General features: G+C 61.3%; 43 protein-coding genes, 1 tRNA gene and 2 pseudogenes (2 of these 46 running past the window's edge). 42 read left to right on the top strand and 4 right to left on the bottom strand.

The window, feature by feature from the left end; all coding sequences use genetic code 11:
* The 27 genes and pseudogenes from K315_RS10900 to pstB form a co-directional block, all read left to right on the top strand.
* Positions 1–260 (top strand): annotated as a pseudogene (locus K315_RS10900) (beta-ketoacyl synthase N-terminal-like domain-containing protein); its annotated part reaches 2,671 nt to the left of the window's first position; the annotation flags it as partial.
* Between the two features lie 235 nt (positions 261–495).
* Positions 496–1,929: a CPBP family intramembrane glutamic endopeptidase gene (locus tag K315_RS0100865; protein ID WP_029575779.1), complete on the top strand. Its 1,434-nt coding sequence runs from the start codon at positions 496–498 to the stop codon at positions 1,927–1,929.
* Between the two features lie 77 nt (positions 1,930–2,006).
* The gene (locus K315_RS0100870) at positions 2,007–2,516 is read left to right on the top strand and encodes a holo-ACP synthase (RefSeq protein WP_033520312.1); all 510 of its coding nucleotides are present in this window, start codon (positions 2,007–2,009) and stop codon (positions 2,514–2,516) included.
* Between the two features lie 140 nt (positions 2,517–2,656).
* Positions 2,657–4,468, top strand: a complete 1,812-nt coding sequence (locus K315_RS0100875; protein WP_029575781.1) for an alpha-amylase family protein — start codon at positions 2,657–2,659, stop codon at positions 4,466–4,468.
* Between the two features lie 158 nt (positions 4,469–4,626).
* A tRNA-Gly gene (locus K315_RS0100880) sits at positions 4,627–4,700 on the top strand.
* Positions 4,701–5,534: 834 nt separating this feature from the next.
* Positions 5,535–6,176 (top strand): hypothetical protein, encoded by a 642-nt coding sequence (locus K315_RS09065; protein ID WP_033520314.1) that lies wholly within the window; start codon positions 5,535–5,537, stop codon positions 6,174–6,176.
* A gap of 159 nt (positions 6,177–6,335) precedes the next feature.
* Complete coding sequence (rpsO, locus tag K315_RS0100890; protein ID WP_015451031.1) at positions 6,336–6,605, top strand: 30S ribosomal protein S15; 270 nt, start codon at positions 6,336–6,338, stop codon at positions 6,603–6,605.
* A gap of 335 nt (positions 6,606–6,940) precedes the next feature.
* On the top strand, positions 6,941–9,559 hold the full coding sequence (locus tag K315_RS0100895; protein ID WP_029575783.1) for a polyribonucleotide nucleotidyltransferase: 2,619 nt from the start codon (positions 6,941–6,943) through the stop codon (positions 9,557–9,559).
* Between the two features lie 453 nt (positions 9,560–10,012).
* Positions 10,013–10,576 (top strand): LemA family protein, encoded by a 564-nt coding sequence (locus tag K315_RS0100900; protein WP_033520270.1) that lies wholly within the window; start codon positions 10,013–10,015, stop codon positions 10,574–10,576.
* Between the two features lie 114 nt (positions 10,577–10,690).
* On the top strand, positions 10,691–12,880 hold the full coding sequence (locus K315_RS0100905; protein WP_029575785.1) for a DUF2207 domain-containing protein: 2,190 nt from the start codon (positions 10,691–10,693) through the stop codon (positions 12,878–12,880).
* A 17-nt stretch (positions 12,881–12,897) separates the two neighbouring features.
* Entirely contained in the window at positions 12,898–14,394 is a 1,497-nt protein-coding gene (locus tag K315_RS0100910) for a DUF2207 family protein (protein ID WP_029575786.1), read from the top strand.
* Positions 14,395–14,648: 254 nt separating this feature from the next.
* Positions 14,649–15,512, top strand: coding sequence for an aldo/keto reductase (locus K315_RS0100915; RefSeq protein ID WP_029575787.1), 864 nt, complete (start codon positions 14,649–14,651; stop codon positions 15,510–15,512).
* A 180-nt stretch (positions 15,513–15,692) separates the two neighbouring features.
* Positions 15,693–17,225: a peptidase U32 family protein gene (locus K315_RS0100920; protein WP_244874290.1), complete on the top strand. Its 1,533-nt coding sequence runs from the start codon at positions 15,693–15,695 to the stop codon at positions 17,223–17,225.
* Positions 17,226–17,292: 67 nt separating this feature from the next.
* Positions 17,293–18,288 carry a purine nucleoside phosphorylase YfiH/LACC1 family protein gene (locus K315_RS0100925; protein WP_029575789.1) on the top strand — a complete coding sequence of 332 codons (996 nt, stop codon included), beginning with the start codon at positions 17,293–17,295 and terminating at the stop codon, positions 18,286–18,288.
* 97 nt (positions 18,289–18,385) lie between these two features.
* Entirely contained in the window at positions 18,386–19,318 is a 933-nt protein-coding gene (locus K315_RS0100930; RefSeq protein WP_029575790.1) for an IspD/TarI family cytidylyltransferase, read from the top strand.
* A 45-nt stretch (positions 19,319–19,363) separates the two neighbouring features.
* On the top strand, positions 19,364–20,041 hold the full coding sequence (locus tag K315_RS0100935) for a pyroglutamyl-peptidase I (RefSeq protein ID WP_029575791.1): 678 nt from the start codon (positions 19,364–19,366) through the stop codon (positions 20,039–20,041).
* A 144-nt stretch (positions 20,042–20,185) separates the two neighbouring features.
* Complete coding sequence (locus K315_RS0100940; RefSeq protein ID WP_029575792.1) at positions 20,186–21,598, top strand: cell division protein; 1,413 nt, start codon at positions 20,186–20,188, stop codon at positions 21,596–21,598.
* Between the two features lie 233 nt (positions 21,599–21,831).
* Entirely contained in the window at positions 21,832–23,169 is a 1,338-nt protein-coding gene (locus tag K315_RS0100945) for a C1 family peptidase (protein WP_029575793.1), read from the top strand.
* A gap of 157 nt (positions 23,170–23,326) precedes the next feature.
* Positions 23,327–24,463, top strand: a complete 1,137-nt coding sequence (locus K315_RS0100950; RefSeq protein ID WP_029575794.1) for a 3-deoxy-7-phosphoheptulonate synthase — start codon at positions 23,327–23,329, stop codon at positions 24,461–24,463.
* A 111-nt stretch (positions 24,464–24,574) separates the two neighbouring features.
* The gene (locus tag K315_RS0100955) at positions 24,575–25,873 is read left to right on the top strand and encodes a 3-deoxy-7-phosphoheptulonate synthase (protein ID WP_029575795.1); all 1,299 of its coding nucleotides are present in this window, start codon (positions 24,575–24,577) and stop codon (positions 25,871–25,873) included.
* A 124-nt stretch (positions 25,874–25,997) separates the two neighbouring features.
* Positions 25,998–26,693 (top strand): 5'-methylthioadenosine/S-adenosylhomocysteine nucleosidase, encoded by a 696-nt coding sequence (mtnN, locus tag K315_RS0100960; protein ID WP_029575796.1) that lies wholly within the window; start codon positions 25,998–26,000, stop codon positions 26,691–26,693.
* 194 nt (positions 26,694–26,887) lie between these two features.
* On the top strand, positions 26,888–28,345 hold the full coding sequence (locus tag K315_RS0100965; RefSeq protein WP_029575797.1) for a sensor histidine kinase: 1,458 nt from the start codon (positions 26,888–26,890) through the stop codon (positions 28,343–28,345).
* On the top strand, positions 28,323–29,027 hold the full coding sequence (locus K315_RS0100970; RefSeq protein WP_029575798.1) for a response regulator transcription factor: 705 nt from the start codon (positions 28,323–28,325) through the stop codon (positions 29,025–29,027). The genes K315_RS0100965 and K315_RS0100970 overlap by 23 nt, the downstream gene beginning before the upstream one ends.
* Before the next feature lie 387 nt (positions 29,028–29,414).
* Complete coding sequence (gene pstS, locus K315_RS0100975) at positions 29,415–30,545, top strand: phosphate ABC transporter substrate-binding protein PstS (RefSeq protein WP_029575799.1); 1,131 nt, start codon at positions 29,415–29,417, stop codon at positions 30,543–30,545.
* Between the two features lie 184 nt (positions 30,546–30,729).
* Positions 30,730–31,683 carry a phosphate ABC transporter permease subunit PstC gene (gene pstC / locus K315_RS0100980; RefSeq protein ID WP_029575800.1) on the top strand — a complete coding sequence of 318 codons (954 nt, stop codon included), beginning with the start codon at positions 30,730–30,732 and terminating at the stop codon, positions 31,681–31,683.
* The gene (gene pstA, locus K315_RS0100985) at positions 31,683–32,693 is read left to right on the top strand and encodes a phosphate ABC transporter permease PstA (protein ID WP_029575801.1); all 1,011 of its coding nucleotides are present in this window, start codon (positions 31,683–31,685) and stop codon (positions 32,691–32,693) included. The genes pstC and pstA overlap by 1 nt, the downstream gene beginning before the upstream one ends.
* A 48-nt stretch (positions 32,694–32,741) precedes the next feature.
* Entirely contained in the window at positions 32,742–33,521 is a 780-nt protein-coding gene (gene pstB, locus K315_RS0100990; RefSeq protein WP_015451007.1) for a phosphate ABC transporter ATP-binding protein PstB, read from the top strand.
* 1,502 nt (positions 33,522–35,023) lie between these two features.
* Here pstB and K315_RS0101000 read toward each other — a convergent pair.
* Positions 35,024–36,007 (bottom strand): hypothetical protein, encoded by a 984-nt coding sequence (locus K315_RS0101000; protein ID WP_029575802.1) that lies wholly within the window; start codon positions 36,005–36,007, stop codon positions 35,024–35,026.
* Positions 36,008–36,324: 317 nt separating this feature from the next.
* On the opposite strand from K315_RS0101000, the gene K315_RS0101005 reads away from it, so the two are divergent.
* From K315_RS0101005 to K315_RS0101045, 8 genes are all read left to right on the top strand, one after another.
* A complete protein-coding gene (locus K315_RS0101005; protein ID WP_029575803.1) occupies positions 36,325–37,719 on the top strand; it encodes an NCS2 family permease in 1,395 nt (464 codons plus the stop codon).
* 507 nt (positions 37,720–38,226) lie between these two features.
* On the top strand, positions 38,227–40,065 hold the full coding sequence (locus tag K315_RS0101015; protein ID WP_029575804.1) for a SpaA isopeptide-forming pilin-related protein: 1,839 nt from the start codon (positions 38,227–38,229) through the stop codon (positions 40,063–40,065).
* A gap of 175 nt (positions 40,066–40,240) precedes the next feature.
* Positions 40,241–41,350, top strand: coding sequence for a class C sortase (locus K315_RS0101020; protein WP_081666346.1), 1,110 nt, complete (start codon positions 40,241–40,243; stop codon positions 41,348–41,350).
* Between the two features lie 231 nt (positions 41,351–41,581).
* Entirely contained in the window at positions 41,582–42,103 is a 522-nt protein-coding gene (gene rplJ, locus K315_RS0101025; RefSeq protein WP_015451002.1) for a 50S ribosomal protein L10, read from the top strand.
* Between the two features lie 112 nt (positions 42,104–42,215).
* Positions 42,216–42,599 (top strand): 50S ribosomal protein L7/L12, encoded by a 384-nt coding sequence (gene rplL, locus K315_RS0101030; protein ID WP_015451001.1) that lies wholly within the window; start codon positions 42,216–42,218, stop codon positions 42,597–42,599.
* A gap of 355 nt (positions 42,600–42,954) precedes the next feature.
* The gene (locus tag K315_RS10625) at positions 42,955–44,994 is read left to right on the top strand and encodes a variant leucine-rich repeat-containing protein (protein ID WP_029575806.1); all 2,040 of its coding nucleotides are present in this window, start codon (positions 42,955–42,957) and stop codon (positions 44,992–44,994) included.
* A 7-nt stretch (positions 44,995–45,001) separates the two neighbouring features.
* Positions 45,002–48,616 carry a helicase gene (locus tag K315_RS0101040; RefSeq protein ID WP_029575807.1) on the top strand — a complete coding sequence of 1,205 codons (3,615 nt, stop codon included), beginning with the start codon at positions 45,002–45,004 and terminating at the stop codon, positions 48,614–48,616.
* A complete protein-coding gene (locus K315_RS0101045; RefSeq protein WP_029575808.1) occupies positions 48,617–48,820 on the top strand; it encodes a hypothetical protein in 204 nt (67 codons plus the stop codon). It begins immediately after the preceding gene.
* A gap of 88 nt (positions 48,821–48,908) precedes the next feature.
* Here K315_RS0101045 and K315_RS0101050 read toward each other — a convergent pair whose 3' ends face one another.
* From K315_RS0101050 to K315_RS09080, 3 genes are all read right to left on the bottom strand, one after another.
* On the bottom strand, positions 48,909–49,775 hold the full coding sequence (locus K315_RS0101050) for an SAF domain-containing protein (RefSeq protein WP_029575809.1): 867 nt from the start codon (positions 49,773–49,775) through the stop codon (positions 48,909–48,911).
* 265 nt (positions 49,776–50,040) lie between these two features.
* Positions 50,041–50,232, bottom strand: a complete 192-nt coding sequence (locus K315_RS0101055) for an FmdB family zinc ribbon protein (protein ID WP_015450996.1) — start codon at positions 50,230–50,232, stop codon at positions 50,041–50,043.
* 115 nt (positions 50,233–50,347) lie between these two features.
* Positions 50,348–51,067: a 5-formyltetrahydrofolate cyclo-ligase gene (locus tag K315_RS09080; RefSeq protein WP_081666347.1), complete on the bottom strand. Its 720-nt coding sequence runs from the start codon at positions 51,065–51,067 to the stop codon at positions 50,348–50,350.
* 140 nt (positions 51,068–51,207) lie between these two features.
* On the opposite strand from K315_RS09080, the gene K315_RS0101065 reads away from it, so the two are divergent.
* The 7 genes and pseudogenes from K315_RS0101065 to K315_RS0101095 all read left to right on the top strand — a co-directional run.
* On the top strand, positions 51,208–51,885 hold the full coding sequence (locus K315_RS0101065; protein ID WP_029575810.1) for a GNAT family N-acetyltransferase: 678 nt from the start codon (positions 51,208–51,210) through the stop codon (positions 51,883–51,885).
* Between the two features lie 276 nt (positions 51,886–52,161).
* Positions 52,162–53,379 (top strand): hypothetical protein, encoded by a 1,218-nt coding sequence (locus tag K315_RS0101070; protein ID WP_162142806.1) that lies wholly within the window; start codon positions 52,162–52,164, stop codon positions 53,377–53,379.
* Positions 53,380–53,565: 186 nt separating this feature from the next.
* Positions 53,566–53,859 carry a co-chaperone GroES gene (groES, locus tag K315_RS0101075; protein ID WP_015450992.1) on the top strand — a complete coding sequence of 98 codons (294 nt, stop codon included), beginning with the start codon at positions 53,566–53,568 and terminating at the stop codon, positions 53,857–53,859.
* A 161-nt stretch (positions 53,860–54,020) separates the two neighbouring features.
* The gene (locus K315_RS0101080; RefSeq protein WP_238556388.1) at positions 54,021–54,980 is read left to right on the top strand and encodes an AAA family ATPase; all 960 of its coding nucleotides are present in this window, start codon (positions 54,021–54,023) and stop codon (positions 54,978–54,980) included.
* 5 nt (positions 54,981–54,985) lie between these two features.
* A complete protein-coding gene (locus tag K315_RS10320; protein ID WP_152571379.1) occupies positions 54,986–55,531 on the top strand; it encodes a hypothetical protein in 546 nt (181 codons plus the stop codon).
* A pseudogene (locus K315_RS10905) lies at positions 55,456–55,704 on the top strand (hypothetical protein); the annotation flags it as partial. The gene K315_RS10320 and the pseudogene K315_RS10905, both read left to right, overlap by 76 nt.
* Before the next feature lie 194 nt (positions 55,705–55,898).
* Positions 55,899–57,671, top strand: partial view of a transglutaminase TgpA family protein gene (locus K315_RS0101095; protein WP_029575815.1) — the 5' portion only. It continues 1,641 nt past the right edge of the window; the window shows 1,773 of its 3,414 coding nt (coding positions 1–1,773); it begins with the start codon at positions 55,899–55,901; its stop codon lies off the right edge, out of view.

Consider the following 57,671-nt stretch of genomic DNA (forward strand, 5'->3'; position numbering starts at 1 on the left):
CCGGTGCCTTCGAGGCCGCGGTCGCGCACACCGCGGGCGATGAGGCGCTCCAAGCGTGGCGCAAGCGCGCGAACAGCCGTCTGGCCGCCGGTCACCGTCGTCTGGAAGAAGGCATGATGGGCCATGCCGCGCTCTACGAGCCCATCGACGAGCGTCACTTCCACAAGGACGGCCACGGCTATGACGCGCATGAAGTCGAGAAGGCCATGCTGCTCGATCCGAACGCCCGTCTGGGGACCGACGGATACTACGAGGCCTGACCTACGCATGAGGCCGGATTGTCTGGACTGCCTGGATTGTCCTGACAATCCGGCCTGCCCGGCGCGTTGATTCCTGCTGCGTCCGCCGACACTGAGCGATTCCTCAGAGTCGGTGGACGCAGCACGCGTGTTATCCCCATGAAACGGTCAGCAGCGACTGCGATGATGACAACACGACGATGACGACAGCGCACGGCAGACTCGCATGCGCGGGGCGCAGCAGGAAAGGGAACACATGAGCGACCAGAGCGATGATGCAGACAAGACTCGCACGAATCGGCCGGAACATGTCGCACCGACCGGTCGGCAGCCGCCGATGATGCAGCCGCAGCAGACCGCGCGGCAGGAATATCAGCCGTATCCGCCGTACCAGCAGGCCCAGCCCTATCAGCAGGTTCCGCCGCTACAGCCATATCCGCAGCCCGCGCCTTCGGCAGCGTCATACCCGAATCCCGCCTATCCGCCCCAGATGCAGGGCACGCCCTACCCGTACCAGCCGTACCCATATCAGGCGTACCCTCCCCAGTCGTACCAGTCGTACCAGCCGTACCCGCCGTATCCGTACCAGACGCACCCCTCAGCACCGCAGCCGCTGCCGCCGTATCAGCAGGTTCCGCCATACCCCTACCCGCCGCAGCCGATGCCACAGGCCCAACAGCCTGCATGGATTCCTCGACGCTTCCTCACCTACGCCCAGCAGGTGCGTCGTGCGGTCGGTCGCGAGGCGCGGCTTGTGCTGTTCTATTGCGTGGTCATGACGGCTGTCGCGCTGGTTGCCCAGATGACCATCGCCACGGTGATGATTCTTCAAGGCACCCCCGAATCGGAGGTGTTCAGTGACGCATTTAGCAATCGGATATCCGGCGCCGTCAGTCTGATCGCCCTCGTCGGATGCGCGATCTACCTGGCCCTCATGCGTTCACACGACCCGTTATGGCACGGCTTGCCGCACGAGCTGCGTCTGGAACTGACCGGGAGCGGCGAACGCGCGCACCGCAAGATGACGCCTGTCGTCTTTCTGCTTGCCATCATGCTGATTCTCGGCGCTTCCGACGTCTACACCTTCATCCTCGAACCGGCGCTTGACTGGCTGTCTGGCCTGTTCGGCTTCCAGCCCAGCACGGCGATGGACAGCATCGACGCCTCGATGGACACGCTCGCCATGGTCCTGTACGCCGGATTCTTCGGCCCGATTATGGAGGAGCTGCTGTTCCGCGGTCTGGTGATGCCTGCGCTCGCCAAGTACGGCAAGGTGTTCTCAATCGTCACCAGCGCGGTCCTGTTCGGTTGCTTCCACACGGATCTGCTGCAAGGCGCCTACGCGATTCTCGTCGGGCTGGTCTTGGGCTATATCGCCGCCGAATACGGGCTGGTGTGGTCGATCGCACTGCATATCACGAATAATTTCGTCTTCTCCGACCTGTTCTCCCGCCTGCTGACGCTGATGCCGGAAAACGCGCAGAACATCGTCGGCTATGGGCTCTACATCGTGGTCGGCGTGGGTTCCCTGCTGTACCTTGTCTTGCGGTTCAGGGATATCCGCGGGTACATGAAGGCCAACCGCAGCCCGCAGGGTACGGTTGCGGCGTGCTGGAGTTCGCCGTGGTTCCTGGTGTTCCTCGGGTTGTCGCTCCTCTTCGCGTTCGTGACCGGATTTACTGCGGTGTGATGATGCGCGATTCGGACGAAACGGCGGTATCGAAGGCGGCGATGACGTCAAGCGTTGCGATGGCGGCGATGACGGCGATGGATGGGCAGGAACCCGGGGGCCGTATTGTCGGCCTCGGCCATGATGTCGTGGCGCTGGACGTTTTCGCCGAACAGCTCGCGGAGCCCGACGGGGGCATGCGCCGGCTGTTCTCGCCGCGCGAACTGCGGCAGAGCGCCTTGCGCGGCCGGCTTAAGGCGGATGGCGACGCTGTGCATCTCGCCGCACGCTGGGCCGGCAAGGAAGCGGTAATCAAGGCGTGGTGCGAGGCGCTGGGGGAGACCTTCCCGCTTCCGTACACCGTGGACAACGTCCCGTGGGCGCGTATTGAGATTCTTGATGATGCCCGTGGGGTGCCGCATGTGGTGCTTGCCGACGATGACGCACGGGCACTGTCCGAGGCCTTGCGCGGTGTCCAACGTGACGTGCCCACAGCGTCGGGTGCCGGCGCACAACCGGGGGAGGGTGCGCGCTGGCGTTGGCATATCTCCCTGAGCCATGACGGCCCGGTCGCCTCGGCGGTCGCGATATTGGTCGTTCGCAGATAGCACCGCTCCCGCGGCGTGGAATCAGTGGAATATCGCCGCATCCGGAGTGTCGCGTTGCCCGGCTCGAACCGGTTCGATATACTGAAAGCCACATGGACCCGAACGAACCGGTCCCGGGATGAGAGACATAGGAGTTTCAGATGGCTGCCAAGCATATCGATACCGTATTCGCCGAGCGCCTCGCGCCGCGTCGCGCCGAACTCGAAGAGTTGTTCCATTCGCTGTACGGCGATTCGCCGGAACTCGCGCATTTTGAACGTGTTATGGCCAAAGCGCACGCCGATCGGCCCGCCGACCTCAAGCGCCTCGACGTCGCCCGTGAGCAGGACCCGCAGTGGTATCGCCGCGGCGACATGTTCGGCATGACTATGTATACCGACCTGTTCGCGGGCAAACTGACCGACCTCGCCAAACATATCGACTATCTCAAAGAGCAACATCTGACCTATCTGCACCTCATGCCGCTGCTAACCATGCCGCATCCGGACAACGACGGCGGCTACGCCATCGAGGATTTCGACACCGTCGACCCGTCCATCGGCACCAATCAGGACCTCGCCGACCTCACTGCGAAACTGCGTAAGGCCGGCATCAGCCTGTGCCTTGATTTCGTCATGAACCACACTGCGTCCACCCATCGCTGGGCGAAAGCCGCGCAAGCGGGCGACCCCGAATATCAGGACTACTACTTCTGCTATGACGACCGCACCATCCCCGACCAGTATGATGCCGTCGTCCCACAGGTCTTCCCGACCGCCGCGCCCGGCAACTTCACATGGAACGAGCGCATGGGCAAATGGGTCATGACCCAGTTCTACCCGTTCCAATGGGACCTCAACTACCGCAACCCCAAGGTCTTCGTCGCCATGATGTCCAGCCTGCTGCATTTGGCCAATCTCGGCGTCGAAGTCTTCCGCATCGACGCGGTGCCGTACATCTGGAAGCAGCTCGGCACCAACTGCCGCAACCTGCCGCAGGTCCACACCATCGTGCGTATGATGCGCATCATGTCCGAAATCGTCTGCCCAGCCGTCGTGTTCAAAGGTGAGGTCGTCATGGCCCCCAAGGAGCTCGCCGCCTACTTCGGTACTCCCGAAAAGCCCGAATGCCACATGCTGTACAACGTGTCCGTCATGGTCAACTTGTGGAGCGCGCTTGCCAACGGCGATACCCGGCTGCTGAAAACCCAGATCGACAAGCTCGACGCGCTGCCCGGCAACTGCTGGTTCGTCAACTATCTGCGCTGCCATGACGACATCGGCTGGGGCCTGGACGAGGATGTCGAACGCCAGCTTGGCATCGACCCGCTCAAGCATAAGGAATTCCTGTACCACTTCTATGAGGGCATGGTGCCTGGCAGCTGGTCGATGGGTGAGCTGTACAACTATGATCCGGCGTCCGGCGACGCGCGTAGCTGCGGCACCACGGCGAGCCTGTGCGGCATCGAACGGGCGATCATCACGCATGACCGGCCGCTGTACGAGCGCTCAATCCAGCGTGACCTGCTTATGCATCACGCGATGGGCTTCCTGCGTGGGTTCCCGATGCTCAACTGCGGCGACGAAATCGGTCAGCTCAACGGCTGGGATTATAAGGAAGACCCGGACCGTGTCGCTGACAGTCGCAATCTGCACCGCAGCAAGTTCAGCTGGAAGAACGCCGCGAAGCGCGATGTCCCCGGAACCTTGCCGAACCGGCTGTGGGAAGGCATGGCGGATGTGCGGCAGATGCGCTCGGACCCCTGCTTCGCCCCCGACGCTTGGGTGACGACGTGGGACGCGCATGATGACGGCGTTCTCGCGATGGTCCGGCAGGCGGGCAGGCGCACGCTGCTTGGCGTGTTCAATTTCGCGAACCGCGACGCTACGGCGACGCTGGACAGTATCGAGGGGGTGAGCCTGCCGCGCACGGTGGCGCTCAAGCCGTACGAGTGGAAAATCGAGGTCTGCTGACGCGGTTTGTTGCTGCGGCCGATACGGTCGTCAATCTGCCTGTGGTGTGAGCCGGCTGTCGCATGACATCGATGGAAGATCTGCGGCGCGCGGCGCGTCGTCGCGGTTTCGTGTATAATGACACGAGTTGCGCCGTATGCTTGCAGATGGTGCGATACGCGGATGTAGCTCAATGGTAGAGCCTCAGTCTTCCAAACTGATTACGCGGGTTCGATTCCCGTCATCCGCTCCACAAGCCCCGGAATCCCGGGGCTTTTCCATTCCCGCGCAGCCGCCCTCCCTCCCCAAACTGGTTACGCTGGGAGCGCTGTTGGCGTCGCCAGTGTTTGTGCGACTTCGCGGTCCGGTATGCCGGCACCGGCCTTGGCACAGTCGGAGAAGGCGAGTCTCAATATCTCGCGTTTGGACGCCGATTTGGCGAGTTGTTCAGGAAAAGTCGGAAAAACTCGCGTCTGACACCTGATTTCGTGAGAAATTGAGATTTTGCAAGGTGATCAAAGCGGCGGCCAATCTTGAGAATCCAGCAATATCAACGGTTTCGAGGTGCCGGCAGTCTCGTGTGCCACGCGGGAGATCTGCAAAAATCGGCAAACAGCACGGTTGACGAGAGATGTTGAGACTTTTCTCTCAATATCTCGCCGTCACACGCTGATTCGCGCAGATGTTGAGATTTTGTCTGTCCTGATTGCCTGACGATAAGGGAGTGAATGTGACGATGCCCTGCCCCGATTCGTGCGCATCCATCCGGCATGCGGCATACTAGAGTGGATAGCGAAACAACGCGTGTGGCCATCGCGCCGCATGTCCGGACAAGCGGAGGCAATGGATGGCGGAGACGAGCCCACACAACAACGCAAACGCGGGCGGGGCGAACACTGACGTGATCGATATGGATGCGACCAAGGCGTCGGACCGCGTCATTGACCTCTCCGATGCGGGCGATGCGGACAAAGCGGCCGTCCCCTCTACGACCGGCGACGCAGACGATGCCGCCACCCCCTCCTCGGCGCCGGCCACCACTGCCGATTCCAGCACCGCTCCGGACGAATCGAATACCGCGACCGAAATCGTGCGGGGGAAGGTCGAACACGTGGATGTGTCCAAACATCCCGAACCCACCATCCCAGACAGCGATTTGTCGTTGGCAGATATCGAACGCAGCAAGTCACATCCGGTGCAATGGGCGGTGTTCGCAATATTGCTGCTCTTGGCCATCATCGTGCCGTATGGCATCGGCCGTGATATCGCCGTGCGCAATACCTCCGATTTGGTCGCCGCGGTCAGCAAGCTGTCTGTGCAAGGGGTCATGTTCATCTCTTGGCTGGTCACGGTGCTCGCGTTCACGGGTCTCGGCATGTTGATTGTCGATTCGCGCCGTTGGCTGTGGCGAGTGGTGTTCGTGCTCGGGGTCATCGCCGAGCAGTTCATCGCGGGCATGTGCCTGTTGCGATTCAATTTCTGGTATTCGACGTATGTCGTGTATGGTTCGGACGCGCCGCTGGCGAACGCCGCGAACCTCGGGATCATGGCGGCGGGCGCCGCGGTGGCGGTCTACGCGCTGGTGTTCGTCGGTCTGCTGGTCGCGATCCGAAAGGATTCCCCGCTCAACGCGCTCACGCACAGCTGGGCTTCACTCACCATGTTCTTTGTGATTGAGGTGGCCGCGTTGTGCATCGTGATGTTCGGCGGCCTGCTCGAGGCGGTTTGAACGAGGCGGTTTGAACGTCGATACATCGTTGACGTCGCCATGCCATAGGTTTTCCATACCTTGGTTTACAATTATATTTTGGCGTGTTTCGCCCGCGGATAGAGAGCGCTCCGGCATTGGGCCGGCGGCACCGCGCAGCTAGAACCCAAGGAGGAAGCCGTGGCACTTACGGCTCAGGACAAGCAGGAAATCATCAGCAAGTACGCGACGCACGAAGGCGACACCGGTTCCCCGGAGGTCCAGGTTGCACTGCTGACCAAGCGCATCACCGATCTGACCGAGCACCTCAAGACCCACAAGCACGATCATCATTCGCGCCGTGGTCTGCTGCTCATGGTCGGCGACCGTCGTCGTCTGCTTGACTATCTCAAGCGCGAGGACATCGATCGTTACCGTTCCCTGATCGACCGTCTCGGCCTGCGTCGATAGAAGGCTTACGCCCGTGCCTTGTGCGCGGGCGCTCGTATATCACGCTCGAACTCATAAACGTCCCGCCCACAGGGGGCGGACCGATGTCGGCGGCGGTAGGCAGCATGGCAGCGCCTGTCGCCGTCTTCGAGGCAAGACAACACCGGGGGCCGGCGGGGGCATGCACGGGGTGCGATGCCGCAAGCGAAAAGTCAACGAGTAAGTGAATAATGGAACTGACGTTCTGACACGAGGAAAACGAAGGATTCGCGGCCAGGTATGCCGCGTGACACGCAAGGCCTGCGTCAGGTCAGTAATGGTTTAGGTAGATAGATAATCAAACAAAGGAGGAACCCTTGGAGGGTCCCGAAATCAAGGCCGTAGAGGCCGTAATCGACAATGGTTCATTTGGCAAGCGCACGTTGCGTTTCGAGACGGGTCGTCTCGCCCAGCAGGCGGATGGGGCTGTGGCCGCCTATCTTGATGATGATTCGATGGTCCTGTCCACCACCACGGCTGGCTCCAGCCCGAAGGAGAACTACGACTTCTTCCCGCTGACCGTTGACGTGGAAGAGAAGATGTACGCCGCGGGCAAGATCCCGGGCTCCTTCTTCCGCCGTGAGGGCCGCCCGAGCTCCGAGGCGATTCTCGCCTGCCGTATCATCGACCGTCCGCTGCGCCCGCTGTTCCCGCACACGCTGCGCAACGAAGTGCAGGTCGTGGAGACCGTGCTCGCCGTCAACCCTGACGATGCCTACGATGTGCTTGCCCTGAACGCCGCATCCGCGTCCACCATGATTTCCGGCCTGCCGTTCGAAGGTCCGGTTTCCGGCGTGCGTCTCGCCCTGATCGATGGCCAGTGGGTCGCCTTCCCGCGCTGGAGCGAGCGTGAGCGCGCGGTCTTCGAGATCGTCGTCGCCGGCCGTGTGGTCGAGAACGGTGATGTCGCAATCGCCATGATCGAGGCCGGTGCCGGCAAGAATGCCTGGCACCTCATCTATGACGAGGGCCAGACCAAGCCGGACGAGGAAGTCGTCGCCGGCGGTCTTGAGGCCGCCAAGCCGTTCATCAAGACGATTTGCGAAGCGCAAAACGAGCTCAAGGCCAAGGCTCCGAAGCCGGCCAAGGAGTTCCAGCTGTTCCCGGAGTACACCGAGGACCTCTACAACCGCATCGATGAAATCGCCCACTCCCAGCTCGACGAAGCCCTGTCCATCGCGGAAAAGCTGCCTCGTCAGGAGCGCATCCACGAAATCAAGGAACAGGTGCGCGAGCAGCTGGCCAACGAGTTCACCGACATGGACGACGCCGAGAAGGAAAAGGAACTCGGCAACGCGTTCAAAGAGCTACAGCGCCAGATTGTGCGCCGCCGCATCCTGACCCAGGACTACCGCATCGACGGCCGCGGCCTGCGCGACATCCGCACCCTGTCCGCCGAAGTGGACATCGTGCCGCGCGTGCACGGCTCCGCCCTCTTCCAGCGCGGCGAAACCCAGATCCTGGGTGTCACCACGCTCGGCATGCTCAAGATGGAACAGCAGATCGACGCGCTGAGCGGCCCGCAGTCCAAGCGGTACATGCACAACTACGAGATGCCGCCGTATTCGACCGGCGAGACCGGCCGTGTCGGCTCCCCGAAGCGCCGCGAGATTGGCCATGGCGCTCTCGCCGAGAAGGCCCTCGTGCCGGTGCTGCCGAGTCGCGAGGAGTTCCCGTACGCCATCCGTCAGGTCTCCGTGGCCATTGGCTCCAACGGTTCCACTTCCATGGGCTCCGTGTGCGCCTCCACTCTGTCGCTGCTGGCCGCCGGCGTGCCGCTGAAGGCCCCGGTTGCGGGCATCGCGATGGGCTTGGTTTCCGGTGATGTTGACGGCCAGCACATCTACAAGACGCTGACCGACATTTTGGGCGCTGAGGACGCGTTCGGCGATATGGACTTCAAGGTGGCTGGCACTTCTGAGTTCATCACCGCGTTGCAGCTGGACACCAAGCTCGACGGCATTCCGGCCGACGTGCTCGCCGCCGCCATGCAGCAGGCGAAGGAAGCCCGCGCCACGATTCTCGACTTGATCAACGAGTGCATCGACGGCCCGGCCGAGATGAGCCCGTTCGCTCCGCGTATCATCACCACCAAGGTGCCTGTCGACAAGATCGGCGAGGTCATCGGTCCGAAGGGCAAGATGATCAACCAGATTCAGGAGGACACCGGCGCTGAGATCACCATCGAGGACGACGGCACCGTCTACATCTCCTCCGAGGGCGGCGAGACTGCCGAGAAGGCGAAGGGCATCATCGATTCCATCGCCAACCCGCATGTCCCTGAACCGGGCGAGGTCTACAACGGCAAGGTCGTTAAGACCACCAGCTTCGGCGCGTTCGTGAACCTGACCCCGGGCAGCGACGGCCTGCTGCACATCTCCCAGGTGCGTAACCTCGCCAACGGCGAGCGTATCGACGCCGTTGAAGACGTGCTCAAGGAAGGCGACACCGCCGAGGTCGTCGTGCAGGGTGTTGATGACCGCGGCAAGATCTCCCTGGCCATCCCCGGTTTCGAGGACCAGGAGTCTTCGGCTCCACGTTCCGCCGGTCGCGGGCGTGACGAGCGTCGTGGCGGCGGCCGTGGCCGTCGTGACGAGGGCGAGGACCGCGGATATCGCGGTGGCCGTTACGATGACGACCGCCGTCCGTCTCGCCGCAGCCGTGACGACCGTTATGATGACGAGCGTCCGTCTCGTCGTTCCCGTGATGATCGTGATGATGAGTATGATGATCGTCCGCGTCGTGGCCGTCGTTCCGAGCGTTCGGAGCGTGACGATCGTGGTGGCCGTGGCTATCGTGGCGGCCGTCGTGACGACCGCAACCCGCGCTACGCAGCGGATGACCACTATGACGAGTATCGCGCCGACCGCGAGGAGCGTCATGAGCGTCCGCGCCGCCGTGTGCGCCGCGATTTCGATCCGTTCGAAGAGGACTGATCGCGCATCGGTTCGGTTTCGTGCCGGAACGCCTGCACATGGCATGATCGTCCGGTTCAGCTGAACTGATTGTGGCTAATCGATTGATTGGCTGATTGGGCCGTCGGGAGTATTTCCCGGCGGCCCTTTTGCATGGAATGTCTTGTACTCTCAACGTCGTGTGCCCTGAACGTCTTGGGTATGGAAGGTCCTAGCACCTGAACGTCCTGCGCATAGAACGTCCTGTGCCGCCGCAGCCGTGGCGCTCCCTTTCACAAACTGTCTACGCTGACAGGCGGTTTAGGGTCACCAGTTTGGGAAGTACGATGTTCTCGATGGGTAGGCATAAGTCCTCGATGGGCAGACCGCAAGCATCCGAGGAATTAGCCATTGGTACAAGCCTTCTGAGATACTGGTATTGCAGGCTGTCCCTGCCGGGCTCGAGAGACCCCGATGTCTTCGAAGGAGAGAACGATGGTGTGGATCATCATTGCCGTCATCGTGCTGCTGATTATTGTGTGGATGATCAGCGCCTACAACAATCTGGTCACCCTGCGCAACCGGGTCAAGAACGGCTGGGCACAGATTGATGTCCAGCTCAAGCAGCGTGCCGATCTGGTGCCGAATCTGGTGGAAACCGTCAAGGGGTACGCCGCCCATGAAACCCAGGTACTCACGCGGGTCACCGAGGCTCGCGCGAAGGCCGTCGCCGTGGCCGCCGACAAGCAGGCGGGTACTGCGGAACGCATCGCCGCGGAGAACGAGCTGACCCGCGCCCTGTTCAACCTGCAGGCCACCGCTGAGGCGTATCCGCAACTTCAAGCGAATCAGAACTTCATGGATCTGCAACACCAGCTGCAGGATCTCGAGCAGAAGATCGCCTACGCGCGTCAGTTCTACAACGATGTCGTCATGAAGCTCAACAACGCAATCGAGACCTTCCCGAGCAATATCGTGGCCGGCCTGTTCCACTTCGAGCAGGCGGATTACTTCCAGGTGGACGACGCCTCCAGGCTTGCCCCGCAAGTGAAGTTCTGAGCCGGACTGATAGAGGCTCACAGGTAGGTTTCCCGGGCGGTTCACGCAGCTTGCAGTGCCGTGGACCGCACGGATTGTCATCGTGGATTGTCGAGGATTGTCGGAAGGGCAAATATGCAGAACCGGGGTAAGACTTGGCTGAAGACCATTGCTATCATGGTCGCGGTGACGTTGGTCGCCGCCGCCGCGTTGGTCTTGACGACTGGTTGGACCAGCTCCCCGGATCTGTCGTATCGGAGCGTGGACTATCAGGTCAAGGTGATGGCCAACGGTGACCTGCGCATCACCGAGCATATCGATGTCAAGCTCCAGAACCGTGACAAGCCTTGGCGACAACTGTATCAGCGCTACACGTTGGATCCCGACAAACTCACCGCGATTACGGACATCAGCGTGCGCAACACCACTGCCGGGGTGAGCTATTCGCAGGCAGACCCCATCATCGCCGGCTCGCAGACCGTTTCCCAGTGGGACAGCCAGTATGCAGGGCACTGGTATATCGGTACTGTCGACTCCAGTGACTCGCTGCAACAGTACGATCCCGCCTCCACAACCAACGGCACCGTGGAGCTCGGCTGGAATATTCCGGCGGTCAATGCCGCCGACAGCATCGGCTTCGATATTTCTATGACGTTCAAAGGCGTCGCCACGGCATATGACGATGTCGCTGCATTCCAGTGGGAGCCCGTGGGCGAATCAAACAGCGTCCCGATCGGCAAACTGACCGGTACCGTCACCTTCCCGGAGGGAATCAGCGAGAAGAACTCGTGGGCGTGGCTGCATTATGAGGGCACATCAACCACTTTTCGCGGCAAGGGCGGGTCGCTCAATTTCACCGCATACGACGTGAAATCCGGCATGTATCTCGATCTGGTCACCATGTACGACGTGTCGGCGACCAAAGATGTCGCTCGTCATGCCAGCGGCGAATACCGCAGCACACTGATGAGCACGGAACAGCGCAAAGAGCAGGAGTGGAACTCGAAACGCAAGGTGGAAGCCGCGCTGCTGATTGCCAAGATTGCGCTCGCCGGGATCATCGGCATTCTGATCATGCTCTGCCTAATCATGGCGATCATCCGCAGCAAGCGCAAAGCGGCGTTCCCCCAAGACCCCGGATACCGCCGCGATCCGCCGGATATGAGCCCGAACAATGCCGCGCAGCTCAATGGGGTGATTGAGCACATCTCCTCCGATCAGACCCAGTCGCGCGCGTTGACCGCTACCATGCTTTCGCTCGCCTCGAAACACGCCATCAGGATTCTGCCCGGTTCGGCGGCCGCGTATGGCGCCATCGACGTGTCCCATCCGGACGGCGCAACCGTGTCATCCTACGTCAACACCCCGCAGGTGGCCGCATCCGTGGCGTCGGGCTCGTCCGACAACGTGACAATCGCCATCGAACCCAGCAGCTATGACCCTGCGTATCGTGCCACGTTGAACCTGTGTGAGTCGGAGAGCGCGCTGCTTGACTACTTGCAACTGGTGGGCGAACACCACGCGTCCCGCGTGTTCGATATGCAGCAGATGCGCACCATGATGAATGACTGGGAGGAGGGCGCCAGGAAGCTACAGGACCTGAAACTCAAGTTCACTCTGGAGTACGGCAAGCTCAACGCGTCCACCTCATACGGCGGCTGGAGCAATCTCGTGGCTTGCCTGAGCCTGGTATATGCGATTGTGTGTCACAACATGTTTGCCGGCAACCTGTTCCTGCAACTCGTGACCGTCTTGCCGGTCGCCTGCTGCATCGGCGCGTACATCGGCCTCATACAGCAACAGGTGCTCACCGACAAGGGCAAGGCGCTGGCCACCCAGATCGACGCGTTCAAACGCTATCTCACCGATTTTAGTGATTTCAAGGATCGCGGCGCTGCCGATCTCGCCTTGTGGGACCGGTATCTCGTGTATGCGGCGGCGTTCGGATTATCCGAGGTAGTCATGCGGCAACTGGCCCAGGCTGCCCCCGAGCTGTCCGATGCACGATGGCTTGACGAGAACGCCACCGATTCGCTGCTGTACTGGATGTACCGTCCGAGCCTGTGGTCCTTCAACTTCGGGCCGAATGCGGGCGCTGCGTTCGCCGGTGCGGCGGCAGTCGCCTCGTTCACGCCATCGTCCTTCACTGATCTGGGCGACCAGCTGAGTGCCGGATTCGCCCAGGTATCGGATGCCGCGCAGACCTTGCTCGCCCCGGCAAGCTCGTCGTCGGGCGGCGGCTTCTCAGGTGGTGGTTTCTCCGGTGGCGGCGGCTTCGGCGGCGGTGGCGGCGGAGCCGGCGGCGGGAGCTTCGGCGGCCGCTGACGTCGAAGCAATATACGATGAATACCGTTGACGCTGGCGGCAGGTCAGACCATACGCTGGATTGGCTGTCGGCCATGCCGTTGCTGCATATGCTCGAGCATCATCGGGTGCTGCGCGGGGTGCTCGCGGGTGTCATCGCGCTTGCGCTCAGTATCGCGTTGATGCTGTCTATGATGGGCGCCCGGTTCCGTTCCGACGTGTTGCGGGCCGTGAGCAGTGCGGCGCCGCCGACCTTGTCGGCAGGCGAATTGAATCTGCTTGCGCTGTGTGTCGTCCTCGCGGTGGCCGGTCTTGCGTCCATGGTCGTCGCCGCCTTGAGCGCACGCGTGGTGAAAAGCATCGGGTATTGGCGTCAGGAACCGGATGTCAGTCCGGCGAGCGCTGCTTGGATCCGCGGCATGATGAACGGGCGAGATTGGTCCAGTGTGCTTCCCCGTGCGCTGGCTGCGTCGGTGCTGTCGCTTGCTTCCAAAGGCGCGATCGCGCTGCTGCCTGGGAATGTGGGTCGTAACGCCACCGCCGGGGCGGCGGGCGGGAAGCAAACTGCCGGCCATCCAGGCGGGTACATCGCCGACGCTTACGGCAATCCCTGCGCTTCCGTCGCATTCGCTGACGTACCGGGCGCGCAGGTCGTCGATGCGATGCCGGGTCAAACGTTCACGCCAGTGTCGCCGCAGCCGCCCACCCCAACAGGGGTGCCCGGACCGGCAGTTGCCGTCACGCCCTCACCGTATGCTCCGGCCGATTCTGATACATCCCCCGGCAAGACAACGCCTGACCCCATTCATCGCGTAGAAGACGGCTGGCTGGGATTTGACGGCCCCGAGGGCAGCGTCACCACCATCGTGATCCTGCCCGCTGCTCACGATCCGCACCTTGCCCTGTACGACAGCGAAATGGCCGCGCTTGATGTTTTGGAACGCGTGGCGCACCATAAGGGCGTCACGATGTTCGACACCTCGCAGATGCGTGAAACATACCGCAATTGGGGTGACGGCACGCAGGCACTCACCGGTTTCTCTGATCGCATGCGGCTGGAATTCCGCGGTTTGCATGCCACCCATCGCGTGGGGCGGCTCGCGCTGGTATGTGGGCTGGTGCTGCTGCCTGTCTCGTTCGCCGCATTAGCTGTGCTGATGGCACAAGGTCTGATTGCATTGCTCCCGGCGGTGACGATGGTGCTTGCCGTGACGATGCTGCTCGGCACGAATCGGTACGGTTTGACGTATACCGGTCGCTACTATGCGACCCAGGTCAACGGTCTTGCCGACTATCTTGAGGATTTCGGCGAGTTCAAGGATCGTGACATCCCTGATTTGAAGTTGTGGAACCGTTATCTGGTGTTCGCCGCCGCCTTCGGTATCGCCAATAAGGCACTGTGGCGTGGCCGGGACACGATTCCGATTGTTATCGACGAGCAGGAGTTTGAGGACCAGTTCACCTTTGTCGGCATGGCGTTGGACGCAGGCGTTGACCATGCCATCAACCTGTGGAATTGGCTGTTCGGTGACTGACCAAGGCATCCAAAGTAGCAGGCGTCAGAATCCACGGTACCGGTGGATCCGCTGACAGAATCGCCCTGCGTGATTACCGTGCCATTGCTACCTACTCACTGCGAAATCACCGCGAAATCCATATCCGCCCGTAGGCTGGAACTGATTGCGTCAAGCGGCGACAGGCGAATCGGTGCCGAGGCCGCTTGGCCGACGGACACGTTGTCCGGCAGCCGCCTGCCATGAGGGTATGCGGTGTCCGCGAAGGAGGATTCATGACGTTATTCCGTGATCTGGGACCGTTCCACACCACCGCCATCGGGCATGGCGAAATGCCACTGACCATCGAGAACAACCGCGGGCATGCGGTCGGCATCGAGACGCTGCATGCCTCCCTCGACGCAGGCTGCCGCCATATTGACACCGCGTGGGCGTATTACACACCCGGCGAGGAGGAGCAGACCGGCGAGAAGCTGGTGCGTGAGGCGCTGGACACGTGGAACGGCCCGCGTGACGAGGTGCTGGTCGCCACCAAGGTGGGGTTGCGCCGCGCATGGGACGGCGACAAGCCGATCTGGCCGCGTGACGGCAAGCCGGAGCATCTCATCGAATACGGCAAGCAGTCGGCGCAGGCGCTCGGCGTGGACGCGATCGACCTGCTGTACCTGCACCGCCATGACCCGGAGGTCCCGTACGAGGAGTCCTGCGAAGGCATCAAGGCGCTGCTCGACCAGGGTGTGGCCAAATGGGCGGGGGTGTCGAACGTCACTATCGAACAGCTGGATATCGCCCGGCGCGTGTTGGGCGACAAGCTGGTCGCCGTGCAGAACCAGTATTCCCCGATTCATATGGAAACCCAAGACATGATGGATTACTGTGCGAAGCTCGGTCTCGCATTCGTGTGTTGGAGTCCGCTTGGCGGGTATCGCCACCCCTACGACGAGCATCTGTTCGACCCGTTCCGTGAAGTCGCCGCGAAGCATGGTGTCAGCTACCAGCGGGTGGTGCTCGCGTGGGAGCTCGCCAAGGGCGACCACATGTTCGTGATTCCGGGCGCGCATCGACCCGAAACCATCCTTGATTCGCTCAAGGCCGACGAACTCGAGCTCAGCCCCGACGAACTCGCCTATCTCGGCTGAGCTGGTCTCCAGCATCTGCTGTCTTCCACAAACTGGTTACGCTGAGGGGCTTGTCAGCGTAAGCAGTTTGTGGAATGGAGTGATTCGTGGGGAGGCGGTTCTGGGGAAAAGACGCTGCGGGACGTTGCAGGACGTGTCATCGCGGCGAGGTTGTTATGCTATGCGGTGATGAATGAACAGATGACGACTTCGCAGACTCCACAGGCCGGACAGACCGGACAGGCCGGACAGATTTCGGCGGCAATCACACCAATGAACGCACAGACTTCGCAGACCACACAGACTTCGCAGACCGCGTCGATTGCGGAGGCAGCCGCGGCTCCGATTGCGGCGACCTTACGCCATACTCGCCGGCGCCCCGAAGTGCTGGCGCCGGCCGGCAACCTGCGCAGCCTGAAAACCGCAGTCGATTTCGGCGCGGACGCCGTCTACTGCGGCGGCAAGGCCTTCGGCATGCGTTCGGCACCGAAGAATTTCACGCTCGAGGATTTCGAGGAGGGCGCGCGGTACGCGCACGAGCATGGCGCCCGCGTGTACGTGACCTGCAACATCCTGCCGCATAACGACGAGGTCGCGGCCATGCGCGAGTATCTGGGCCAGCTCGCCGAAGTCGGGGTCGACGCGCTGATCGTCACCGATATCGGCATCATGATGGACGCCCGCCATATCGCCCCGAATCTCGAATTGCACGTGTCCACGCAGGCAGGCGTCACCAATTACGGCGCCGCGAACGCGCTGTATGAACTGGGCGCGAAGCGTGTGGTGCTCGCCCGCGAGCTTGACTTGGACGCGGTCCGTGACATCCGTGCGAACACGCCGGATGACCTTGATATCGAATGCTTCGTGCACGGCTCGATGTGCATGGCCTTCTCCGGGCGCTGCCTGCTGTCGAATTATCCGACCGGCCGCAGCGGCAACCACGGCGATTGTGCGCAGCCCTGCCGCTGGAAATACCATGTGGTCGAGGAGAAGCGTCCCGGCCGGTTCTTCCCGGTCGAGGAGAACGGCGAGGGAACGTTCCTGTTCAATTCGCAGGATATGAACATGCTCGGCCATCTTGATGACCTCATCGACGCGGGAGCGACGAGCCTGAAAATCGAGGGCCGGGCGAAAAGCGCGTATTATGTGGCCGCAGTCACGAACGCCTACAAGACGGCGGTGGACGCGTATATGGTCCAACGTGGGTTCGAGGATGGGCAAGGCCATACGCTGCGGCCGTTCGCCGACCGGGTCCGCCGCACGACGGCAGGACAACCCGCATTGCTGGGCGATGCCGCGCGCATGCCCGGTGACGCGCCGCATGTCCGCCTGCCGCAATGGGTGCTGGACGAGCCGTATAAGGTCTCGCACCGCGAATACAGCACGGGCTTCTACTATCCCGAGCATCCGGTCGGGCAGAACACGGATCGCGGCGGGTATTTCCGCGATTGGATCGTCGTGGGCGAAGTGATGTCGTATGACGCTTCAACGCGGAGGGTCACGCTGATGAGTCGCAACAAAATCGAGGCGGGGCAGGAGGTCGAGTTCCTGATGCCCGGTCGCGAGCCGCTGCGCATGACCGTGCCGGCTGGTGGGTTCCTTGACGCCGATGGCCATTGGGTCGAATCGGTGAACAACCCCGCCCACGTGTTCTCCATGCCCTGCCCTGAGCCGGTGACTGCGAACGCCGCGATCCGTTCCCGCGCCCGCAATCGCACGCTGAAAGCTGAATAGTCGGGGCTGGCGGTCCCGGCAAGACCGGCGAGTGGTGATTGCACGGCATGCCGCTAGGATAGGCGGTATGAACGATCCTGCGAACATCGTGGACAGCAACGCCATCCCGCCGGTTGACGACTCCGGCAACCCGATTCCCGTCACCATTCCGGTCATTCTTGCGCCCGGCATCACCGTGACGTACACGACCCGGCTGGGCGGGGTCAGCGAGGGTGATTACGCGGCATGCAATCTGGGCGGCAAATCCGGCGATGATCCCGAGCATGTGCTGGCCAACCGTGTGGCCTTGCGCGCGGCGGTCGGAGCGGATCTGTCGCTGATCAGTCAAGTCCACTCGGGAGATGCGGTGGATGTCGACGGTTCATTCACCATCAACACGCCCTTCGGATTCGATGTATCCGGCACCGTGCTAGGCGATGGCGCGAACGAGAGGCCGCGCGTGGTCGCCGCCGACGGCCAGGTGACGTCACGCCCCGGCATCGCGCTCGGCATCTTTGCGGCGGATTGTCTGCCTGTTCTCATGGCAGATCCGGTATCCGGCATCATCGCGGGTGCGCATTGCGGCAGGCGAGGGTTGGAACGCGACATCATCGCCCATACCATCGATCTCATGTGTTCCAAAGGCGCAGAACGCTCCCGTATCGTCGCCACCCTCGGCCCGTGCATTTGCGGCGACTGCTACGAAGTGGGCGGTGACATCGCCGACGCGTTCGACGCGCAATTCCCTGGCACCTACACGCTCACCCGCTTCGGCGGCCCCGGCATCGATATCGCCGCCGCCGCCCGCCAGTGCCTGAGCAAAGCCGGTGTCAGCGCCGAGCGCATCATCGATTCGCGCCCCCGGGTCGCCGCGGCAACGCAATATCTCGCGCAAGACCAGGAATTGCGGGACTTGTGCCGCATCGACAACGAGGGCGATCCTGAGCTTGACGAGCGGGTCGGCGCCATCAAGCACAGCCTGTGTACGCTGGAGAACCCGCTGTGGTATTCGCACCGCCGCGCCGCGCTCGCGAAGAAAACCCATGAGGGCCGTATGCTCGCCCTGATTTCGCGGCAAGCCTGACCGTCTGTCGGCCGGCGTAGCGCGTGCGATAAAGATTCGGTGCAGAAACCCGCGCTTATCGTGGCATCAGGGCATGGTTGCGTTTACGGTGGGGCGTATGCGCGAAGAGAGTCCAGAATCCCAGCATAACCGGCAGCCCGACCGTGCCCGGCAGTCGCAGGCTTGCGATGCCGACCCGCAAGAGGCAGTCCAATCCCAACCGGCCATCGAACTCGCCGAACCAGCCGAATCAGCCGACGAACCGGCCGCCGCACCAGCCCAGGTCCCTGTGGTCGCCGTGGTACTGGCTGCCGGGTTCGGCACCCGTTTCGATGCCCGAAACCCCAAACAATTGGTCGCTGTGGCCAATAAGCCGGTGGTGTGCTGGAGCATCGAGGCCTTCGAATACGACCCAAGAATCACGGATATCGTCGTCGTGGTGAACCCACAGGTGCGCGACGAGGTCGAGCGTCTGGTGGACGAAGGCGGCTACGCGAAAGTCCGTGCAATCATCGAAGGCGGGGCCGAACGCGTGGACAGCACGGAAAGCGCGTTGCAGATGCTCGCGGATTTCGGTATCCCGCAGGACGCGAAGGTGCTGATTCATGATTCGGTGCGTCCGTTCGTCGAGCGTTCGTCCATCGACGGGTGCATCGACGCGTTGGATGAATTCGATGCGGCGACCGTCGCCATGGCCTCGACGGATACGATTCTGATCACCGAGGATCTGGGGGAGCGTAAGGTGGTACATGCGGTGCCCGATCGCAGCGATATGTTCCGCGCCCAGACCCCGCAAGCCTTCCGTTTCAAGACAATCCGCCATGCGTATGAGCTTGCCGCGCGGGACCCTGATTTCCACCCGACTGACGACACGCGGGTGGTCGTGGATTATCTGCCCGATACGCGCGTCGCGATTGTCGCGGGCAGTGAAAGCAATATGAAAATCACCACGCAGGACGATCTGGCGATGGTCAAGCGCTTCGCCTTCGAAGCGACCCGCAAACGTGCCGTCGACCGGGTGCAGGGCATGGTGCGTCCCGACGAAGCGTAAGCCGGCGTTCGTGAGTGGAATGCGGTTGTGGCTAGACTTGAAGATATGAAGCAGATCAATGTGGTGATGTCCGGATTCGAGCCATACGAGGGCATCGACGTCAACCCATGTCTCGAGGTGCTGTCCGCGCTGGAACGCGACGGGCTTGCCGGGTTCGCCGAGCAAGACCGCCTTTTGGCTGATGCACAGGTGACCATCCACACGGTGCTGCTCCCGGTCAGTTTCGCAAAGGCGTGGCCGATGCTGCTGGAGACCATCGAGCGCACGCACCCGGATATCGTCATCGCGACCGGACTCAAACGCGCGGCGCGAGGCATGCAGCTGGAGCGTTGCGCTACCAATCTGATGGACGCCGCCAAACCGGACGCCGACAACCGCCGCCCCCGGCGCATGCCCATCGACCCGGAGGGGCCCGCCGCCTATTGGACACGGCTGCCCCTGCGCTCCATCCTCAAGGATTTCGCCGACCACCATATCCCCGCGACTTTGAGCTCCGACGCGGGCACCTACGTGTGCAACTCGCTGTTCTACAATCTGCTGAACTGGGCTGCGACAAAAGACCATGTTATCGGCGGTTTCCTCAATTTCCCCACGGTCAACGAGCAGCCCCACCCCCAGCACGGCCTTCCGCTCGCCCAACAAATCGCAGCGGCGCGTGATGTGGTCCATGAGACGGTGCGCCACTATCTGGAGCCTTCGTCGGGGGAGATTCTGCTCGCATAAGCGGCTTGTCCACGCTTGCGCCGGCGGGCTTCGAACGCAACTGTGAACATGAAGTGATGGCGTTCCTGAACGTCCTATTTTTGGGGTAGAGTTCAATCGGTTGTGTGTTGCGGAGCACTCGCTCCGTGGGCGAAAGGAATATTCATGGTTGATCGGTTCCCGATCGTGTTTCACGGTTACGACAAGGAGAAGGTCGACGAGGCCATCAATGCGGCGCAGGAGTCGCTGAATCGTCTGCGTGAGCAGGTCAAGTCAAGCGATGACACGATTCTGCGGTTGCAGGCGCAGTTGCAGGAAGAGAAAAACAACGTCAAGAAGGCATCGAAGGGCAATTCCTTCGCATCGCTTGGCGCAAACGCCCAGCAGATGCTCGCCTCCGCAGAGCAGACCAGCCAGGAGCTGCTCAACCGCGCCAAGCAGGACGCCGCCTCGACGCGCGCCTCAGCCCAGGCGCAGGCTGAAACCCTACTGAACAACGCGAAGCTCGACGCCAAACACATCATCGACGAGGCGAATGCGAAGGCGAAGGCCACGCTGGACAAGGTGAATTCCGAAGCAGCGACAATCACCGCGAACGCGAAGGAAGAAGTCGCGCAGATGCGCGCCGAAGCCGCCAAGGCCGTCACTGAGCAGCGCGACACTGTCAAGCTTGAGCTGAGCAACGCCCGTGAAGAGCAGAAGAAGCGTATGGCCGCAGATTTGGCCAAGCAGAACCGTGAGATCTCCGACATGAAGGCCGACGCCACGCAGAAGATTGCGGCTCAGCGCAAGGCTGCGAACGAAGAGATCGCGCATTTGAAGAGCGAAGCCAACGACCAGATCGAGAAAGCGCTCGCCGAGGCGAATAAGAAGCTCGCCGACGTGCGTGAGCAGGCGTCCCGTACGATGACCGAGGCCCAGCGCAAGGCCGGTGAAATCATCGACGCTGCTAAGGCCAAGGCCCAGGAGATCTCCGATCAGGCCGAGGTGTACCGTACGAAGACCATGAGCCAGGTCGATGCCGAGGCCGAGCGGATCCGTGCCGACATCGCGGCCCAGCAGGACGATGCGACCAAGAAGGTCAACGAGTTGCTTGACAATCTCGAGGAGCGTCGTACCGCCGCCAAGCAGGAAGCGAACGATCTGATTGGTAAGGCGAAGAAGATCCGCGAGGAAGCCGACGCTTACGCCGACCAGAAGCGCAAGGCCGCCGATGAGCAGGCTGCGCAGATCCTCCAGAAGGCCCAGGAAGACGCCGCCAAGCAGATTGAGGAGCGTCGCCAAGCCGCCAAGAGCGAGCTTGATGGGCTCCAGCAGCATATCGCCGAGCTGCAGCAGCGTGAATCCAGCATCACCCAGCGCGTCACCGAGCTGCGTTCGATGTTCGCCAACGCGTTCTCCGGCTTCAACTTCGGTGCGCCGAAGGCTGAAACCGACGATGTCGCGGTCACCGGCGTGGTTGCCGACGGCGAGGGCGCGAAGCCTAAGGCCGCCGCGCAAGACCAGCAGTTGCCGGCTTCACGGCAGGCCCAGCTGCCCACGTCTTCAGCGAATGAGGATGGTAACGCAAACAACTGATTGCCGAACCTGATATGATGTGCCTTGGAAAAGCCCGCTGACGCCGTCATCACGGCATCGGTCAGCCCATGACGTTCAAGGCATTGACACATGGAGGAGCGTCCGGATTCCGGCGCTCCTCCTGCCGTATGTACCACGCTCGCCATGTGCACGGGCGAAACACAGGAATACCGGAAATCGGGAATACTGGAATACAGGCAGAAATCATCAATATGAACAGACAAGGGGTAGGAATGGATCAGATCACACCGTTGACCTCTAAGGCATTGGACAATCTCCGCCAGGAATTCGACGCGAGCGAGCATAATCACCTCGCCATGAATGCGGTTACTGTCGCCGGCATCCAGAATGTTGCACGCAACTATGACCGTGCCCGCCGCCTGCAGCGGCGCTTCTCCACGGTCGTTGACAACGGCACCGTCACCCATCAGGACCATTCCGGCCGCTGCTGGCTGTTCAGCTCGCTGAATGTCGCCCGCTTCATCGCGAAGAAGAACCTGGGGCTCAAGGAATTCGAGTTCTCGCAGAATTACGCCATGTACTACGACAAGCTCGAGCGCGTGAACTACTTCCTCAAGGATGTCGCCGCGCTGGTGCGTGCCGGCGAGCCGTCGGATTCCCGTCTCATGCAGCATCTTCTGCATGACGTGATGGGCGACGGCGGCCAGTGGACGATGGCGATGAACGTGTACAAGAAGTACGGCGCCGTCCCCAAGGATCTGTTCCCGGAGACCGCATCCTCGAAGAACACCGGCGAGATGAACACGCGGCTGCGTGCGCTGCTGCACACCGCGGTCGCGCATATGTACGCGAACAAGGCGCAGATTGATGAGATTATCGCGCGCACGACCGACGCCGGGCATCGCATCCTCACCATCCACCTTGGCGAACCGCCGAAGAGCTTCGATTGGGAGTGGACCGACGCGGACGGCAATTTCCATCGTGACGGCGAGATTACGCCGGTCGACTTCTGGAAGAAGTATGTGAATGCTGGGCTCGAGGACTACGTGTGCCTCGTGGATGATCCGCGCGTCGAACATCCGAAGGGCCGCAAGATCGGTATCGAGCATTTGGGCAATGTCGCCGGGGGAGACCCAACCGAATACCTCAATGTGCCGAACGAGTTCATGAAGGACTGCGTGCGTCGGATTTTGACTGAACAGGGCATCCCGGTGTGGTTCGGCGCGGATTGCCATCCTATGATGGACCGCGAGTCGGGCGCCTGGGCGGCCGACCTGTTCGAGTACGGCCGTGTCTACAATGTGGACTTCGATATGAACAAGCAGGATCGCGTGCGGTTCGCCGATTCCGCGATGAACCACGCGATGGCGTTCGTCGGCGTGGATGTCGCCGATGACGGCAAGACGACCCGTCGCTGGCGCGTCGAGAACTCGTGGGGCGAGAAGATTGCCGACAAGGGCTACTTCACGATGAGCGACGACTGGTTCACCGAATACGTGTACGAGGTGGCCGTGCCGCGCACGATGCTCCCGGCCGAATACCAGGCCGCGCTGGACGAGCCCGCCATCATGCTCCCTGCCTGGGACCCGATGGGCGCTCTCGCTGACTGACGACACCTGTCATGTCATTGTCCCGCCTGCCGACGCTTACGCATCTTTCAGCGTCGGTAGGCGGTTTGCGTTCCAGTATGCAATCACGGTGCCGGTTCGCTCCGTGCCTTGCGATAGGGTGAATAGTCCATGTCCCACATGTCGAAAGGAGAGAATGATGGCTGGTCTTCGTGGTCCCGATAGTGCTGAGGATGAGCGCCGATTCGGCGATGCGGCCGTGCTCCCTGAGACTGTGGACATCAATATCCGTCAGCTTGACCCGATTCCGGCCCCGCGCGCTTTTCTGCGCGAGCTGCCGTTGACCGACGACGCACGTGATCTGGTGCTGCGTTCGCGTCAGGAAATCCGCGATATTATGCACGGTCGTGACGACCGTCTGCTCGTGCTCGTCGGCCCCTGCTCAATCCATGATCCCAAAGCGGCCCACGAATACGCGACCAAGCTTGCCGCCGTCAACCGCGAGTTGAGCGACCGTCTGCTCATCGTCATGCGCGTGTATTTCGAAAAGCCGCGCACGACCATCGGCTGGAAGGGCCTGATCAACGACCCCGATCTGGACGGCCGGTTCAATATCCGCAAAGGCATGTGGCTGGCGCGCAAGGTCCTGACCGACGTGCTGGGCCTTGGCCTGCCGGCGGCCACCGAATGGCTTGACCCGATTACCCCGCAGTACTTGTGCGACCTGATCAGCTGGGGTGCGATCGGCGCCCGCAACACCCAAAGCCAGGTACACCGCGAGCTGGCGAGCGGTCTGTCCATGCCGGTCGGTTTCAAGAACTCCACGGACGGCTCGATCAAAGCGGCCGCGGATTCCTGCTATACCGCCGGATTCGAGCATTATTTCCTCTCGATTAATCTTGATGGCCGTGTGATTTCGGCTGAAACGAAGGGCAATCCCGACTGCCATGTGGTGTTGCGCGGCTCCAGCCACGGCCCTAATTACGACCCCGAGTCGGTCGCTGCCGCGCTTGAGGCGCTCAAGGCCTCGAAGGCGACCGGTGTGAGCGAAGCCGGCGTGGTCATCGACGCCGCTCACGGCAACTGCGGGAAGAACGAGGTCCGCGAAGCCGAAGTGGTCGAGAATATCGCCGGGCGCATCGCGCAAGGAGAGCCGGGTATTTTCGGTGTGATGATGGAAAGCTTCCTGAAAGGTGGCCATCAGAAGCCCGCCCCGCTCGACCAGCTTGTCTACGGCCAGTCCGTCACGGACGCCTGCGTGCCGTGGGACCGCACGGAGCAGCTGCTGCACACGCTCGCTGACGCGGTCACTGCACGCCGTTCCTTGAACCAATAGTCTGGTGGTCCGGTAGTCCCGTGATCAGGTAGTCCGGGCCTGCCGTCGGTCACCGTCTTGCCCGCCTTCTACTCGGTGGCGTTATGCTTGAGTCAGTATGGACGAAAGGGCATGATGAACGACCAGAAGAAGGACCCGAGAACCCCGTCGGCATCAGGGCGGCCGTCAGGCAGGCCAGGCAGCCAGGAGGCGCCGCAGCACGCGGCGTATCCTTTGCATGTCGGCCAGCAGCCGCTGAATTCGCCGGAGGATTTGCGCGCGATCCACGAGGCAATCAGCGAAGGCAAGAATCCTTTGGAAGTGACGGATGTTCCGCGCTGGGAGGATCAGATCGGTGTCAGCCGCATTATCAACCGCCGTGTGCTTGAACTCGAGCCGCTGCCCACGCCCGCGCAGGTGCTGTCGTCGCTGCCGCTGTCGCAGCAGGCGGAGAATCTCGTCGCCTATTCGCGCGATGCAATCCGGGCGTGCCTGTACGGGCAGGACGACCGTCTGATGGTCATCGTCGGCCCCTGTTCGGTGCACGATCCGAAGGCCGCCCTCGATTACGCGCATCGCCTGTCCGCGCTGAAAGACGAGCTGGATGACCAGTTGCTGATCGTCATGCGTGTGTATTTCGAAAAGCCGCGCACGACAATCGGTTGGAAAGGTCTGATTAACGACCCCGACATCGACGGCAGCCATCAAATCCGCAAAGGGCTGCTGCTCGCCCGCCGCGTGCTGCTCAGTGTGTTGGACACCGGGCTCGCCGCCGCGACCGAATTCCTTGAGCCGACATCCCCGCAGTATATTTCCGATGCGATCAGCTGGGGAGCAATCGGCGCGCGTAATACGGAAAGCCAGATTCACCGTCAGCTGGCGAGCGGCCTGTCTATGCCAGTTGGTTTCAAAAACGCCACGGACGGATCCGTCAAGGCGGCGGTCAATGGTTGCTATGCGGCCGCCCAACAGCACACGTTTTTCGGCATCGACCATCTGGGACGCGCGAGCGCTGTCGAAACGCTCGGCAATCCCGACTGCCATGTGGTGTTGCGCGGCTCGAGCCACGGGCCGAATTACGATGCACAATCCGTCGCACAGGCGATGGCGGACATCCGCGCGATGCTGCCCGCTGATTCCGCGGCGGCCCACGGCCTGATCGTCGACTGCTCGCACGGCAATTCCGGCAAGGACGAGCATCGTCAGGCGCAGGTCGTGCGCGATATCGCCGCGCGCATAGCCCAGGGCGAGCGCGGCATCACCGGTGTGATGATGGAAAGCTTCCTTGAGGGCGGCAACCAGAAACCCGCCCCGCTTAATCAGCTGGTCTACGGCCAATCCATAACCGACCGTTGCCTGTCGTGGCCTGATACCGAACAACTGTTGCGTGAATTGGCACAAGCCGTCGCGCAACGTCGTTGGAACGAGTGATTCGGGCGGCAAATCAACGCGTCAACGCACCAACGCGTCAACGCACCAACGCGTCGGCACGGTACAACACCCGAACATGTCAACACATCAAACCAACGCAACACACAAGAGCAAAGGAACAACAATGACCACCACCATCGCCATCATTGGGGCATTGGACGAGGAAGTCGCGCTCATCGCAGCTTCGCTGGACCACGTGGAGCACCACCGTGAGGCAAGTCTCGACGTCGCGCACGGCACCCTGACCACGAACGCCGGCGAACGGGTCCGTGTCGCCGCAACCGTCGGCGGCATGGGTCTGGTCAATGCGGCCGCCACCACGCAGTACCTCATCGACACCTACCATCCGCAGGCCGTGATCTTCTCCGGTATCGCCGGTAATCTCAACCGCGACCTGCATATCAACGATGTCGTCCTGGGCGGCACCTTGCGTTATCTGGACACTGATATGCGTCTGGTCGGCCAGTGGAAGCCGAAAACCGAGGAATTCCATTCCGATGTCCACCTGTTGGACGTCGCCTCGGCAGCCCTCGATGCGGCCGGAATCAAACATGTTGTCGGCACGATTGCATCCGGCAATTATTTCGTCGATTCGCCCGAGAAGGTCAAGGAAGTGCGGGAGACTACCGGCGCCGACGCGGTCGAGATGGAAGGCGCCGCTGTCGTGCATGTCGCCGCCCGCAACGATGTGCCGGCCCTCGTGATCCGCGCGCTGAGCGACAACGCCGACACCGATTACGAAGTGTTCAAGGAATTTGACATCTCCGAGTACGCGGATACCGCTGCCCGCCTTGCCATCGACATCGTGCGTCGGCTGTAAGCGGCTGTAAACGCTGTCAGCGGCGGCCAGCGGGAATACGCTGCCGTAAGTCCGCCGTGCACGATACAGCGCAGCCGCAGATTCGACGGCGAATATGAACAGCAGGCGAACTTCAGTCAAACTCGGGTATGCCAAAGCATCCGTGAGGTTACGCTTGACATGGAGTCGCCGCGACTGCGGCACAGGGAGGAACGATGGACGCACGTCAATTGGCCATCGCCGTGATCGTTGTGGTCGCGGTGTCGGTGCTCGCCGTCCTGCTTGGATATCGTTGGGGACGCCGCGCGAGAGCACAGACCCGGCATGATGCGGGCGAATCTGGAGCTGGCACGAACGGCAATCCGGCAGAGGAACCCGCCAAGGGAGCTGCCGCCCGATCAAACGATGTCGGCGGCTTCACCCGGCAGCAGAGCGTGTTCGGCTGCGGAACGGTCCGTCAGGCGGAAGAACAGTTCATCAAGACGATGCCTGACATGCTGGTAATCGCGGATGGTCAGGGGCATATCCGCTATGTCAGTCCTGCGGCCGAGGCGCTCGCCGTCGTCAAAGATGGTCAATTCGTCAGTGACGACATGGCGCAGGTCGCGGCGATGGTTGCGGCGGACGGGCAGATCCGGGACCGCGAAATCACCTTGGAAAGCCGGAAGTTGCTCGGCGAAGGAGACCGGCCGGGCCGCGGCGTGAAAGCGGGGGAGGCAAGCCCGACGCACGCACGCCATCTTATGATTCACGCAGGGCCGATCGACGAGAGCCGTGTGGCCGTGTTCATCCGCGATATCAGTGAACGCCGCCGGTTTGAAATGATGCGCCGCGATTTCGTGACGAATGTATCGCACGAACTGAAAACACCGGCCGGGGCGATATCGTTGCTTGCCGAGACCATCACCGACGCGGCGGACGACCCGGATGCCGTGCGCTATTTCTCGGGCCGGATTTCAAAGGAATCAAAACGCCTGACCAATCTCGTCCAGCGTCTGATCGAGCTGCAGCGCGCGGAAAGCACGGCCGGCATCGCTTCCGCACATCAAATCGACGCGCTGGATGTGGTCAGGGACGCCGCCCAGCAGAACGCCGTGCAGGCCGAGCACAAGAATATCGATATCCGTGTGACACATACCGGTGGTCCGGCGCTTATCATGGTTGATTCCCGTGCGCTGACCACGGCGGTCAAGAACCTGATTGAGAACGCGATTCACTATTCCCCCGAAGGTACGACGGTCACCGCTGATATCGCGCGGCATGACGCCGAGGGGACGGTGACCATCCGGGTGATTGATCAGGGGATAGGCATTCCTGAACAGTCACTGGATCGTATCTTCGAGCGCTTCTATCGCGTGGATCCTGCCAGGTCGCGCGACACCGGCGGAACCGGGCTCGGGCTGGCAATCACGAAACATTGCGTCGAGGAGTGCGGCGGCACGATTTCAGCGTGGTCGCATGAGGGGAGCGGCTCGACGTTCACGATTGAACTTCCGTTGGCCTGTGGCGACGATCATGATGTGTCCGCAAGCAGCCAAGAGGCTGCCGATACGTCCGTCCGGGCTGTCGGGAAGCCGCCGTCACAAGAGCGGACGGACAGGCAGGCCGTAGAGACGGGACAGATGGAACAGCAAGGAGCAGAACAACAGCATGACACGCATTCTGATCGTTGAAGATGAGGAATCCTATCGAGAACCGTTGGTCTATCAGCTGACCCGCGAAGGATATGACGTCGAGGCCGCCGAAACCGGTGAGGAGGGCTTGGAGCTGTTCACTCGCGGCGGCGCAGACCTGGTTTTGCTTGACCTGATGCTTCCCGGCATCGACGGAATCGCATTGTGCCGGCGCATCCGCGAGCAGAGCCGCGTGCCGATTATCATGCTCACCGCGAAGAGCGCGGAGATCGACAAAGTCGTCGGGCTGGAAATCGGCGCGGATGACTATGTGACCAAACCGTATTCGTTCCGCGAGCTGTTGGCGCGCATCCGTGCGGTGCTGCGACGCAATCAGTCCGTAGAACAGGCGTCCGGCGCGCAGGATGACGATGTCGCGCTCGTCTGCGGCGATATCACCATGCATGTGGGCGAGCATCAGGTCACCGTGCGCGGGCAGGACGTGTTCTTCCCGCTCAAGGAGTTCGAACTGCTTGAATATCTCATGCAGAACAAGGGCCGCGTGATGACCCGACACCAGCTGATTGACCGTATTTGGGGGTCGAATTATGTCGGTGACACCAAGACGTTGGACGTGCATGTCAAGCGCGTGCGTTCCAAGATCGAGACCGATCCGTCCCATCCGCAGTGCCTGACGACCGTGCGCGGCCTGGGCTACAAAATCGACGACCCCACCAAGTAACCCCGTGCGTGTCCGCTTTCCCAAACTGGTTACGCAGCGGGCCGTGTCAGCGTAGCTGGTTTGTGTGCTTTTTCAAACTGGTTACGCAGCGGGCGTTCCCAGCGTAGCCAGTTTGTGTAATTCCTGTTTCTACCGACGCTGACACCGCCCTCAGCATCGGTAGAAGGTTGTGGGTTGGCAATTTGCAGGAGACGCAATCCTGCGGAGGCCCCACGATATCGACAAGAGTTCATCTTCCGTTCACCTGATTTGGCCCGTAGCCCCCGCAATCTCCCATAGGCTTGAATTGTCATGAATGGAAAGGTGCCATGTTTATGATGCGGGGTACACACTCCGAGGCACAGGGCGCAATCGCGCCCGTTGCAATGTTCAGAGGGATTAGAAGACATGCGTAAGAATTTGCTTGTACGTTCCATCGCCGCTGTTTCCGGTGTCGCCATGATCGCGGCACTTGGCGCCTGCGGAAACAACGAGCCTGCGTCTGGTACTTCCAGCTCCGGCTCGTCCTCTTCTGCCGCCGAGAAGATTTCCGGCGAGTTCCAAGGTGCCGGCGCCTCCTCGCAGCAGTCCGCTGTTGAAGCGTGGATCGCCAGCTATCAGGAGCAGAATCCTGACGCGAAGATCTCTTACAACCCGAGCGGTTCGGGCGCAGGCGTGAGCACCTTCCTCACCGGTGCCACCGCATGGGCCGGTTCCGATGCCTCGCTGAGCGATGACGAGGTCTCCCAGTCGAAGAGCGTGTGCGCTTCCGGCACCGCATTCGATGTCCCGGTCTACATTTCCCCGATCGCCATCGTGTTCAACTTGAAGGGCATCTCCGGCAAGGACAAGCACCTGAACCTTGATGGCGAGACCATCGCCAAGATCTTCGACGGCAAGATCACCAAGTGGAACGATGACGCGATCAAGAAGCAGAACCCGAAGGTCGACCTGCCTGACACCGCGATCACCGTGGTCCACCGTTCCGACAAGTCCGGCACCACCAAGAACTTCCTGAGCTACGTGAAGGATGTCGCTCCGGATGCCTGGAGCTACGACCTGGGCGAGAACTGGCCGAATGAGGTTGGCCAGGGCGCCAAGGGCACCGATGGCGTGATCAACACGGTCAGCCAGGCCGACGGCACCATCGGTTACGCCGATGCCTCCAAGGCCGGCGATCTGGGCACCGTCGCCGTGAAGGTTGGCGAGAAGTATGTTCCGTATTCCGCTGAGGCGGCCGCCAAAGTCGTAGACGCTTCCCCGCTCGACGACTCCGCCAAGGGCGACAACCGCGTCGTCGTCAAGCTCGACCACACCACCACCACGGACGGCGCCTACCCGGTCGTGTTGGTCTCCTACGCCATCGTGTGCCCGGCCTACAAGGACGCCAACACCGCGAAGTTCGTGAAGTCCTGGCTCACCTACGTGGTCAGCAAGGACGGCCAGCAGGTCGCCGCCGACAACGCCGGCTCCGCCCCGATGAGCGATACCCTGCGCGCGAAGGTCACCAAGTCGATTGAAGTGATCGAAACCAAGTGACGCGCACTGAACGGCTCGCCCGGGTAGGATTCCGGGCGGGCCGTGATACGCCCGTCAGACGGTATCATCGATAATGGAATGATGAAACGATTTCAGGCCGCGGCCCAGCTTCAAGCCGGGGCGCGGCCTGAAGCCGGTTCCATCATGTGCCCGATTTACGGGCGTAAGCCCATAAGGAGAACCTGTGAGTTCCGAGAAATCCACGATCGACCAGCCGGTCGGCGGCAAAACAGCGGACAAGGTATTCAAATGGATCGCATTCGCGTGCGGCACCCTCATCCTTGTCGTGCTTGCCGCGGTCTTTCTCTTCCTCTTCTTTCGCGCTTGGCCGCTGATCGGCGGCGACCAGAACGCCAACAAGGCGACTATCGAGTCGTTCACCGGCAGTAAGGCGCATAACTTCTGGCAGTATGTGGGGCCCCTCGCGTTCGGCACTATCCTGGTTGCGGCGCTCGCCCTGCTCATCGCCTTCTTCGTATCCGTCGGCATCGCGCTGTTCATCTCGCAGTACGCCCCCAAGGGGTTGGCCACCGCGCTGAGCACGATTGTCGACCTTCTGGCGGCGATCCCGTCGGTTATCTACGGCCTGTGGGGCGGCATCGTTCTGGTGCCGGCCATCTACCCGTTCTGGAACTGGGTCGCCAAATACCTCGGCTGGATTCCGCTGTTCAATGGACCTGCTGCCAATCCGGCGCGCACGGTCGCCACGGTGGCTGTGGTGCTCGCGGTCATGATCCTGCCGATCATCACCTCCATGGCACGCGACGTGTACCTGCAGACCCCGCGTCTGCAACAGGAGGCCGCGCTCGCGCTCGGCGCCACCAAGTGGGAGATGATCAAGCTCGCGGTACTGCCGTTCGGCAAGTCCGGCGTGGTATCTGCCTCGATGCTTGGCCTGGGCCGTGCACTTGGCGAGACGATGGCAGTCCTCATGATTCTTTCGCCTGGCCTGCATTACTCATTTAAGATTCTTCAGGCGTCGCAGAACCAGACCATCGCAGCGAATATCGCCGCCCAGTATCCTGAGGCGAACTCGCTGGGCGTGTCCACGCTGATCGGCACCGGCCTCGTGCTGTTCCTGATTACCTTCGTGGTCAACTTCATCGCCCGCAAGATCACGCAGAAAGTGAGCGCATGATGACCGCTTCGGAAGAGTACGCGAAAGCTGCCGGCGAGTCGCCGATGAAAGGCGCGCCGGTTATTGACTTCGACAAGTTCAAACCCACGCGTTCCATGGTCGCCCGCCGCAAGCGTCATGACGTCGCCATGACGGCGTTGATCTCGGTCGCGTTCATCGTGGCGCTCATCCCGCTGTTCTCCGTGCTGTGGACGACTATCTCCAACGGCGTGCAGAGGCTCAATCTCAACTTCCTGTCCTACAACATGTCCGGCGTGATCGGCGGACGGCCGACCGCGTCCGGCGGGTATGGCGGCATCCAACACGCCATCATCGGCACGCTGGAGATCACGCTCGGCGCACTGGTCATTTCGGTGCCGATTGGCATCATGTGCTCGGTGTTCCTCATCGAATACTCGCGTGGCGGCAAATTCGCCAAGTCCATCGGCCTGCTGGTCGATGTCATGAGCGGTGTGCCTTCGATTGTCGCCGGCTTGTTCGCGTTCTCCATGTTCACGATTCTCGTTGGACCGGGTACGTTCAACGGTTTCGAGGGTTCTGTCGCGTTGTCTCTGCTGATGATCCCGACGGTTGTCAAATCCAGCGAGGAGATGCTCAAGATCGTGCCGAACGATTTGCGCGAAGCCTCGTACGCGCTGGGTGTGACCAAGCAGCGGACGATTACGAAGATCGTGCTGCGCACCGCTCTGCCGGGTATCGTGTCGGGAGTGATCCTCGCGATTGCGCGCGTGGTAGGCGAGACGGCCCCGTTGCTGATGACTGCCGGCTACATCTCCACAACGAACGTGAACCTGTTCAGCGGTCAGATGACCACGCTGCCGGTCTACGTCTACCAGGAGTACAGCAAGCTCAAGGTCGCGTGCCCCGCGTCCGCCGGAGCTTCCTGCGTGACCGACATCCCGATGCAGCGTGCATGGGCTGCGGCTCTGGTGCTCATCGTGATCGTGCTCATCCTCAATCTCATCGGTCGTCTGGTCGCCCGCGTCTTCGCGGTGAAGACCGAACGCTGACGCGAATGCAATCGTTTTCGGAAATCCGGAACAAACTGAAGGAAAACAATGGGACAACGTATTGATGTCAAGAATCTGAACATCTACTACGGCGATTTCCTCGCCGTGGAAGATGTGAACATCAACATCGAGCCGAACAAGGTCACCGCGTTCATCGGTCCGTCCGGGTGCGGCAAGTCGACGGTGCTGCGCACGCTCGACCGCATGCATGAGATCATCCCCGGCGCTCACGTCAAGGGCGAGGTGCTGCTGGAAGGCCGCAACCTGTATGACAAGGATGTGGACCCGGTGGCTGTCCGCCGTGATGTCGGCATGGTGTTCCAGCGCCCGAACCCGTTCCCGACCATGTCGATTCGCGAGAACGTGCTTGCCGGTGTGAAGCTTAACAACAAGCACTTGAGCAAGTCGGACGCCGATGATCTGGTCGAGTGGGCGTTGCGTGGTGCGAATCTGTGGAACGAAGTGAAGGACCGCCTCGATAATCCGGGTGTGGGCCTGTCCGGCGGCCAGCAGCAGCGCTTGTGCATTGCGCGCGCTGTGGCTGTTCACCCTCAGGTGCTGCTGATGGATGAGCCGTGCTCCGCGCTTGACCCGATTTCCACGCTGGCCGTGGAGGATCTGATCAACGAGTTGAAGCATGATTACACGATTGTGATCGTGACCCACAACATGCAGCAGGCGGCGCGTATCGCCGACTTCACCGCATTCTTCAACCTGAAGGCCGTTGGCCAACCCGGTCATCTCGAGTATTTTGCCGACACGACCACGATGTTCAACAACCCCCAAAACGAAGAAGCCGAGCGGTACGTATCGGGACGATTTGGCTGATTCATCAGCCAAATCGTAGCGACGGCCCAGTGGGCCGCCGCAAGCCGGCTTCAGCCGGCCAGAAAATGTTGCCCCGCGCGTGCAGCGCGGGGCTCAATAATTGCACGTGAGGCTGATTCATCAGCCAAATCGTAGCGACGGCCCAGTGGGCCGCCGCAAGCCGGCTTCAGCCGGCCAGAAAATGTTGCCCCGCGTGTCGGCACGGGCGTATCCGTGGTCGGCTTTCAACCTGCATCTGACTCGGAGCACGTCGTCAGCTGCGCTGTGCCTATACATGGGAGTACATCGCCTATCCCGCCAATCCGTCCTAAATTTCCTTGCCAGGCGTCCTACGCCGGGAGTTTATGCGTGTTCTTCTGTTTCCACCCTGTTCTCCCGCATCGGCGTGGGACTTCTCGCTTGATTTGCGATTGGGAGCGTAAACTCCCGTTGGCGTAATTATGCTCGTGTTGGTATTTCAACGTTTTCTCTGTCACTTTTCCTGTGAATCCGCATGCCCTGGATGATCTCCCGGGAGTTTTGCCCATGTCCTGTGAATCATCCATAAAATCCCGCTCCGGTGCCGCGTGTGCCTGCGAATATCTGTTGTTCTGTGCGTGTCTGTCCCGTGCGGCTGGCATGCCCGCGCCGTCGTGGGACTTCTTGTCCGATTCGCTGATTCACCCGTAAACTCCCGTTGCCGTGATTCCGGTCGTGTTGGTATTTCAACGTTCTTCTTGTCACATCTGTGCCGGATTCGGTTCTTATTCATAAACTCCCGGGAGTTCTGTCACCCTTCCGCGGATTTGGCGAAACACGTCCGCCCGCGTCCGCCTGCGTCTCGCCGCATCAGCCTGTGTTCCCGTCCACGCTGTCGCCGTCATGCGCGCCGGCATTCAGCAGCGCGAGGATCTCGTTCTGATCCAAGGTAATATGATACGAGCCATCGGCCCCTCCTTTGTATTGTTTGAACGCGTGCAACCAGGAAAAGGCCCATGGCCTTTCCATTCTTGGAAATCCTGCTACATCACAGTACGGGAATCATCCCCGTGCTGTAATGGGTGTGACAGATTTGCAGTTCGGTCTCTGGCCCTACTGCAACGCTTGTTCCGGTCGTGTCGTGTTACGAGGTATTCTCTTGTCGCATCTGTGCCGAATTTCGTCTTGGCAATCAAACTCCCGGGAGTTTAGTCGCTGTTCCGCGGATTTGCCATAAACTCCCGCTGCCCTCATTGAGGGCGTGTTGGTATTCCAACGTTTTCTTTGTCACATGAGTGGCAAAACGCGTCCTTGCTCTTAAACTCCCGGGAGTTCAGCCACCATTGTGCGAATCTGCAAGAACTCCCGGGAGGTCGGCACTAGTTTGGCGAATCCGCCCGGGAGTCCCGCTAGTGTCTGTCACTGTCTTCGCTCGACTGCCTGCGTCTCTTTGATTTTTCTCCTCCCGTGCAGCCATTGTTGCCGCGCAACAGCAACATTCGCATCTACTGCGGATTCTGCCCCCGCGCTTGATTGCTTCTCCTTCACAACGGCTTCGCAATGGGTCGGAATCCGGACGTGACGCCGCGCTGGCTGAGCACCCGCGCTACATTGAGCGCAAAGTGCGCCCGGGCGTCAACAGTGTTGATGGTATCCGCGTCAATGGTGAAAATGTGCCACCCGTTCTGTTGCAAACGATTGCGTTTTTCGTGGTCGTTGCGCCATTGCCTTCGATCGGTGCGGTGGTGGTCTCCGTCATATTCGATGCCGACTTGTGCCTCAGACCATGCAAGATCTAGCGTATACGGCACTCCTGAATTGAAGGTCAGAAGATTGACTACAAGATTACAATCGGGTCGGGGCAACCCATGTTGGATCAGCGCAAGTCGTACTCGTGTCTCTTGCATGGACATCGATCCGCAAGCAATATATTGCGCGGCTTGGATGCATGCCTTTTTTCCGTGGTACCGTTCCGTGCGGCTGACGAATCTACGGATGGTCTCGACTACTGTAGATTGAACTGGAATCTGATGTTGCGCAGTCTGCGATTGTAACTCCGCTTGTGTGGCGCGCAGTTGCTGCGTCAACTCTTTGCTGAGGGGAGTATTGTTCTTTGCCAGGGTTGTGGCTACTGCATCACCGATGATGATGAGTTCTTCAAGCGTGCGCTGTGTGGCCAGTTGGGCCCACGAGTGGAGCAGATCAAGCGTGCGCAGCCCGCTATGGTGCCGGATCACTGATTCCTGAGTCCCGATGTGCCATCGGTGTTCTCTGATTCCCATGCATCGTGCGCGCGGCATACCGGGCAGACTGGTCGCGTCAAGGAGATTCAGCGTCTCGTCGGGATGTCGAAGTACTGGGATGCATTGAAGTTCCAGAGATGTTGCCGCTGCGAAGATGAGTTGCGTGCCGGCGTTGTTCGGTAGTGACAGACATTGTTGTTGTGCGGCGATACTTCGCGCCTGCAGTTGCTCGTGGAAGCCCTGGGCTTTCGGAGCTGGGTTCGGGGATCGCTGGATAATATTCATGATGATGTTCCTGTTGTGATGTTCGTTCCCGGATTCTTGCAGATGCAATACATGTGCATATTACGAATGCGCTGCCGGCCGGGTCCACCACGCCGGGCAAATGTGGTCGGAAGATGCCCCCGCATCTCCATGACTTCTCCACATGCTATCGTGGGCATGTCCGATGGGTCGGCGGCGCCACAACGCGGTTCGCCCATCGCGTGAACCTTGCCGTCGGCCGCATGGCCGGCGACCGGGCGAGTCGCAGTAACCTCAGCACGGCGCCCATCCGCCGCGCGCAAACCAAGAATCCAAGAATCAAGGAGAGAGCAGAACCCATGGAGAAGTTCTTCCATCTCAAGGAGAACGGCACCACGGTATCCACCGAGATCACCGCAGGCCTGACCACGTTCTTCGCGATGTCGTACATCATCGTCGTCAACCCGCAGATCCTGAGCCAGACGGGTATGCCGTGGGGCGGCGTGTTCCTCGCCACCATCATCGCCGCAATCATCGGCACGCTGGTCATGGGCCTGTTCGCCAATGTCCCGTACGCGCAGGCCGCCGGCATGGGTCTGAACGCGTTCTTCACGTATACGGTGTGCTTCGGGCTGAAGTTCACGTGGCAGGAGACCTTGTGCATGGTGTTCCTGTGCGGCCTGATTAACATCATCATCACAGTTACCAAGATCCGCAAGATGATCATCCAGGCGATTCCTGAGGTGTTGCAGCACGCGATTGGCGGCGGCATCGGCCTGTTCGTCGCGTATGTCGGCATGCTCAATGTCGGCTTCATCACCTTCACCCCGAAGGATACGAAGTCCGCCGGCAAGGGTCTGGCAACCGCCGCGACCCCGGGCCTGGCCACGCTGAACAACCCGACGCTGTGGCTGTTCCTCATCGGCTTGCTGCTGGCCATCGTGTTCACGGTGACCAAGGTGAAGGCCGGCCTGCTGCTGACCATCATCATCACCACGATTATCGGCATCCCGATGGGCCTTACCACGATGTCGAATTCCGTGTCGATTGGCGAGACCTTCTCCCAGCTGCCGACCACGTTCGGCGCGATCTTCAGCGCCAAGGGCTTCCCGGCACTGTTCTCCGACCCGGCGCGTATCCCGCTGGTGCTGGTGACGATTTTCGCGTTCTCGATGTCCGATACCTTCGACACGCTGGGCACCTTCATCGGTACGGGACGCCGCAGCGGCATCTTCTCCGACGAGGATGAGAAGGCTCTGGAGAACGGTTCCGGCTTCAGCTCGAAGATGGATCGCGCGCTGTTCGCCGATTCCATCGCCACGTCAATCGGCGCGATTCTCGGCACCTCGAACACGACGACTTATGTGGAGTCCGCGGCTGGTATCGGCGCCGGCGGCCGCACGGGCCTGACGTCGGTTGTGGTAGCGATCTGCTTCGCCCTGTCCGCATTCCTGTCCCCGGTGATTTCCGCTGTCCCGTCCGCCGCGACGGCCGGCGTGCTGGTGATTGTCGGCTGCATGATGGCCGCAAGCCTGAAGGAAATCGCATGGGACAACATCGATGACGCGATTCCGGCGCTGTTCGCCGCCGTGTTCATGGCGTTCTCCTACTCGATCTCGTACGGCATCGCCGGCGGTTTCATCACGTACTGCATCGTGAAGACCTGCAAGGGCAAGGCGAAGGAGGTTCATCCGGTGATCTGGGTGGTCTCTGCGCTGTTCATCCTTGATTTCGTCTGCATGGCGGTGCTGTGACCGGGCTATGACCGGTGTTGTGACGGTCTGCTGTCCGGCAGCGCTGTTGGCCTTGCGGCCGATGACGTGCCTCGGCGGCGTAGACCGGCCGCATGAGGCATGATTTCAATCAGCGGGGTCGTCACATTGGTGGCGGCCTCGCTGTCGTATATTACGCCCGCGGAATTTTCGCAGCTCGTCCTGCTTGGCCTGTCTCGGCAGCTGTTTGGCAAATGTGCCGTTGATTGGAGTGAGTGGCCCCAACGGAAGTGACGACAATTAGTATATCTGAGCCCGCTATTGCGGCTGTGCTATGGATGTCTCGACACGGCTTGAATCGCGGAAGGCACAATCGGCAATGATATTGCTAGAATGACGCAGGACTTTTCCGGCTGTTGAGAGTGTATGGCTGGGAGGGGCGGGTGTACCGGTGCCCGTGCGAACGACTACTATTCAGGAGAATCATAAAGAGCTCAATCAAGAGATTCCTCTCGGGTGTGTTAGCCGCGGCCATCGTGATGGGGAGGTATGGCACTCGGTGTAGTCAGCGCCCAAGCTGCCGATGATACCGACGGCACCATCACGGTCACCGCAAGCAACGGTACTGCCAGCCATACGTTGGCCGCGTACAAGATTGCCGCGTACAACAGCGGTATGTATCAGGCGGCTTCAGGCGGCACGCTAGATAAGACGACCTTCAACTACATTGTCGATTCTAAGGATGGGGATGCCATCGAGAGCGCTCTTCTTTCGGCCGGCATCAGCGAAAACGCATCGGGTACGCTCACCAAGGCTCAGGAAGGGCTCAAGAAGCTGTCGGGGGATGATTCTTCGGGAAACCCGAACACGTATGGCTACCAAGCCGGTACGAACACACGCAATTCAAGTGAACGCAAGTTCGCCGATGCGCTGGCAGAGAAGATTTCCAACACTGATACCGCTACGGAGTGGACACCGTCCTACAGCGCGCCGGTGCCCGCCGTCACGGGTACCAATACGTTCAGCGCAACACTGCCCGAAGACCTGTATCTGATTCTTGACTCGTATGCTGGTTCAGCGAACAGCACCCAGTCGGTTCCGATGATTGTCGGCACGACTTTCGCCAATACTGCGATCACTGATGCCGGGAACGTCGGCACGGTGACGCTCAAGCACACGACAGCCCCCATCACCAAGGAGGTCGTGACAGATGAAAACGGTACGGCCCCGAACAACGATCCGTCCTACAACACCACGGACACCGTGTATTCCAAGCTGACCACGAAGATCCCAAACTATGACGGCTATGCTTCGGACCCGACGCTCAACAATAAGAACGCAATTCGCCAGCTCAGCATCGTCGACACCTTCGAAGCGGGCAAGTTCACCGATCAGAAGGTCGTGTCCGTGTATGACACCACGAAGAACCAAAAGCTGACCCTCAACTCCGACTTCACCACCAAGGCCGAGTCGACCACCAGCTCTGCCACTGATCTCAACAAGCTGACCATTGATTTCGAGCGGTTGGTCAACAAAGCGCAGGCGAATACTACGAAAAACCTCGGTCAGGCATGGGACGGCTGGGAGAGCGGGGACACCATCACCGTGATCGTCTCCGGCAAGCTGTTTACCGCCGCCACGACCACCACCAAGGGTTCCACCGCCGGCACCGGCGCGGATACGCAGGGCAACAACAACACCGTACAGCTGACGTATTCGAACAACCCGTCAGACACCTCGAAGGTGAACACTGTTCAAGGCCCGATCGTGAACGTGTACACCCACGAGTTCACCATCCACAAGGTCGATGCCGCAGGCAGCAATCTGCAAGGCGCGACCTTCCAAGTGTCCACCGGAAGCACTCAGCTCAAGTTCACCAAAGACACTGACGGTGCCTATGTCGTCGATAATGACAGCTCAACAGCGACCACCGACCTGGTCTCCGGCAGCGACGGCCTGATCAAGGTCAAGGGTCTCAAGGCCAGCAAGGATGGTGTGACTTATACCGTCAAGGAAACCAAGGTGCCTGATACATACCTCCAGGCGGTTGCACCGACCTACAAGGTCACGCTCAAGGACCAGTTCGACAATGACGGCACCAATCCTGCCAGATCTGGTGCCGCCACTGAAGCCGGCGATGATTGGCTGACTGATTTGTCATACACCTACGACACCACCCAAGACGTGTACAAGCTGGTGACCGCGAGCACAAGCGGCACGAGCGCGCCAACCGGCGACACCGCGACCGTCAAGAACGTGGCCTCCATCACCCAGCTGCCGAAAACCGGTGCCGCCGGCATCGCGATGTTCACCATCATCGGCGTGGCGGTGATCGCCGTGGCTGCACTGTTCGCGGTGCGGGCGCGTAAGGCGTCGCAACGCGCCTGATGCGGTAGACGCCATGGCCGCGCTACGGTATGGCGTCCGCCACATCGGCACATGGTGCTATTGACAGGCCCCGTCCCCGGGCCGATCCGCTCGGACCGGCCCGGGGACGGGGCCTGTCATGACTGATCGAAGGCGGTCATCGGTTCAACTCCGCAGGCCGAGGCAAGGAGGTCCCATGGCGAATCGAGCCAAGCATACGCATGTGGTCTCATCGGCCCAGCAGTCCCTGCCTGTGCAACACGCCGAATCAGTCCAGTCTGCTCAGTCTGACAGGCCTGACCGTCCCCATGGGTTTGTTGCCAACGCCTCTACCATGCAGGAGATCTTCACTGCCGAAGACCAACAGCGATTGCGCAAAGCCCGGTCGGCACAACGTCAGGCTCAGGTGTTCACGGCTCTCGCCATCGTCTGTGCCATCGTCGGCTGCGCGATCATCGGATATCCATACGTCTTGCAGTTCATCGATCATCAACGCCAGGCGCGGCTCGCGGCTGAAGTCGTCAACCAGGTGGACGGGTGGCCGTATCCGAAAGCCAAGGAAGCCCTCGCGGCCGCACGGGCGTATAACAAGCAGCTCGCTGAGGGCGGGCAGGGCGATATCGGCGAGGAAACGGACCCCTTCACCACGAATGCCGGGCAGTCCACCACCAACGATGCCAGCGATTCAGCCTCGGCCAGGGATGCCACCTATATGGGTCTGCTCAACGCCTCGAACGACGGCATCATGGGCTCAATCGTCATTCCGCAGATCTCGGTGGATCTGCCGATTTACCACGGTACGAGCGCCAGTTCGCTCGCCCGCGGATCCGGCCACCTGTACGGCACGTCGCTTCCGGTCGGTGGCAAGAACACCCATGCCGTGCTCACCGGGCACCGTGGCATGGTCAACGCGCTCATGTTCACGCGCATCGACGAGCTCAACAAAGGCGACGACTTCTACATCAAGGTCATGGGGGAGACGCTCGCCTACCAAGTGGACTCGATCACCGTGATCCTGCCGACCGAAGGCGACCGGTATCTGCGCATCAGACCCGGCGAGGACCGCGTGACGCTCATGACCTGCACGCCGTACGGTGTCAACACGCATCGCCTGCTGGTTTCCGGGCATCGAGTGCGGATGCCGGTCCCGGCGCCATACCCGCAGGATGCGCGCGGAGATGCCCGCGTTCTGGCGGTGATTATCGGATTCGTGGCACTTGCCGTGACCTTGGCCGGCTGGACGGTGCTGCACCGCCGGTTCCGCTGGATGCTCATGCGCCATGCCGCCGACCGCCATGGCTTCTGACGCGACACGCCGGTAGCCAGCAAGTCCGCGTCGTCGCGTATGCTAACCATTCGTAAACCACAGACCGTTGGTGTGACCGCAAGGTCGCCGAAATTGGTTCGCCAAGCCATCGCAGGTTGAACAGAAAGCCGCTGAGGCGGCGAGTGTGCTCTGCCTGTGTGCAGGGCTTTTTTATTGCCCGGTTTGGTGGGTCGGTTCCGAACGTCAACGGTTGACTTAGGAAGGAACGCCATGAAGAGGCCCGAAAAGGAAGCGGTGATTGCTGAGCTTACGGACAAATTCCGTAACGCTGACGCGATTTACCTGACCGAGTACCGCGGGCTTACCGTTCCGCAGATCTCTGAGCTGCGCGAAAAGCTAGGCCGCGATACTTCCTACGCTGTGGCTAAGAACACGCTGGCTCGCATCGCCGCAAAGGAAGCCGGTATCGAGGGGCTCGATGAGCTGCTCGCCGGCCCGACCGCCATCACCTTCGTGAATGGCGACGCCATTGCCGGTGCGAAGGTCCTGCGTGACTTCGCCAAGAAGAACAAGGCTCTTATCGTCAAGGGCGGTTTCTACGACGGAACCGTGTACGACGCCGAGGGCACAAAGCAGCTGGCAGACCTCAAGTCTCGTCCGGAGCTGCTTTCCGAGATGGCCGGCGCAATCAAGGGCACCATGTCCAAGGCTGCGTACCTGTTCACCGCATTGCCGACCAAGGCCGTGCGCACCATCGACGCTCTGCGCGAGAAGCAGGAAAAGGCTGCCTGATTTCGCGTGGGCTCGCCCGTTACGATATCGGTATCTCAACAACAAAAAAACATGTAGGCCGCGGGACACCAACCCAAAACCAACCTGCTGCCATGATTGAAAGGAAGCCATTATGGCTAAGCTCAGCAATGAAGAGCTCTTGGATGCGTTCAAGGAAATGACCCTCGTCGAGCTCTCTGAGTTCGTGAAGGCCTTCGAGGATGAGTTCGACGTCAAGGCTGCCGCTCCGGCCGCTGCTGTCGTCGCTGCCGCTCCGGCTGCTGGCGATTCCGCTGAGGAAGAGAAGACCGAGTTCGACGTCGTCCTGACCTCCGCTGGCGACAAGAAGATCCAGGTCATCAAGGCTGTCAAGGCCATCACCAACCTCGGCCTGGCTGACGCCAAGAAGCTCGTGGACGAGGCTCCGAAGCCGGTTCTCGAGAAGGCCAAGAAGGAAGACGCCGAGAAGGCCAAGAAGCAGCTCGAAGAGGCTGGCGCTACCGTCGAGCTCAAGTAATGATCGCGGCTTGAGCCGCACCATTTCGCTTGAGTTTTTTGAGCGCAACGACCCCGTATCGTCCATTGGGCGGTCGGGGTCGTTCTTTTTGTGTCTTGGGTGTTGCATCCACCTGAATCGCATCCGGCGGAATCACACCGAGCGGTCCCCGTCCACCCCTCTCAAACTGTCTACGCTGGATGGTTGTCAGCGTAGCCAGTTTGTGGGTGATTGCAACCTGATGGCGTCCGGAAACGACACGTCATTGCGTGGAACTTGTCAATACCTGCCAAGGCTATGAGCGATAATAGGGAGAACATGGCACAATGGCAGGTAGTGTGCAATTGCGTGTACCAGGCGAAAGGAAGGCCGCAAGGTGACTGAGCAGCGATCCGGGCAGCAGTGGATCATCAAGGTCAATGGCGCCGAACAGATGGATGTAAAGCCGGGGGAGAGCATTGAAATCGGCCGTAAACCGTTACGCCCGCTTGCCGATGACGGCAATCGAAGGCTTGAAGTCCCCGACAGCGAACGCTCCATGTCCAAACGCCATGCCTTGTTCACGGTGCATGAGGACGGTTCCGCGGACGTGCGTGATCTCAACTCCACGAACGGTTCGTATATGATCCGCGAGAACGGCGAACTGACGCGGCTGCAGCCCGGTGTGGAATGCGAGCTGAAATATTCGCCGATTCGCCTGCAATTCGGTGATATTCCCGTCGATTTCATCCGTGTGGACGCGCAGGAGCGGGTCGAGCCCAAGGTGACGGACCTGTTCTCCTATGCCCCTGGTGACGCGAAGCAGGAGCCCGATCCGTCTGATATGTCCTTGGACGACATCCTCAATCTGCGCGCCGGTGAGCCGACTGCGATGTTCAGTTCGCAGAATGTCGCCGACCGCCTGCGTGAGTTGCGCGACGCCTCGCTGCACGTGCCGAAGCTCGCCGGCACAGAGCCGGAGCAGCCCGTGGACGAGAACGTGTCGGATAATCAGCTTCAGGCCCAGCCGGGGCAAGAAACAGTGCAGGAGCAAGCGTCCCCCGCCGGGCATACGGTTTCCGGCGCGGATGCCGCTCAGCGCGATTCCGCTTCTCGCCAGTCCGCCTCCGGTGCGATGCCTATGCAGCGCGAGACTTCGCTGGCGCGTGCGTTCGGCGCGCAGCCCATCCTGCCTGATCCCGTGGTCACCGTCACTCAGCAACGTCAGTTCGCCGAACAGCATCCGCTCGAAGAGCTGCCGTTGACCGTGCAGCCGGGAGGCATGAACGAGCCCGGACCGCGTGATCTGTTCGCCGATGCCGAGAAACGCAGCAAGCAGGAAAATCAAGCCAAGCAGCAGCCGTCTGAGTCGGATGCCGGTTCGTCGGCATCGGGTCAGGACGGAGCTGAGGCTGTCGTCGGCCAGCGTCAGGCCGAGAACACGACCGCCCAAGGCGATTCCGCAGACAACATGCCCACCGACATCGCCAATGGCGGCTCTGTTGCACCTGATCAGAGCGAAGCCCCCGCCTCGAACCCGTCCAAGCCGGATGTGGTGTCAGTGCATGATTTGTTCAGCGCACAGCGAGTCCATGAGGTACAGGCGGCGCGTGCCGCGAGCGACCGTGATGCACAGCGCCAGCCGGTCAATGCGCAACAACCGACCACTGAGGATCAGCCGGTCAATCAATCAGCCGATGAATCTTTGGCTGATAAGTCCCCGGCCCATGAATCCCCGGCATCTGCCGTACAAGCCCCTTCAGAGCAGATTGTGCAAGCCGGTCCTGGTCCCGTGGCGGCGCAGCAGCCTGCTCAGGCTGCGCAACAGCCCACCCAACAGGCGCCGCGTGTGACCTTCACACCGATGGAAGCTTCCGCTTCGCAGGCATCTGCAACCGCGCAAGCCGTTCCAGCCGCTCAGTATGCTCCAGCCGCGCAAGGCACACAAGCTGCCCAGCCCGCGCAGGCCGTTCCGGTCATGCAGGCTACGCAACCCGTTCAATCCGCACCGCAGCAGGCATCGCAGACCGCTGAGTCGCAGGATTACAGCCGTTTCGCTCGTCCCGCCGCAGAGCAGCCCGCAGCCCAGCAGCCGGGTATGCAACAGCCGCAGGTATCTGCCGATCCGCAACAGAACTTCAAGCCGGTATTCGAGCCGGGGTCGGTGTTCGAGCGTGTCTCCCGCGGCGATTTTGACAAGCAGGAGCAGATGGTGGAGGTCGGCGGATACACCTCGCAGCAGGCGAAGACCACCAGTGATTACACCGTCCAGTTCCAGATCGCGCGGCACGCCCAGCTGCTGCCGTTCCTTGCGATGAACCCCTCGCTGTACGATGACCTGTACACGTGGCTTGCGGCGCAGGGCAACGCCGATGTCGACGCGGCGCTTTCACGCAATCAGGGCTATCAGGAATACCGCAAAGCGGTAGGGAAGTGAGTCGAAGGTGAGTGAATCCATCCAGTCTGAGGAAGCACTCAGGCGTATGCGTCATTGGCGTGACGACTATCGCAACGCCTTGGCGCCGTCTCCGCTTGAGGATATCGGTCAGCTGTCGGCGCAGCTTGATTTGACGCACGCGCATCCTTCAGGTATCGCCCAGCTGTTCGCCAGCGGCAAGGCGCCGCTTGATTCCCTGTTCCGTGACGCCGGCATGCTCCGGGCTGCCGGACGTCGTCTGGAACGCGTCTACGAGGACCAGACCACGAAAAGCCGGCTCAGCGGAGTCGCCGAACTGTCCATGGTCGTCGGCGTGGCAACATGGTCCGGAAAATCCGTCCCGGTGCTGCTGTACCCGGTCGATGTGACGCGTAAGCCGGGCGGCGGCGAAACCGACGCAACCATCAGCTTCACGGGTCGCGGCCGGCTCAACCCCTCGTTCGTGACCGCCCTGCATGATCAAGGCGTCAACCTCGACGAAGACGAGCTGTTCGACGGCTCCAACTACCCCAACGGCACCCCGGAGACTTCCGCAGTGTTCGCCGCTATTGAACGGGAGGCCCGCAAGGCGTTCACCGATTTCAACATTGATCGGTACATCATCGTCGGCTGCTTCATGGATCCGAGCGCGCAGATTCTGCTGGAAAGCCAGCGGATCATCGACACCTTGCGCCATGGGGCCAGCGGCAACACCATTCTTGACGCGCTTGCCGGCTTGCCTCAGGCGCTTCACGACATCGAAGCCGATAAAATCCCCGAATTCAGCCCGTTCGACGGCGATCCGCATGCCGAATTCGAAATCGGCGATGTGGACAACACCGTGCGGTATGCGGCCAATCTCGCCGCAGCCGGACACTCCATCATCGTGGATAGTGAGGTCGGCAGCGGCACTGCCGCCCAAGCCGCGGCCATCGCCTCGCGGTGCGTGATGAACGGCAAATCCGTGCTCTACGTCCCATGCGTGGCCGAGCAGAAGCGCCGCTTCACCCGGCTTATGGGTGCCAACAGCATGGGCGATATGGTTCTTGACATCGCCGACGAGCAGGGAAACACCGCCATCGACAAGCAGCTGATCGCCGCGGTGGGCTACCGCGCAGGCAACGCGGCAAGCCGTTTCGACCAGCTGTCCGACGAGCTGGTGGGCGTGCGCTCGCGGTTGACCCGGTATCTGGGCGACCTGCACGGCGTCAACGAGCGTTGGGGTGTCTCGGCATACCACACCATCCAGAACCTCGCGAGCATCGCGACATTGCCGACCCACCCGGCGACCCACGTGCGGCTGAGTCAATCCGCCGCTCGCACCCTCAACGGGCATATGGACGAGTGGGCGCACAAGCTCACCACCGCCGGCGAACTCGGCGAATTCACAATCGGCCCGGACGATACCGCTTGGTATCAGGCGTCCTTGACAACCGAAGACCAGGCTGTCGACGCGTATCAGCGGGTTGTCGACGTCATGCAGAAACTGCTGCCCGCCACCCGCGAGCAAGTGGCGACCACCGTGCAGACCTGCGGATTCCCTGTGCCTACGACAGCGCAGGAGTGGGGACGTCAGGTGACGGTGTTGAAGAATCTGCGCCGCGTGCTTGACGTGTTCCAGCCGGAGATCTTCGAACGCGACATCGACGCGATGATTGAGGCGAGCAAATCCAAGCAGCAACGCAAGGCCGAAGGCTCCAATCTGGGCTTCTGGGAACGTCGCCGCCTCGTCAAGGAAGCCAAGAGCCTGCTGCGTGTCGGCGCCCAGGTTGAGAACTTGCATGACGCACTTGTCGTGGTTGCCAAGCAATCCGAGCAATGGCATCTGTTCGTGCCTCACGGCGGCTGGCCGGTGCTCCCGCCGAAGCTGGACACGATTCTGGAAACCCAGGACGCTCTGATGCGCGACATCACTTCCCTCGATGCGGTGCTGGCCACCACGCCGAAGGGCGGCAACCTGGAATCGCTTGATTTCAACACGCTTGAGGAACGGCTCAAGGCGCTGTACAACGACCACATGGCATTGGACACCCTGCCCGGCCGGTGCCGTCTCGAACAGGACTTCCGCTCCGTCGGGTTGGATGAGCTGGTCGACGATTTGCGGGCGCGCCACGTTCCTGTGGAAGCGGTTGAAGGCGAGCTTCAGCTGTCGTGGTGGACGACCGTGTTCGAGGACATCGTCAAGGAATCCGCCATCATCTCGAATCAGGACGGGTCCGCGCTGCAGACAGCCGCCGATCGGTTCGCACAGGTCGATATCGAGCATGTGCGCTCGATCGGCCCGATGATTCACCAGGAATCCATCCGCAAGCTGTGCGATCTGCTGTTCTCGAAAACGCAGGAGGCAAACCAGCTGCACACTGTGCTCGCGGGCGGGCAGAACACCCCGTTCAACCGTGTGCTGCACGACCACCCGCAGATTATGGCGCTCGCCAAGCCGGTGCTTATGGGTACGCCGTCCACGCTCGCGGCGCTGACCGATCCCGCCCCGCTCGCCGATGTGGTGATTATCGACGCCGCAGCTCATCTGCCGGCGATCGAACTGCTCACCATCGTCTGCCGCGCCCGTCAGGTGGTGCTCATCGCGCATTGTGCAACAGTAACTTCCCCGAGCGTGAAAGCCTTGATCGGCATCCTGCCGCATGTTTCGGTACGCTCCCGCCTGACGCGGCGTTCCCCGCAGCTGTCGGTATTCCTGCGCAAGGAAGGCTACGGCGAGATTCGCCATGCCGCGCCGACGGAAAGTATGCAGGGCACGGTTCGACTGCACCGGATCGAAGGCACGGGCGTACCGGTCATCTCTTCCGGACTCGTAGAAAGCAGTCAGCAGGAGATTTCCACGGTCACTAAGCTGATTTGCGACCGTGCCGGGTCATTCACCGTGGTGCCCGTTGACTACATGCTCACCGTCGTGACGCTGACTGAAGCGTTCCGTTCCCGTTTGGGCGCAGAACTCAAGTCCTTGGCGACCAAGGACAAGGCGATGGGGCGGTTCCTCAGGCATGTCCGGCTGATTGGCATCGACGAAGTCGCCGGGGCACAAACCACCGACGCCATCGTTTCGATGTGCTATGCGAAAACCACGCACGGCAGGCTATTGCAGCAGTTCGGCCCGCTTGAAGGCAAAGGCGGCAAGGGCATGCTGCTTGACGCGCTCGCGCTCGCCGACCGCAATCTTGATATCGTCTCCTCCTTCGGTCCTGAGGATCTGGATGATGAGCGTCTTCACCAGCCTGGCCCGCAGCTGCTCAAGCGATTGTTGCAGTGGGCGGAAACGCTGGATTCCGGTGCGTTGCGTCCGCAGCCTGCGTCGGCCGGCGACAATGTCCTGTTCAACGATTTGGCGGACCGTATTCGCGCCCGCGGGCTGGACGTTGCCGTGGATTACGGCTTCTCCGATGGCATGCGCATTCCGCTGGTCATCGGTGTCAAAGGCAAGCCATACGCGCTGGCCGTACTCACCGATGACGCCCAGTTCATGGGCATCCAGTCCACGCGTACCCGCCACCGCCTGCTTCCGCAGGAGTTGGCTCAGCTTGGGTGGTCGGTGATGACGGTATGGAGCGTCGCCGCATTCGTCAACCCCGATAAGGAGGTTGACCGCATGGTCGCCCGTATCGGCACGCTGTACCGGGAGGCGTGAATGCCTTCGTATGATGCGCACCGTCGCACGCCTCGCCGTCATCATCGTGTCACGATGAAGGGCGCTGAACGCTTCGATGCTAATGGCGTCAAGCTGGAGCCTTCCGACGTGCAGACGCGCGAACAGCGCGATGCCGACGACGATCAGCGTATTCTCGGCGAATTGCCGCCGCACTGGGCCGTGTTCAACGAGCGCGGCCGGTAATTCGCCGATTCGCCGGTCGCATCGCCGGGTTTCACGCGCGCCTGGGAGTTGCCGCTTGGGCGCTGCCTTGGGTGCTGTGTGTCGGTTGTCACTGAGCGCCCTGATCCGAAGCCGATTGCGCTGCACGTCGCGCCGCGATGACCGGCAGACCATCCGGCAAACGCATAAGCGCGAGCGCCTCTTCGGGACGCATAGCGATGGCCGTCTTGCTGTCGGTGCCGGGCGTGACGCCGTCCGAAGAGTCCGAAGGGACGGTGATGACGGTGGCTTCTTGTGCAATCACACACGGTTGGCCGGGCTGGCTGTCAGTTCCCGCTGACGCATCCGCGGGCGGATACTCCTCGGGGGTTTGCGAAGGTGCTTGAGTTTGCGGTTGTTGGGCTTGTGGTTGTTGGGCTTGCTGCCCGTCGTCGGTTCCGGCGTTTTCTGCAGTCGAAGATGAAGCCGAATACACAATCGCATCGCAGGATTGGCCGACAATCAGGTCGACCGTATCGCCCGCAACCATACTGTCGGGTTGACTGGCCAGCGGTGTTTCGACGACCGTGGAGCCTTCCGGTGGTATAGGACGGCCGCGGATATGCGATGCCAGAATGAGTGTGCCGGCTGGCATATCGACGAGCGCGATTGACGATTCAACCTGAGCTGGTGTCGCCGGAGCCTGGGCGAACGAGGCATGCGCGGGCACGCTGGTGGTAGCCAGTTGCGTGGCGTGAATCCGTTCCCCGCGGCTGACGTGTGCGGTGGTGACGAGCATCGGCTGGGTGCGCACCGTCGCCATCACACATTGGAGCACGCTGAACATCGCCAGCCCTGCGAGTAGCGCGCTTGTCAGTCGTCGCGTCCGGGCAATCAACCGCCGTCGGGCAAGACTCATCCCGCGTCGGTGCTTGCGTTTGGTGGCGTCACCGGATTTGACAGAGGCGGCTGCGAATGTGGTCTGTGATGATTCCATGTCACCATCCGACCATGCCCCGACGCGGCTGCGCAACCGCTGCCGGAGAATGTGGTCAAAAGTCGCGGATTATTGATTACTCCGTCTGATGGCGTCTGGATTTCGGCTCATCATCGCCTCCACTGATGCCGGCGCGGAAACCACGTCCGCCTGAGCCGCTGCGCCTGCCGGTATCGTCGGATACGGCAACGCCCCCGCTGGATTGTCCGCGGGGGCGCCACATGATTGATTTCGCCGGAACCTGACGGTTCAGGACTCAAGGCGGCTACTTCGATGAGCTGCCGCTGTCGGTGCGATAGAAGCCACTGCCCTTGAACTCAATGGACGGCGCGGCATAGACCTTGCGCACACGCTCCTGTCCGCACTGCGGGCATACGGTGATCGGGGCGTCGCTGAACGACTGCTGTTCGGTGAAATCATAGCCACAGTTCTTGCAACGGTAATGATAGGTTGGCACGGTGTTCCCTCCACGAGAATCGACAGGTCGGTACGTTTCGTAATCCGTACATATCCTAGTCGATTCGGCGACACTCATGGTGTTCTCGTATTGCGAACCGGGATAAGCACGCGAATCAGTCAAATATCGTCAGGCTTTCCGGGGTGAGGATACCGCCGACCGGCACGTCATGCGGGTCGCGCGGCAGGTCGTGCACGTTTGCCTCCCACGGCCAGCACACGCCGATGATGGTGGCCTGGGGGGAGGCGTGCAGCAGCGCCCGGTCATACCATCCCGCGCCGCGTCCCAGCCGCAAGCCGTGCGAATCGATTGCGAACGCCGGAACAAGAATGAGTTCGGCTTGCCTGAGGCTGTCCGACGCAAGGGCAGGACCTGAGGGTTCGCGTGGACGCAAGCCGCCGGAAGCGCTGCGCGGCATGTCGTGGAGCCGTTCAAGAGCGTCCAGTTCGCTCCATGCGCAGACCAGTTCTTTGCTCGATCCAAGTCGGGGGACCAGCACCCGCCTCCCTTGGCTGAGCAGGCGTTCGAGCACTCCGTCAATCGGAGGCTCCGTGCCCATGGATACGTACGCGGCGACGGTTGTTCCGCGGGCAAGCGGCGAGACCAGCGGTTCGGCTTGACAGGCGAGCGAGGCACGCGCATCGGCGAAGGCTTGGGCGCTCAGCGTTGCTCGACGTTGCAGGGCTTGATGTCTTGCCGCGCGTTTCGCCTGTGCGCGCGCTGCTGCTAGGTTCGCGGCGGGCATTGCGGAGTCCGGCGTCGCATTCGGCCCAGTAGTTGTCGGTATGGCAGCGGTTGTCGCCGCCGATGCGTGGCCGCTCTGTGTGGTGGTCATACCTAACGGATATCACAACGCGTGGAGACGGCGGTTCATCCCCGAATCGTACGAAGAAACGGCATGATGATGTCTCTGGATGATCTCGCAAGATGATTTGACGCGGTGCTGTGGCGCGACGGTGTGGCACAATGAAACCGATGTCTGTTCTGCAATCATTCCGCGGCATCATGCACGGCAGACCGCCGCGCGAATTCGTGATGCCGAAGTCCTTGACCGCTCCGGCCGATGCCACGCCGATTGAACTGCGGCCCTGCACGCTTGACGATGAGGATGAGCTGCAAACCTTGCGCTGGCGTAACCAGGCATGGCTGTCCCCGTGGGATTCCGACGATCCGCTTGGCGGCCCGGGTCTGACCTTCAACCAGTGGGTGTGCGAATTGCGCAGGCGGGAACGCGACGGTTCGGGCGCGCTGTTCCTGATCACAGAACACGGGCGTATTGTCGGGCAGGTGTCGCTGGGCGCCATCACGTATGGCGCGATGCGTACCGGTCTGGTGGGGTATTGGGTTGATGAGGCGGTTGCCGGGCGGGGTATCGCACCGCTTGCGGTCGCCATTCTGGCGGATTGGGCCTTTGATTGCCCGGACGGACCGCGGCTGCATCGCATTGAAATCGCGATTATTCCGGACAATCATCGTTCCCGTCGCGTGACGGAGAAGCTGGGCGCCATCGATGAGGGGGTGCGGCGGCAGTACATGCATGTCAACGGCTGTTGGCGCGATCACGAATCGTATGTGTTGTTCGCACAGGAGCATCCCTCTGACGGTCTCGCTGCAGCGTTCGCCGCGCGTGGTCAGGTGCCGCCATCTGCCTGATGTGTGGCTGCACGACACGCCCCGGGGCTGTGCTGCTATTTTCAGCTTGGTCACCTATTCTAGGTGATTATGGATTATGAAGGTGTCAGCGCTATTGTTGTGCTTGCGGTGCTGATACTTTTTATCGCCGGATGGCTGCCCACAAGGACAGCTGACAGCATGAAGCGGGTGATCAGGCGCCGCCAGGACAAATATTCGCCGTCGCTGCATCTGATTGATGAGCACAGCGGTACGAGGTTTTCGGACGGTCATTCGCCGGTGACGAAAGGGGCTGTGATGCGGCCAGCACAGGCAAAGGGGACGCGGGTGTCCCATGAGCATATCGCCGAGGTCCGTCGTCTGCGTAGGGCGTCGATCCGCCGTCGTCGCGGCATCGCATGTGCGTTGTTGCTGGCTTGCGTTGTCGTGGGTGTGCTGTCGTATTTGTTGCATTTCTCCCCGTTATATGTGTTGATTCCGGCTGGATTCCTGGTATTGACGATTGCTCTGGGAGCGCGGGCGAGCCGCCATGCGCGTGCGTGGGAGACCAAGGTATCCAAGCTGTTGGCGCAGGAGCGTCGCGAGCGCACGCGTTCCGGAAAACCGCAGGCCGCAGCAGCGGAACATGTCGCGGCAGCCAAGGCTGTCGATGGTGTGTCGGGCAGCGCGTCCGAAGGTATTGAGGCCGCGGAGCATTCCGCCCCGGCGCCAGCCGATCAAGCGCCGGTCGATCAGACACCGGAAGCCCAGGCGGATGCCGTGGAGACATCGCTGATGGAACAGCAAGAGATTCATCGCGCAGTTGAACAGGGCATGGCCGAACGCGACCGCAGGTTGGCGCGCAGGGCGTTCCGTCAGTCCGTAGACGCTGAAACTGGTCCGGAAACCGGTTCCCATGACCGCAAGGATGCCGCAGGGCAAGGCGGGCAACAGCACGCTGATGCCGGGGCGGTGCGCGATATCCAGGGCGCTCGCGGAGCGAACGGGCGAGATGATGCTGATGCCGCCGCGCAAGCCGCGACCGACGATACGAACGCGCGTAACACGCAATCTGCGGCACCTGCCGAGCCGGCTACCGCCGAGCATGGCGAATCCGCCGGGCCTGCCGAACCCGGTGCGCGCAATGAGCAGGCTGAAAAATCTGAGCCTGCCGACCAGACGCTTGAACTCAGCCAAGTGAGTCCTGCATCTTCGCTGGACGTGTTCGACATGGCTGCCGGGCGTCATCAGGACCTCATCTCCTTCTCGTGGGGCGCACCGCGTAACATCGAAGAACATGCGGAACAGGATGCCCCGGAAAGCTTGGAAATCAAGTCAACCCGGCAAGTCGCCAAAGCGGTTCCGGTCAAGGAACATGCGCATGAGCATACACAGGGCAAGCACGGCGACACGCCGGTGAACAACGCGGAAACCTTCCATCATGCCGAATCGAACGCGCATGTGGATGTGCCCGAGGAAACGACCGATTCGTTGGGTCACGATTTGCGCGCCGTGCTGCAGCGCCGCTCTTCTTGACTCCTGTAATCGTTGTGATTCCTAGGGTTTCACTCTCAGCGTTAGCACTCGAGTTGGCAGAGTGCTAACAACGCGCTACGATGAGGTGTAGCGCAAAGGGACGGCGCCGATAGTGATCGTCAGCCTCTTGAAAGCGATGTCCCGGCGCGGGAAGTATCGATTTCTCTTAGAAAGAGGAGGTCCACAGTGTCGATCTCACTCACACCGTTGGAAGACAAGATCATTGTCAAGCAGGCGGAAGCCGAAACCAAGACCGCTTCGGGCCTGTTCATCCCGGACAACGCCAAGGAGAAGCCGCAGCAGGGTGAAGTTCTGGCTGTCGGCCCCGGCCGTCGCGACGATAAGGGCGAGCGCATCCCGATGGACGTCAAGGTCGGCGATAAGGTGCTGTACTCCAAGTACGGCGGCACCGAAGTGCACTATCAGGGTGAGGATTATCTGATTGTCTCCGCCCGCGACGTGCTCGCAATCCTGAACTGACGTTCCGCGTCTTGTAAGGCCTCGGCTTATGCCGGGGCCTTTTTGTTTGCCCGGCCAGATCCGACGCGACACGCGGCGTGGACCGGGCGGTAAGATGGCTTTGGTCGTGCGTTCCGACATGACATCTGCTACGAGGCAGGGGACAGCATATGGTCACTTCGATGGGAACCTCACAGGCGCGGGACGTGTTGCATGCCGTGGCCGACGCGTTGAACGCGGTGCTTGCATGCCCGCGTGAGACGGTGGAAACGACGGTTCTGACCTTCGCTGCCGGCGGTCACGTGCTGCTCGAAGATGTTCCGGGAGTCGGTAAAACCACGTTGGCGAGGGCTCTGGCTACGGCAATCGGCGGGACGGTACGGCGGATCCAGTTCACTCCGGATTTGCTGCCGGGCGATTTGCTCGGCATGAACGTCTATTCGCACGCCACGGAGTCCTTTGCGTTCCATCCTGGCCCGATTTTCGCCAATATCGTGATCGCCGACGAAATCAACCGTGCCGATCCGAAAGTGCAGTCCGCACTGTTGGAGGCGATGGGCGAGGGGCAGGTGTCTGTGGACGGGCAGACGCATCATCTGGAGCAGCCGTTCATCGTTGTCGCCACGCAGAACCCGATTGAACTTGAAGGAACCTATCCGCTGCCTGAGGCACAACTCGACCGGTTCATGATCCGCATGGGCTTCGGGTACCCGGTTGTTGGGACGGAGGAGCGGATGGTGATGTCGGATCATGCGTCCAGACCGCTTGAAGGATTGCATCGTGTCGCGGAACTCGACCAGATGCAGGCGATACGCGATACCTGCGCCGTGGTGAAGATTTCGCAGCCGGTGGCCCATTACCTGGTGTCATTGACGGCCGCCACCCGCACGATGGAGGGCGTATCCTACGGCGTGTCGCCTCGTGGCAGTCTGCAGCTCGCCGCTCTGTCCCGGGCGAAGGCGCTGTATGAGGACAGGGATTTCGTACTTCCTGACGATGTGCAGCAGGCGGCGCCGTTCGCGTTGCCGCACCGGTTGGTGCTGGAGAACGCCGGATACGGTACCGCGCCGACCGGTCTGGCGCGTCAGCTGGTGGAATCGCTGATTGAGCGCACCCCGGTCCCGCGGTCGTCTGACAGGTGAATCATATGACCGACGAATCGTCAGCTGGCGGCAAGCCCGCCCGCCACGCATCCAGCCAAGCTCGCTTGCGCAGGGCAGGGGTGCCGTGGAGAATGCGCCGCGGGTGCGTCCGCCCAGGTGCCGCGGGGCTGGTGGCCGGTCTGGCGATTGTGGCGTTGTGGCTTGCCGCGTTGACCTTCGACGCCCGTGTGCTGGTAGCCGCAGCCATCGCGTGGACAGCGGTGTGGCTGATATCCGGGTGCTGGGGTGTTGTGCAATCGGTTGCAGTACGGCGTATTCAGCCTGGACGGCCGGTCGGGCCGGATACAGCCGTGGACACGGCCGCGGGAACGAAACGGATTCCCCGCTGGCGTCGGCTCTGCCAGGCGGTGATGCTGCCGCGTGATATCCGCACCGTCGGCACGTACATCCGGCTCAATCCGGAGGAGTATGTCGGCAGTGTCCCGATCAGCGTGGATGGTATCGGCGTGTCGGCATGGTATTGTCGTGGCGTGAACCGCTCGGTCTGTTTGTTGTGCGTACGGTCATCCCCGATGATGCGGAACTGGTGATTCTTCCTGAACCGGGGCCCGTCAACGTGACTGCCGGCGAACCTGCGTCAGGTGCGCATGGCGGGGGACGGGCGACCTTCGGATTTGCGGGTTTGCGTGAATATGAGCCCGGCGACCCCGTACGCAGCATCGCGTGGAAACGTAGTGCCAGTGCGGGCCGTCTCGTGGTCAAACGCGCCCCGCGCAGCATGGTGCATGCGGTCATGCTCGTATGTGATATGGCCTCCTGTACTACCGACGCCCAGGTTGATGCCGTCGCCTACGCCGCGATGAGCCGGTATGCCGGTCTGTGTGCCGGCTTGGAACGGCACGGCGGCAAGCTGATTGTCACGACGGACAGGCAGTCGCCACATCCTCAGGCCAGGCCATGCGGCTTATCGCCTCGTTGCATGCCGGAGGGGATGCCGACCATATGGCTGCAACCGTGTGCAATGCCGCTTCTGCGCAACATATGCCGGTCAGCGTGGTCGTCATCACGGCAAGCGCATCAAGCACGGCAAGCGGCGTAAACACGGCGAACGGCACCAACGCCGCAACAGCCCAAGGAAGCTGGCTCGTCGCAAGTCTGCGTGCCGCCGGGCAGCCAAATGTGCAAACGGTGCCGGTCCAGAGCGACCACGCCTCGTACCGGTTGCGCTCGCATGAGATGGATGACAGTGAGGATGATGCCGTCGAGGGCAGTGAACCCCTGAGCGGTCGGGCATCCGCGCGCAGACACATCCGTCGGGTCGGTGCGTGGCTGCCCGCCGCCCACGAATCCGGACCGAACCACGACCACACGTCTGCCGGGCAATCCGGCCGACGCCGGTGGGTTGCAACACAAGCTGTAGGACTGCTTCTGCGGACTACAATCGTGGCGCTCACCATGGAACTGAGCGTGCGGTGGGCGCTGATGCTGGTCCAAGGGAAGGGGTTGTGGTGGCCGGTATTTTCGCGAATTGGCGTCGCAGCGCTCGCCGTCACCTCGCAGATTCCGACACCGCGGCGGTTCAAGCGCAGGCGGTTGATGGCAGTGATTCAGGGCATCGCATTCGTCCTTGCAGCCCTTGTGACAGGGGTCGTCACTGCAGGGCTACGGTTGCGTGAAACCCTCGGATTCCTGCCGTGGCATCCCGTCTACACGCAAGTGTCCGCAGGCGGGGAGCAGACCGTCGTGCACGTCCCGCTCACCCAGGCCTGGGGAAGATTCGCGACAACGATTGCATCAGGTTTCGAACAGTTGTATGCGCAAGTGCCGCCGCTGAATATGGGCGCGGCGTCGGATGCCGCCGTCATCATCGCTGTCGTCGGGGTGATGCTGGTTGTCCGGCTGCTTGCCGGCATTCCCGCTGCAATCCCGTGGATGGGCATCCTCCCCGTTGTCGTGGGTGCGGCGGCGAATGTGTCGATGCTGCAGGAAGTGCCGTGGGTGGGGGTGCTGCTACTGGCGGCATCGCTCGCCTTGGCGTGGTGGTCGATCCGTCCGCGCGCCGCATCCCCGGTCATGCCGTGTGTCGTATCGGTGATGACGATGGCCTTGGTGACGTCTTGCACGTCGACGGGGCTTGCGTTCGCGCGGTCCGTCCCGCTCACCTTCGACGCGGGCAACGGCATGTTCAGTTCCACGACCATCAATCCGATGATCGACCTCAAACGCTCCCTGACGGTGGGCTCCTCGGCGACCGCCTTGACCTACCAGTCCAACAGGGCACGATACCTGCGTATGGCCACGCTTGATGATTTTGACGGCGATACGTGGAATTTCGATGCCACATTGTCGGCGAGTGCGAATCTGTATCGTCGCAGCTCCTCCACTGCATTCGTCAACTTGCAATCCGATGTGGACAAAGCCGCCTCCAAGCTTGCCGCGTCCTCAGGTGGATACTCGTCCGCAGCTCAGCCGTTGGCCACATATCTGACGTATGACAACGGGTCGCTTGATTCCGCGAACATCGCGGACAGCTGGCTCGGTATCAAAATCGCTGAAACCGATGTCACCATCGACAAGCTCAGTACGCGTCTGCTGCCGGTCGGCGGCCTGCCGCTCGACTATTCCGGAGTCAGCGGCGACTGGACCGACAACTCCTCGGGCGGCATCACGTCGCGGAACGCCACCACGACACGGGGGCAATCCTATACGACGACGGGCATCTATTTAGAT

This window comes from Bifidobacterium thermacidophilum subsp. thermacidophilum DSM 15837, from assembly GCF_000426425.1.
GTDB classification, from domain to species: Bacteria; Actinomycetota; Actinomycetes; order Actinomycetales; family Bifidobacteriaceae; genus Bifidobacterium; species Bifidobacterium thermacidophilum.

Excerpts from the sequence above, each read along its gene's own strand:
- K315_RS0100865 (WP_029575779.1), top strand. The coding sequence starts at position 496 with ATGAGCGACCAGAGCGATGATGCAGACAAGACTCGCACGAATCGGCCG.
- K315_RS0100870 (WP_033520312.1), top strand. The coding sequence starts at position 2,007 with ATGGATGGGCAGGAACCCGGGGGCCGTATTGTCGGCCTCGGCCATGAT.
- K315_RS0100875 (WP_029575781.1), top strand. The coding sequence starts at position 2,657 with ATGGCTGCCAAGCATATCGATACCGTATTCGCCGAGCGCCTCGCGCCG.
- K315_RS0100900 (WP_033520270.1), top strand. The coding sequence starts at position 10,013 with ATGGTGTGGATCATCATTGCCGTCATCGTGCTGCTGATTATTGTGTGG.
- K315_RS0100905 (WP_029575785.1), top strand. The coding sequence starts at position 10,691 with ATGCAGAACCGGGGTAAGACTTGGCTGAAGACCATTGCTATCATGGTC.
- K315_RS0100910 (WP_029575786.1), top strand. The coding sequence starts at position 12,898 with ATGAATACCGTTGACGCTGGCGGCAGGTCAGACCATACGCTGGATTGG.
- K315_RS0100915 (WP_029575787.1), top strand. The coding sequence starts at position 14,649 with ATGACGTTATTCCGTGATCTGGGACCGTTCCACACCACCGCCATCGGG.
- K315_RS0100920 (WP_244874290.1), top strand. The coding sequence starts at position 15,693 with ATGACGACTTCGCAGACTCCACAGGCCGGACAGACCGGACAGGCCGGA.
- K315_RS0100925 (WP_029575789.1), top strand. The coding sequence starts at position 17,293 with ATGAACGATCCTGCGAACATCGTGGACAGCAACGCCATCCCGCCGGTT.
- K315_RS0100930 (WP_029575790.1), top strand. The coding sequence starts at position 18,386 with ATGCGCGAAGAGAGTCCAGAATCCCAGCATAACCGGCAGCCCGACCGT.
- K315_RS0100935 (WP_029575791.1), top strand. The coding sequence starts at position 19,364 with ATGAAGCAGATCAATGTGGTGATGTCCGGATTCGAGCCATACGAGGGC.
- K315_RS0100940 (WP_029575792.1), top strand. The coding sequence starts at position 20,186 with ATGGTTGATCGGTTCCCGATCGTGTTTCACGGTTACGACAAGGAGAAG.
- K315_RS0100945 (WP_029575793.1), top strand. The coding sequence starts at position 21,832 with ATGGATCAGATCACACCGTTGACCTCTAAGGCATTGGACAATCTCCGC.
- K315_RS0100950 (WP_029575794.1), top strand. The coding sequence starts at position 23,327 with ATGGCTGGTCTTCGTGGTCCCGATAGTGCTGAGGATGAGCGCCGATTC.
- K315_RS0100955 (WP_029575795.1), top strand. The coding sequence starts at position 24,575 with ATGATGAACGACCAGAAGAAGGACCCGAGAACCCCGTCGGCATCAGGG.
- mtnN (WP_029575796.1), top strand. The coding sequence starts at position 25,998 with ATGACCACCACCATCGCCATCATTGGGGCATTGGACGAGGAAGTCGCG.
- K315_RS0100965 (WP_029575797.1), top strand. The coding sequence starts at position 26,888 with ATGGACGCACGTCAATTGGCCATCGCCGTGATCGTTGTGGTCGCGGTG.
- K315_RS0100970 (WP_029575798.1), top strand. The coding sequence starts at position 28,323 with ATGACACGCATTCTGATCGTTGAAGATGAGGAATCCTATCGAGAACCG.
- pstS (WP_029575799.1), top strand. The coding sequence starts at position 29,415 with ATGCGTAAGAATTTGCTTGTACGTTCCATCGCCGCTGTTTCCGGTGTC.
- pstA (WP_029575801.1), top strand. The coding sequence starts at position 31,683 with ATGACCGCTTCGGAAGAGTACGCGAAAGCTGCCGGCGAGTCGCCGATG.
- pstB (WP_015451007.1), top strand. The coding sequence starts at position 32,742 with ATGGGACAACGTATTGATGTCAAGAATCTGAACATCTACTACGGCGAT.
- K315_RS0101000 (WP_029575802.1), bottom strand. The coding sequence starts at position 36,007 with ATGAATATTATCCAGCGATCCCCGAACCCAGCTCCGAAAGCCCAGGGC.
- K315_RS0101005 (WP_029575803.1), top strand. The coding sequence starts at position 36,325 with ATGGAGAAGTTCTTCCATCTCAAGGAGAACGGCACCACGGTATCCACC.
- K315_RS0101015 (WP_029575804.1), top strand. The coding sequence starts at position 38,227 with ATGGCACTCGGTGTAGTCAGCGCCCAAGCTGCCGATGATACCGACGGC.
- K315_RS0101020 (WP_081666346.1), top strand. The coding sequence starts at position 40,241 with ATGGCGAATCGAGCCAAGCATACGCATGTGGTCTCATCGGCCCAGCAG.
- rplJ (WP_015451002.1), top strand. The coding sequence starts at position 41,582 with ATGAAGAGGCCCGAAAAGGAAGCGGTGATTGCTGAGCTTACGGACAAA.
- rplL (WP_015451001.1), top strand. The coding sequence starts at position 42,216 with ATGGCTAAGCTCAGCAATGAAGAGCTCTTGGATGCGTTCAAGGAAATG.
- K315_RS0101045 (WP_029575808.1), top strand. The coding sequence starts at position 48,617 with ATGCCTTCGTATGATGCGCACCGTCGCACGCCTCGCCGTCATCATCGT.
- K315_RS0101050 (WP_029575809.1), bottom strand. The coding sequence starts at position 49,775 with ATGGAATCATCACAGACCACATTCGCAGCCGCCTCTGTCAAATCCGGT.
- K315_RS09080 (WP_081666347.1), bottom strand. The coding sequence starts at position 51,067 with ATGACCACCACACAGAGCGGCCACGCATCGGCGGCGACAACCGCTGCC.
- K315_RS0101065 (WP_029575810.1), top strand. The coding sequence starts at position 51,208 with ATGTCTGTTCTGCAATCATTCCGCGGCATCATGCACGGCAGACCGCCG.
- K315_RS0101070 (WP_162142806.1), top strand. The coding sequence starts at position 52,162 with ATGCGGCCAGCACAGGCAAAGGGGACGCGGGTGTCCCATGAGCATATC.
- K315_RS0101080 (WP_238556388.1), top strand. The coding sequence starts at position 54,021 with ATGGGAACCTCACAGGCGCGGGACGTGTTGCATGCCGTGGCCGACGCG.
- K315_RS10320 (WP_152571379.1), top strand. The coding sequence starts at position 54,986 with ATGACCGACGAATCGTCAGCTGGCGGCAAGCCCGCCCGCCACGCATCC.